Source organism: Bifidobacterium colobi, assembly GCF_018555455.1.
In the GTDB taxonomy this organism is placed as follows: domain Bacteria; phylum Actinomycetota; class Actinomycetes; order Actinomycetales; family Bifidobacteriaceae; genus Bifidobacterium; species Bifidobacterium colobi.
The window spans coordinates 1-57,671 of record NZ_JAFEJU010000004.1; the positions used below are offsets into that span (position 1 = coordinate 1).

The 57,671-nt window shown below is 57.9% G+C and carries 48 protein-coding genes, 2 tRNA genes, 3 pseudogenes and 1 riboswitch (1 of these 54 running past the window's edge); of the genes and pseudogenes, 41 read left to right on the forward strand and 12 right to left on the reverse strand.

Going from position 1 to position 57,671, the window contains the following annotated elements:
• Nucleotides 1-149: 149 nt before the first annotated feature.
• The gene (locus JS530_RS06325; RefSeq protein WP_214376349.1) at nt 150-953 is read right to left on the reverse strand and encodes a Cof-type HAD-IIB family hydrolase; all 804 of its coding nucleotides are present in this window, start codon (nt 951-953) and stop codon (nt 150-152) included.
• A 303-nt stretch (nt 954-1,256) separates the two neighbouring features.
• On the opposite strand from JS530_RS06325, the pseudogene JS530_RS06330 reads away from it, so the two are divergent.
• The 23 genes and pseudogenes from JS530_RS06330 to JS530_RS06440 all read left to right on the forward strand — a co-directional run bounded on the left by JS530_RS06330 (nt 1,257) and on the right by JS530_RS06440 (nt 26,199).
• Nucleotides 1,257-2,225: pseudogene (locus JS530_RS06330) on the forward strand (MetQ/NlpA family ABC transporter substrate-binding protein).
• A gap of 116 nt (nt 2,226-2,341) precedes the next feature.
• Nucleotides 2,342-3,478, forward strand: coding sequence for a methionine ABC transporter ATP-binding protein (locus tag JS530_RS06335; RefSeq protein WP_214376350.1), 1,137 nt, complete (start codon nt 2,342-2,344; stop codon nt 3,476-3,478).
• On the forward strand, nt 3,478-4,164 hold the full coding sequence (locus JS530_RS06340) for a methionine ABC transporter permease (protein WP_214376631.1): 687 nt from the start codon (nt 3,478-3,480) through the stop codon (nt 4,162-4,164). Before JS530_RS06335 ends, JS530_RS06340 begins: the two co-directional genes overlap by 1 nt.
• Nucleotides 4,165-4,280: 116 nt before the next feature.
• Complete coding sequence (locus tag JS530_RS06345) at nt 4,281-5,432, forward strand: M20 metallopeptidase family protein (protein WP_214376351.1); 1,152 nt, start codon at nt 4,281-4,283, stop codon at nt 5,430-5,432.
• Nucleotides 5,433-5,635: 203 nt separating this feature from the next.
• The gene (locus tag JS530_RS06350; protein ID WP_214376352.1) at nt 5,636-7,333 is read left to right on the forward strand and encodes an NAD+ synthase; all 1,698 of its coding nucleotides are present in this window, start codon (nt 5,636-5,638) and stop codon (nt 7,331-7,333) included.
• 265 nt (nt 7,334-7,598) lie between these two features.
• A complete protein-coding gene (locus tag JS530_RS06355; RefSeq protein ID WP_214376353.1) occupies nt 7,599-8,564 on the forward strand; it encodes a MetQ/NlpA family ABC transporter substrate-binding protein in 966 nt (321 codons plus the stop codon).
• 89 nt (nt 8,565-8,653) lie between these two features.
• Complete coding sequence (locus JS530_RS06360) at nt 8,654-9,904, forward strand: M20 family metallopeptidase (RefSeq protein WP_214376354.1); 1,251 nt, start codon at nt 8,654-8,656, stop codon at nt 9,902-9,904.
• 107 nt (nt 9,905-10,011) lie between these two features.
• Entirely contained in the window at nt 10,012-10,212 is a 201-nt protein-coding gene (locus tag JS530_RS06365) for a hypothetical protein (protein WP_214376355.1), read from the forward strand.
• A 270-nt stretch (nt 10,213-10,482) separates the two neighbouring features.
• On the forward strand, nt 10,483-12,858 hold the full coding sequence (pflB, locus tag JS530_RS06370; RefSeq protein WP_214376356.1) for a formate C-acetyltransferase: 2,376 nt from the start codon (nt 10,483-10,485) through the stop codon (nt 12,856-12,858).
• Between the two features lie 190 nt (nt 12,859-13,048).
• Complete coding sequence (gene pflA / locus JS530_RS06375; protein ID WP_214376357.1) at nt 13,049-13,930, forward strand: pyruvate formate-lyase-activating protein; 882 nt, start codon at nt 13,049-13,051, stop codon at nt 13,928-13,930.
• A 195-nt stretch (nt 13,931-14,125) separates the two neighbouring features.
• Nucleotides 14,126-14,758: a DUF3000 family protein gene (locus tag JS530_RS06380; protein ID WP_214376358.1), complete on the forward strand. Its 633-nt coding sequence runs from the start codon at nt 14,126-14,128 to the stop codon at nt 14,756-14,758.
• Nucleotides 14,755-16,059 (forward strand): HRDC domain-containing protein, encoded by a 1,305-nt coding sequence (locus JS530_RS06385; protein ID WP_214376359.1) that lies wholly within the window; start codon nt 14,755-14,757, stop codon nt 16,057-16,059. The genes JS530_RS06380 and JS530_RS06385 overlap by 4 nt, the downstream gene beginning before the upstream one ends.
• Nucleotides 16,060-16,113: 54 nt before the next feature.
• Entirely contained in the window at nt 16,114-17,499 is a 1,386-nt protein-coding gene (tig, locus tag JS530_RS06390; protein WP_214376360.1) for a trigger factor, read from the forward strand.
• Between the two features lie 192 nt (nt 17,500-17,691).
• Nucleotides 17,692-19,083, forward strand: a complete 1,392-nt coding sequence (locus JS530_RS06395; protein WP_214376361.1) for a chloride channel protein — start codon at nt 17,692-17,694, stop codon at nt 19,081-19,083.
• On the forward strand, nt 19,067-19,447 hold the full coding sequence (locus JS530_RS06400) for a transcriptional regulator (protein WP_214376362.1): 381 nt from the start codon (nt 19,067-19,069) through the stop codon (nt 19,445-19,447). Before JS530_RS06395 ends, JS530_RS06400 begins: the two co-directional genes overlap by 17 nt.
• A 114-nt stretch (nt 19,448-19,561) precedes the next feature.
• Complete coding sequence (locus tag JS530_RS06405) at nt 19,562-20,179, forward strand: ATP-dependent Clp protease proteolytic subunit (RefSeq protein WP_214376363.1); 618 nt, start codon at nt 19,562-19,564, stop codon at nt 20,177-20,179.
• 5 nt (nt 20,180-20,184) lie between these two features.
• Nucleotides 20,185-20,889, forward strand: coding sequence for an ATP-dependent Clp protease proteolytic subunit (locus JS530_RS06410; protein WP_214376364.1), 705 nt, complete (start codon nt 20,185-20,187; stop codon nt 20,887-20,889).
• Between the two features lie 110 nt (nt 20,890-20,999).
• Complete coding sequence (clpX, locus tag JS530_RS06415) at nt 21,000-22,373, forward strand: ATP-dependent Clp protease ATP-binding subunit ClpX (RefSeq protein WP_214376365.1); 1,374 nt, start codon at nt 21,000-21,002, stop codon at nt 22,371-22,373.
• A gap of 153 nt (nt 22,374-22,526) precedes the next feature.
• Nucleotides 22,527-22,600: transfer RNA gene (locus JS530_RS06420), tRNA-Arg, on the forward strand.
• A 29-nt stretch (nt 22,601-22,629) separates the two neighbouring features.
• Nucleotides 22,630-22,703 (forward strand) — tRNA-Arg (locus JS530_RS06425).
• Nucleotides 22,704-22,806: 103 nt separating this feature from the next.
• On the forward strand, nt 22,807-24,015 hold the full coding sequence (locus JS530_RS06430; RefSeq protein WP_214376366.1) for a MalY/PatB family protein: 1,209 nt from the start codon (nt 22,807-22,809) through the stop codon (nt 24,013-24,015).
• 109 nt (nt 24,016-24,124) lie between these two features.
• Nucleotides 24,125-25,432 carry a Na+/H+ antiporter NhaA gene (locus tag JS530_RS06435; RefSeq protein WP_214376367.1) on the forward strand — a complete coding sequence of 436 codons (1,308 nt, stop codon included), beginning with the start codon at nt 24,125-24,127 and terminating at the stop codon, nt 25,430-25,432.
• Nucleotides 25,429-26,199, forward strand: a complete 771-nt coding sequence (locus tag JS530_RS06440; protein WP_214376368.1) for an LOG family protein — start codon at nt 25,429-25,431, stop codon at nt 26,197-26,199. Before JS530_RS06435 ends, JS530_RS06440 begins: the two co-directional genes overlap by 4 nt.
• Before the next feature lie 27 nt (nt 26,200-26,226).
• Here JS530_RS06440 and JS530_RS06445 read toward each other — a convergent pair whose 3' ends face one another.
• From JS530_RS06445 to JS530_RS06470, 6 genes are all read right to left on the reverse strand, one after another.
• Complete coding sequence (locus JS530_RS06445; protein ID WP_214376369.1) at nt 26,227-26,892, reverse strand: O-methyltransferase; 666 nt, start codon at nt 26,890-26,892, stop codon at nt 26,227-26,229.
• Between the two features lie 112 nt (nt 26,893-27,004).
• Nucleotides 27,005-27,955 carry a succinate dehydrogenase/fumarate reductase iron-sulfur subunit gene (locus JS530_RS06450; RefSeq protein ID WP_214376370.1) on the reverse strand — a complete coding sequence of 317 codons (951 nt, stop codon included), beginning with the start codon at nt 27,953-27,955 and terminating at the stop codon, nt 27,005-27,007.
• Nucleotides 27,956-28,111: 156 nt separating this feature from the next.
• Nucleotides 28,112-30,001 carry an FAD-dependent oxidoreductase gene (locus JS530_RS06455; RefSeq protein WP_214376371.1) on the reverse strand — a complete coding sequence of 630 codons (1,890 nt, stop codon included), beginning with the start codon at nt 29,999-30,001 and terminating at the stop codon, nt 28,112-28,114.
• A 101-nt stretch (nt 30,002-30,102) separates the two neighbouring features.
• Complete coding sequence (locus JS530_RS06460; protein WP_214376372.1) at nt 30,103-31,671, reverse strand: DNA-processing protein DprA; 1,569 nt, start codon at nt 31,669-31,671, stop codon at nt 30,103-30,105.
• A complete protein-coding gene (locus tag JS530_RS06465) occupies nt 31,668-33,209 on the reverse strand; it encodes a YifB family Mg chelatase-like AAA ATPase (protein ID WP_214376373.1) in 1,542 nt (513 codons plus the stop codon). Before JS530_RS06465 ends, JS530_RS06460 begins: the two co-directional genes overlap by 4 nt.
• 30 nt (nt 33,210-33,239) lie before the next feature.
• Complete coding sequence (locus JS530_RS06470) at nt 33,240-33,740, reverse strand: YraN family protein (RefSeq protein WP_214376374.1); 501 nt, start codon at nt 33,738-33,740, stop codon at nt 33,240-33,242.
• 256 nt (nt 33,741-33,996) lie between these two features.
• Between JS530_RS06470 and JS530_RS06475 the strand changes: the two genes are divergently transcribed.
• The 4 genes from JS530_RS06475 to JS530_RS06490 are packed head-to-tail and all read left to right on the forward strand — an operon-like array spanning nt 33,997 to nt 37,272.
• Nucleotides 33,997-34,671 carry a response regulator transcription factor gene (locus tag JS530_RS06475; RefSeq protein ID WP_214376375.1) on the forward strand — a complete coding sequence of 225 codons (675 nt, stop codon included), beginning with the start codon at nt 33,997-33,999 and terminating at the stop codon, nt 34,669-34,671.
• Nucleotides 34,671-36,008 carry a sensor histidine kinase gene (locus tag JS530_RS06480; RefSeq protein ID WP_214376376.1) on the forward strand — a complete coding sequence of 446 codons (1,338 nt, stop codon included), beginning with the start codon at nt 34,671-34,673 and terminating at the stop codon, nt 36,006-36,008. Before JS530_RS06475 ends, JS530_RS06480 begins: the two co-directional genes overlap by 1 nt.
• The gene (locus JS530_RS06485) at nt 36,005-36,601 is read left to right on the forward strand and encodes a hypothetical protein (protein WP_214376377.1); all 597 of its coding nucleotides are present in this window, start codon (nt 36,005-36,007) and stop codon (nt 36,599-36,601) included. Before JS530_RS06480 ends, JS530_RS06485 begins: the two co-directional genes overlap by 4 nt.
• Nucleotides 36,598-37,272, forward strand: a complete 675-nt coding sequence (locus JS530_RS06490) for a hypothetical protein (protein ID WP_214376378.1) — start codon at nt 36,598-36,600, stop codon at nt 37,270-37,272. The genes JS530_RS06485 and JS530_RS06490 overlap by 4 nt, the downstream gene beginning before the upstream one ends.
• Before the next feature lie 88 nt (nt 37,273-37,360).
• Here the strand turns inward: JS530_RS06490 and JS530_RS06495 are convergent, their stop codons facing one another.
• On the reverse strand, nt 37,361-38,038 hold the full coding sequence (locus tag JS530_RS06495) for a hypothetical protein (RefSeq protein ID WP_214376379.1): 678 nt from the start codon (nt 38,036-38,038) through the stop codon (nt 37,361-37,363).
• A gap of 238 nt (nt 38,039-38,276) precedes the next feature.
• Here JS530_RS06495 and JS530_RS06500 point away from each other — a divergent pair, with 238 nt between their 5' ends.
• From JS530_RS06500 to JS530_RS06515, 4 genes are read left to right on the forward strand one after another with little or no spacing between them, the layout of a single operon-like run.
• Nucleotides 38,277-38,987 carry a hypothetical protein gene (locus JS530_RS06500; RefSeq protein ID WP_214376380.1) on the forward strand — a complete coding sequence of 237 codons (711 nt, stop codon included), beginning with the start codon at nt 38,277-38,279 and terminating at the stop codon, nt 38,985-38,987.
• 34 nt (nt 38,988-39,021) lie between these two features.
• Nucleotides 39,022-40,209 (forward strand): hypothetical protein, encoded by a 1,188-nt coding sequence (locus tag JS530_RS06505; RefSeq protein WP_214376381.1) that lies wholly within the window; start codon nt 39,022-39,024, stop codon nt 40,207-40,209.
• Nucleotide 40,210: 1 nt separating this feature from the next.
• Nucleotides 40,211-40,882: an ATP-binding cassette domain-containing protein gene (locus JS530_RS06510; protein WP_214376382.1), complete on the forward strand. Its 672-nt coding sequence runs from the start codon at nt 40,211-40,213 to the stop codon at nt 40,880-40,882.
• Complete coding sequence (locus JS530_RS06515) at nt 40,875-42,041, forward strand: hypothetical protein (RefSeq protein WP_214376383.1); 1,167 nt, start codon at nt 40,875-40,877, stop codon at nt 42,039-42,041. Before JS530_RS06510 ends, JS530_RS06515 begins: the two co-directional genes overlap by 8 nt.
• On the opposite strand, the gene JS530_RS06520 is transcribed toward JS530_RS06515, so the two are convergent.
• Nucleotides 42,028-42,903, reverse strand: a complete 876-nt coding sequence (locus JS530_RS06520; RefSeq protein WP_214376384.1) for a pyridoxamine kinase — start codon at nt 42,901-42,903, stop codon at nt 42,028-42,030. The two genes, JS530_RS06515 and JS530_RS06520, sit on opposite strands and share 14 nt — an antisense overlap.
• Nucleotides 42,904-43,261: 358 nt before the next feature.
• Between JS530_RS06520 and JS530_RS06525 the strand changes: the two genes are divergently transcribed.
• From JS530_RS06525 to JS530_RS06535, 3 genes are all read left to right on the forward strand, one after another.
• Nucleotides 43,262-44,575: an O-acetylhomoserine aminocarboxypropyltransferase/cysteine synthase family protein gene (locus tag JS530_RS06525; RefSeq protein WP_214376385.1), complete on the forward strand. Its 1,314-nt coding sequence runs from the start codon at nt 43,262-43,264 to the stop codon at nt 44,573-44,575.
• A 308-nt stretch (nt 44,576-44,883) separates the two neighbouring features.
• The gene (locus tag JS530_RS06530) at nt 44,884-45,675 is read left to right on the forward strand and encodes an ABC transporter ATP-binding protein (RefSeq protein ID WP_214376386.1); all 792 of its coding nucleotides are present in this window, start codon (nt 44,884-44,886) and stop codon (nt 45,673-45,675) included.
• A gap of 22 nt (nt 45,676-45,697) precedes the next feature.
• The gene (locus JS530_RS06535) at nt 45,698-48,343 is read left to right on the forward strand and encodes an ABC transporter permease (RefSeq protein ID WP_214376387.1); all 2,646 of its coding nucleotides are present in this window, start codon (nt 45,698-45,700) and stop codon (nt 48,341-48,343) included.
• Between the two features lie 123 nt (nt 48,344-48,466).
• On the opposite strand, the pseudogene JS530_RS11080 reads toward JS530_RS06535, so the two are convergent.
• The 3 genes and pseudogenes from JS530_RS11080 to JS530_RS06545 form a co-directional block, all read right to left on the reverse strand.
• Nucleotides 48,467-48,682: pseudogene (locus tag JS530_RS11080) on the reverse strand (response regulator transcription factor); the annotation flags it as partial.
• Between the two features lie 237 nt (nt 48,683-48,919).
• Nucleotides 48,920-49,327: pseudogene (locus JS530_RS11085) on the reverse strand (response regulator); the annotation flags it as partial.
• Nucleotides 49,328-49,465: 138 nt separating this feature from the next.
• Complete coding sequence (locus JS530_RS06545) at nt 49,466-52,090, reverse strand: sensor histidine kinase (RefSeq protein ID WP_240541122.1); 2,625 nt, start codon at nt 52,088-52,090, stop codon at nt 49,466-49,468.
• On the opposite strand from JS530_RS06545, the gene JS530_RS06550 reads away from it, so the two are divergent.
• The 7 genes from JS530_RS06550 to JS530_RS06580 form a co-directional block, all read left to right on the forward strand.
• Nucleotides 52,089-53,567: an alpha/beta fold hydrolase gene (locus JS530_RS06550; protein ID WP_214376389.1), complete on the forward strand. Its 1,479-nt coding sequence runs from the start codon at nt 52,089-52,091 to the stop codon at nt 53,565-53,567. The two genes, JS530_RS06545 and JS530_RS06550, sit on opposite strands and share 2 nt — an antisense overlap.
• Before the next feature lie 132 nt (nt 53,568-53,699).
• Nucleotides 53,700-54,518, forward strand: a complete 819-nt coding sequence (gene proC, locus JS530_RS06555) for a pyrroline-5-carboxylate reductase (protein WP_214376390.1) — start codon at nt 53,700-53,702, stop codon at nt 54,516-54,518.
• 130 nt (nt 54,519-54,648) lie between these two features.
• Nucleotides 54,649-55,743: a redox-regulated ATPase YchF gene (gene ychF / locus JS530_RS06560; protein WP_214376391.1), complete on the forward strand. Its 1,095-nt coding sequence runs from the start codon at nt 54,649-54,651 to the stop codon at nt 55,741-55,743.
• A gap of 259 nt (nt 55,744-56,002) precedes the next feature.
• A complete protein-coding gene (locus tag JS530_RS06565) occupies nt 56,003-56,269 on the forward strand; it encodes a DUF4160 domain-containing protein (RefSeq protein WP_094668249.1) in 267 nt (88 codons plus the stop codon).
• 15 nt (nt 56,270-56,284) lie between these two features.
• Nucleotides 56,285-56,596: a DUF2442 domain-containing protein gene (locus JS530_RS06570; RefSeq protein WP_214376392.1), complete on the forward strand. Its 312-nt coding sequence runs from the start codon at nt 56,285-56,287 to the stop codon at nt 56,594-56,596.
• Between the two features lie 106 nt (nt 56,597-56,702).
• Nucleotides 56,703-56,762: riboswitch (guanidine-III (ykkC-III) riboswitch) on the forward strand.
• Nucleotides 56,763-56,781: 19 nt separating this feature from the next.
• Entirely contained in the window at nt 56,782-57,096 is a 315-nt protein-coding gene (locus JS530_RS06575) for a DMT family transporter (protein ID WP_240541123.1), read from the forward strand.
• A 108-nt stretch (nt 57,097-57,204) separates the two neighbouring features.
• Nucleotides 57,205-57,671 carry the 5' portion of a GNAT family N-acetyltransferase gene (locus JS530_RS06580; protein ID WP_214376394.1) on the forward strand. The gene runs 193 nt beyond the window's last position, so only the first 467 of its 660 coding nucleotides appear in the window; the start codon lies at nt 57,205-57,207; the stop codon falls past the right edge of the window.

The window sequence follows — 57,671 nt, forward strand, 5'->3', positions numbered from 1 at the left end:
GTTCTCATAGACCCAGCCCACCACCGGAACGCCCCTATTTTCCCGCCGGGAAAAATAACACCCCGACACGCCTACTCGCACAAGGCCAAACCCCGGGTATAAACACCACAAAAGTTCCTATAGCCCGCATAGTGCGACGCATCGCGAGCTTACAGAATGCCGTAATGCTGCAATGCATTGAGCACGCCATCATGATCCACATCGTCGGTCACGTAATCGGCGGCGGCCTTCGGCTCTTCGGTGGCGTTGCCCATGGCCACGCCGATGCCGGCATAGGCGAGCATGGCGGTGTCATTGCCTCCATCGCCGAATGCCATCGTTTGATCGCGCGTAATGCCGTAATGCTGCATAAACCGCTGGATGCCGCGAGGTTTGCCGCCATCGGCCGGAATCAGATCAGTAAAAGCCGGATGCCATCGGACTCCTCGAACATTGCCGCACAATCCCACCAGTTCGTTTTCCTGTTCCACGCCGATGAACGGACTGATTTGGAAGGTCTCATTGGTCAACGTGCGCACATGGGGATCATCGAAATACCTGACTGGCGCCGTCTTGCCAAGCTGGGCCCACGTTGCGCGTAGCGCGGCATCATCCTGATTGAAATACACGTAATCCTTCTCGCCGAAATTGCATACCACATCAGGATGGCCATCGAGCCAGTCAAGAATAATGGCAATATCATCCCGGTCAAGAGCCTGCGAGGCGAAGAACCCGGTGCCGTCGAAACAGTACTGTCCATTGAACGCCACAATGCCGTCGAACGTCACCGGCATGGTATCCAGCACCACCTTCATCTGTGAGGGTGCACGTCCGGTGCAGATCAGCACCTTGATACCCGCCGTCTGCAATGCATGGATTGCGTGTACGGTGGAGTCGGGAACCTTGTGCGTGGTGAAGCTGGTCAGTGTGCCATCGATATCGAAAAACACCGCTTTGATGTCAGTATTGGTCATGGTTTCATTGTCGATGTTGGCTGTCCACGCCGCGCCGAAAAACCGTTGTCGGATGCCTGCGTAGTCCACAATGTGGTTAACACGTGTTCAAATTTGTCTCGAACCGGTTTTATGCATGATTCAAGAACCGCGGTATTCCAATCATTTATATACCTGCCATAACCAACGCCTATACGTCAATTCGCAGTATTGCGGGCTTGGGGCAATGCAGAGGGGCTATTGTGTAACACGTTCGTCAGGACAGCCATGCGCTGCACTTCATGGCAGCTGACGCAAGCAAACATGAAGAAGAGGAAAGATACTATGACTTCAGCAAATCAGCCGGCAACCCCGGCCAACAACGAGCCCGTGCGCGTGAACAACACGCCGCGCAACATCATTATCGCCATCGTCGTGGTGGCCATTATCGCCGTGGCTGCGTTCTTCGGTTTCCGCGCCTACAACAACGCCAACCAGGAGGCAGTCAAGGGCTCCAAGGACAACCCGGTGAAGATCGGCGTGGTCGGTGCCACCGACCCTGAGTGGGTGCTGCTGAAGAAGAAGGCCGAACAGGCCGGCATCTACGTCGATATCGTGGACTTCCAGGATTACACCTCCGAGAATCCGGCACTGGATTCCGGTGAACTTGATTTGAACGAGTTCCAGCACCTGCTCTACCTCGCCAACTACAACGTGAGCAACAACAAGGATCTGCAGCCCATCGGCGGCACCGCCATCTACCCGCTTGGCGTGTACTCCACCAAGGTCAAGGACATCAAGGACATCGCCGCCGGCTCCACCGTCACCATCCCGAACGATGAAACCAACTAGGCTCGCGCCATCGGCGTGCTCAAGGCCGCCGGTCTCGTGACCCTGAAGGGCGACTGGACCGCATTCTCCACCCCGGCAGACATCGATGAGGCCAAGAGCAAGGTCAAGGTCACCCCGTTGAAGGCCGAACAGGTCGCCACCACCTTGAAGGATCCGACCATCGCCGCAGGCGTTATCAACAACGACTACGTTGCCGATGCCGGCCTCGATCCGAAGGACGCCATCTACCAGGACGATGCCGAATCCGAGGAAGCCCGCCCGTACATCAACGTGTGGGTCGCCCGCAAGGATGACGTGAACAATGAGACCTACAAGAAGATCGTCAAGATCTTCCAGGAGAAGGACGTGCTCGACGCACTTCAGGAGAAGTCCGGCGGCACTGCAGTCTTCGCCAACAAGTTCAGCGCCGAGGAGCTGCAGAGCTACCTGGCCGACATCGAAAAGGACGCCAAGGCTCAGTGAGCCTGACCAAATAACGCTCATGCCGGGTGAGGCATCCACCATGACTGCTCATGGTGGTAACCTCACTCGGCATAGCCAATTGCATATGCTTCACTCGGCGCAATCAGGGGAGGACCATGAGCGAGCCAATCATCACCTTCGACCATGTGGTCAAGGAATACAAAACGCGCGGCAAAGGCGCGGCAGCCACTCGTGCCGTCGATGATGTCAGCCTGACCATCAATCGTGGTGATATCTTCGGCATCATCGGATATTCCGGTGCCGGCAAATCCACATTGGTACGACTGATCAACGCGCTGGAACGCCCGACGTCCGGCAGCGTCAATGTGATGGGCACGGATATCACCGGGTTAAGCGAGGCCAAACTGCGGCCCATCCGCCAGAAGATCGGTATGATTTTCCAGCAGTTCAACCTGTTCTCCACGAAGACCGTGGCGCAGAACATCGCATACCCGCTGCAGCTTGATCACTGGCGCAAGGATTACCAGGATCGTCGCGTCGCTGAATTACTGGAGTTCGTGGGCCTCTCCGAACATGCGGACAAGTATCCATCCCAGCTCTCCGGCGGCCAGAAGCAGCGTGTCGGCATCGCCCGCGCCCTGGCCACCAATCCCGAGATCTTGCTTGCCGACGAGGCCACCAGCGCCCTCGATCCTGAGACCACCACCGAAGTGCTGGCTTTGCTCAAGCGAGTCAACGAGGAATTCGGTATCACCATTGTGCTCATCACCCACCAGATGAACGTGGTGCAGCAGATCGCCGGTCGCGTCGCTGTGATGAGCGCCGGCCGCGTAGTGGAATCCGGCGATGTCTACGATGTATTTGCGGCACCGCAGCAGCCGGTCACCAAGCGGTTCATCGCCACCGCCCTCTCCGGTTTGCCGGAGGAGGAACGCGTCGAACGACTGCACCACGAATGGTCCGGCCGCATCGTTACCGTGCTTATCCGTCAAAAGGATGTGTCCGGCAGCCATGGACATACCGTGGGTGCATCCGGCCAGAACATCTCCGGTCTGATTGCCAAGCATGGCGTTGAGTCCAGTCTCCTGTACGGCGGCATCGATACCGTCAAGGGCACCGCCATCGGTGCCATCACCTATGAATTCAGCGGGCCGAACGTCGAGCCATTCCTCAAGGAACTTGCCCAAGACAGTGATGTGGTTGACTTCGGCACTGCCGAAAACCCTGTGGACTATGCCGAAGCCGTGTCCGGCTACTCCTCGCAAACCGTGACCAGTGAAGGAGCCGAATGATGATTACGCTCGCCAGCTCTCATAGCGATTGGACCGTACTGCGTCCGCTACTGTTCGAATCCATCGGCCAAACGCTCACCATGGTGTTGATCACACTGGTTGTGGGCGGACTACTCGGTCTGATCCTCGGCGTGATACTGTACGGCACGCGTCCGGGTAACTTGTTCGAGAACGCCGTGGTCTACCGTATTCTCGACGTGATCGTCAATATCGTGCGACCCATCCCGTTCATCATCTTCCTTGCTGCCATGCAGCCGCTCACCATCGTGGTGGTCGGCACGTCAATCGGCACGGTTGCCGCCATCTTCCCGATGGTGGTGATGTGCACCTTCGCCACGTCGCGTCTGGTCGAGCAGAATCTGGTTCCTGTAGATCCGGGCATGATCGAAGCCGCGCGCTCCATGGGTGCCAGCAAGCTGACCATTATTCGTACGGTGCTGATCCCCGAAGCATTGGCTCCACTGATTCTGGCCTACGCTTTCCTGTTCATCGGTGTGCTCGACATGTCCGCCATGGCCGGCTACATCGGCGGCGGCGGTCTTGGTAACTTCGCCATCGCCTACGGTTATCAGAAGTTCGACCAGACCGTGACCTGGACGGCCGTGATCATCATGATCGTCCTCGTGCAGGTGGTGCAAGGTATCGCCAACGCCATCGCCAAGAAGCTGCTGAAGCGACAGCAATAAGCGTTCGTGCGCCGATGCTCATCGGCATCACGCGCCCTCCCGAAAATCTCTCACTGAGCGGTTATCAGTGAGAGATTTTTCGTAAGTAACCATAATCATTACTAGAATCGCAAACTATGAGTGAACATATCGATTTCGATCCCGAACTCGTCTCTATTCGTCACTATCTGCACGCGCATCCGGAGCGCAGCTTCAAGGAATTCGACACCAGTATCTACCTTGCTGACCAGCTCAGGTCGCATGGCATCGACGTACTGCCCAATCCGATGAAAACCGGCGTGGTGGGTCTGATTGAAGGTCAGGCCGGTCCGGGCCCGCGCATTGGATTACGCGCCGACATCGACGGACTGCCGATTGTGGAAGACACTGGCTTGGAATTCTCCTCGGTCAACCATGGTGTGATGCATGGTTGCGGTCATGATCTGCATATGACCGGCCTGCTGGGCGCTGCGTTCTGGCTCGCCGAGCATCGCGACAAGTTCGCCGGATCCATCAAGATCCTGTTCCAACCCAGTGAGGAAACCGGTCAGGGTGCTCGCGCAATGATCGATGCCGGATTGGTGGATGATGTGGACGCCATCATCGGTACGCACAACAATCCGAATTACGCGCCCGGCCAGCTGGCCATCGGCGTTGAACCGATGATGGCGGGCTGTGTGAAGTTCCGTGTGGATATTCACGCCTCCGGCTCCCATGCCGGTTACCCCTATAAGGGCACCAGCCCCATCGAAGCATTGGCCAGCATGATCATGAGCCTGCAAACCATTGTGAGCCGCAATGTGACACCATTCCATCCGCTGGTACTGTCGGTCACCGAAGTGCACGGTGGCGATGTGTGGAATGTGGTGCCGGCCGAGGCCGGATTCCAAGGCACGGTACGCTACTTCCATAAGGAAGACGGCAATCATGTGGGCCGTCGATTCAAGGAGATTGTGGAGCATACCGCCAAGGCATACGGCATCAGCGCCGACGTGATGTGGGATGATTTCCAGGATCCGCTGGTCTCCGATGCCGGGCTGGCCAAGGCGGTGGCCGCTGACGTCAACGATTATGCGCAGCTTGAACCAATTCGCCCATCGATGGCGGGGGAGGACTTCTGCGAATTCTCCAAGGTCACGCTGCCGGTATTCGCATTCGTGGGCTCCAACGGTCAGGAAGGTTGCGCCGACTGGCACAGTCCGCATTTCGTGGGCCTCGATGAATCGATTCCAACATTCGTGAACTTTTACGTCAACGCGGCACTGCGTGTAATCAACGAACTGAGCTAGATCTTCACCGTGTGGCATTTTTCCCACCGTGTGGTAATAATCCCACGGTGTGGCAATAATTCCACGGTGTGGTAGGTGAAAATGGCGGTATTCCGCCAATATGTGTTGTTGCATGACCACACCGTGGAGGATTTGCCACATCGTGAAGGCTTCTTGGACTCATGCGTGATGCGCGCTGAGGTTACGCACTACACTAAGGAACCATGACACAGTTACGCTTTGCACTCGCCCAAATCGATACCTGCGTTGGCGCACTCGATGCCAATGCGGCCAAAGTGTTGGATTTCTCCCGAAAAGCCGCCAAGGGTAACGCCCAAGTGGTGGTGTTCCCGGAAATGACGCTTACCGGATACCCTATCGAGGATCTGGCATTGCGTCGCACGTTCCGACAAGCCGCATGGGATAAGGCCAACGAACTGGCCGCGCAGCTTAATGCCGAGGGGCTCGGCGAACTGTTTGTGGTGGTGGGTACCGTAGGCACCGACCGTGCCACGAGCAAGCCGCGCAACCGTCTCGTGGTGCTGCATGAAGGTGTGGTATGGGCCGGTTATGATAAGCACTTCCTGCCCAACTATGGCGTGTTCGACGAGTTCCGCATCTTCTCCGCCGGCGATCGCTCGGTGACGCTTGACGTGGATGGCGCACGCATCGGCGTGGCCATCTGCGAGGACATCTGGCAGGATGGCGGCCCGGTGGCCGACCTCGCCACCAAGAACATCGATCTGTTCCTCACCATCAACGGTTCACCCTATGAGGAAGGCAAAACCCACACGCGCTTCGAGTTGGCACAGAAACGAGCCGCTGAAGTAAGTGCGCCGGTCATCTACCTCAATCAGGTAGGCGGTCAGGATGATCTGGTCTTCGACGGTGGCAGCTTCGTAGTGGATGCCGACGGCACGCTGCTGGAACGCAGCCCCATGTTCATGGAAAACCTCACGTTCTGGGACTTCGATTCGACTGCCGAGCATCAGAGCAAGGCTGAGATCGTGCCCGAGCTCGACAGGGACGAGGAAGTCTACACCGCGTGTGTGCTTGGCCTGAAGGATTACATGGCCAAGAACCACTTCACCGGTGTGACGCTCGGCCTTTCCGGCGGCATCGACTCCGCATTGGTGGCCGCCATGGCTGCCGACGCATGCGGGGGAGAGCATGTGTGGGGCATCTCCATGCCCTCCATGTATTCCTCGGACGGTTCCAAGGATGATGCCGCTGATCTAGCCCGGAATATCGGCGCCCATTACGAAGTGCAGCCCATCGAGCCGCTGTTCAACGCCTACCAGCAGCAACTGCACCTTGAAGGTGTGTCTGCGGAGAATCTGCAGGCTCGTATCCGTGGCGTGATTGTGATGGCCAGCTCCAACTCCCGTGGTCTGCTTGCCGTGGCAACCGGTAACAAATCCGAATTGGCTTGCGGATACTCCACGATTTACGGTGACGCAGTCGGCGGATATGCGCCTATCAAGGATTTGCTGAAAACCCGCGTTTGGGAGATCAGTCGCTGGCGTAACAAGGCCGCTGCCACAGGCATGGGCATCGGCGGATTGAAGATTGTAGGCAACGAGGAAGGTAACCCGGGCACTCCGCTTCCTGAAGGAGTGATGATTCCGGTGGCATCCATTGAAAAAGCACCATCCGCTGAGCTTCGCCCCGGCCAGAAGGATTCCGATTCTCTACCCGAGTACGCGTTGCTCGATAAGGTGCTGGCCGCCTACATTGAACATGCGCATGGTCGCGCCGATTTGCTGGCTGACGGTTTCGATGAGGCCACGGTGGACACGGTGATGCGTCTGGTGGACCGCGCCGAATGGAAGCGCCGCCAGTATCCGCTTGGCCCCAAGGTCACAGCGCTGGCCTTTGGCCGTGACCGTCGCCTGCCGGTGACCAACGCATTCCGCGAGTAGTTGCACAAGATCGTCGGCTGAAGCCGGTGGGCCTGTTGCTGAAGAAAAGCACCTCATATCGAGGTGCTTTTCTCATATGGTGAGACATTTGCGTGCTTATAGCCGGTTATCAAGCACATGAACCATAGTGCCTCGTAACAGGCTATAAGCAGGGCGTATGGCAAAACGGGCATCGCAGCGTTGTTCGGCCTCTATCGTTGGGTCATGTCGTCAAGCAATTGACATGCATCGTGAAGTACATCCAAAAGAGAGAGGGAACAACAACATGTCCGCAGCAACCCAGACTCAGACGCCCGCTAACCCGCAGGAGCCGGTGCGCGTCAACCACACTCTGCGCAACATCATCATCGCCGTCGTGGTCGTGGTGCTCGTGCTGGCCGGTGGCTTCTTCGGCTACCGCGCCTTCGCCAGCAACGCCAACGCCGAAAAGGGCTCCGAAGCCAATCCGGTGAAGATCGGTGTGGTCGGCGCATCCGATAAGCCGTGGCAGGTATTCAAGCAGGAAGCCCTGAAGCAGGGCATCCACGTCGATATCGTGGACTTCCAGGATTACACCTCCGAGAATCCTGCACTGGATTCCGGCGATCTTGACCTGAACGAGTTCCAGCACCTGCTCTACCTCGCCAACTACAACGTGAAGAACAACAAGGATCTGCAGCCCATCGGCGGCACCGTGATCGTGCCGCTCGGCCTCTACTCCAGCAAGGTCAAGAGCGTTGACGAGATCAAGCAAGGCGACACCATCGCCATTCCGAACGACGAAACCAACCAGGCCCGCGCCATCGGCGTGCTTGAGAAGGCTGGTCTGGTGAAGCTGAAGCACAAGTGGACCGCCGTAACCGCACCGTCCGATATCGACGAATCCGCATCCAAGGTCAAGGTTGTGCCGCTCGGCGCCGAAAAGGTGGCCAACTCGCTCAACGATCCGCAGCTGACCGCAGGCATCATCAACAACAGCTACATCAAGGACGCCGGCCTGAACCCGAAGGACGCCATCTTCCAGGACGACCCGAGCGCCGACTCCGCCAAGCCGTACATCAATGCATTCGTGGCCCGCAAGGCGGACGTGAACAACCCGGTCTACAAGAAGATCGTTGAAATCTACAACACCAAGGCCGTCACCGACGCCGTACAGGAAGACTCCAAGGGCACCTCGGTGCTGGTCACCAACTACAGCGCCAAGGAACTGCAGGGCTACTTGGCACAAATCGAATCCGATCTGTCCAAGTAATCGGCGATTCCACAGCAATCAACTACCAACACACAACTAACGGGCGGCTCGGCGGTATTCGAGCCGCCATCACCATGAGGAGCACACCAATGAGCGAGCAGGAATCCCTTGCAACCCGCGTGGCCAACGCCAAGCAGCGCATCAGCGATTACGCGGATGCCTCGCTGGCCGACTACCAGCGTATTTCCCTGGCCATCCACGACAAGCCCGAGTACAGCAATTACGAATTCTTCGCTTCCGAAACCTTGTCCAACAAACTCAAGGAAGAAGGATTCGACGTCACCCTCGGCGTGGCCGACCATCGCACTGGTTTCGAAGCGGTCTACCGTACCGGCAAGCCCGGTCCTGTGGTGGTGTTCCTTGCCGAATACGATGCCCTTCCCGGTGTAGGGCACGGCTGCGGCCATAGCGTATTCGGTCCCAACTCCTCGCTGGCCGCCGCCTCGTTGAAGCAGGTCATCGACGAATTCGGCGGCGAACTGCGCGTCTACGGCACTCCCGGTGAGGAAGGCGGCGAAAACGGCAGCGCCAAAGGCAGCTTCGTCAAGGACGGCTTCTTCGACGACGTGGACATCGCACTGTGCGCGCATCCACACGCCGGCGGCAACTACCTGTCTTCCCGCAATCTGGCCTGCCAGCCGATCGATATCGAATTCCACGGCAAGGCCTCCCATGCCGCAGCCACGCCCGAACAGGGCATCAACGCACTCGATGGCGTGATCCAGACCTTCAACTCCATCAACGCGCTGCGCCAGCACCTGCCCAAGGACGTGCGCGTCCACGGCATTATCACCGACGGCGGTCTGCAGCCGAACGTGGTGCCTGACTACGCCAAAGCCAAGTTCTACCTGCGCTCCGCTTCGGTGCCGGGACTGCTGTCGCTGCGCAAGAAAGTCGATAACATCGTGGCCGGTGCGGCGCTCGCCACTGGAGCCACTGGCACGGTAACGCCTTACCAGAACCAAGTCGATAACATGATTCCGACTCCGCTGTTCGATGAAGTCTGGCAGCGCAACGCCGAAGCGCTGGGTCAGGTAGTCCAGCCCACCGAGCAGGACAAGGTCAGCTTCGGCTCCAGCGATGTCGGCAACGTGTCCCAGGTGGTGCCGACCATCCAGCCTATGTTCGCCATCTCCACGGAAAAGCTCGGCGGCCATAACGAGAAGGTGGCGGCCGCCGCGGCAAGCCCGTTCGGTCTCGAATCGATTCGCTGGTCGTCCAAGGCTTTGGCCTACACCGCGCTGGATGTGATTGTGGATCCTGATCTGCTGGCACGAATCAAGGAGCAGCATGCCGCCCGCGTCGAGACTCAGGAAGCGGACGTCGCCCGAGTGATCTGATTCTGCACACTGCCTGATAGCTGGCCTTCTATGACGCATCTGTCTTACCTGTGAGCCACCATGCGTTATAGAAGGCTTAATTGAGTGCTGATGGGAGGATTGCCATCATGAGCGACAACGACAAGCAGTGGTACTTCAACATGGTCAAAGGCCGTGCCGAACTTGGTCCGATTTCCCCAATCGAACAGCGTATGGGCCCATACAAAACCAAGGAAGACGCCGAACACGCATGGGACATCGTCGCCGACCGCAATGCCAAATGGGAGGAGCAGAATCGGCAATGGAACGGTGAAGGATACCGCCATTGATTAATGCCTGGGAATTGCCGAATTCCAGCGCCGTAATTCCCACATAGTGAAAAACCGCTCAGATCTTTATGGTCGGATGAGCGGTTTTTCTTATGGAAAAGACGAACAATCTCAGTATTGAAGTCCGAGAAACGTTGCTATTGCAGGCAAATCACACGAGTGTGAGATAACTCACTTCCCATTTCAGCTTTTCTCAAGCATGTGCAAACTACACTTAATGGCAATGGTTCCGTGAAGATGCGAAACCGAAGACCCCATTAAAGGAGTGACATGACCGCAGTAGAGAATGCCGCTGTTTCTCAGGAAGAGCTTGAGGCCAAGGCTTGGGCCGGCTTCACCGAGGGCAATTGGCAGAAGGACATTGACGTCCGCGACTTCATTCAGAAGAACTACACCCCGTACACCGGCGATGAATCCTTCCTGGCACCCGCCACCGAAAAGACGAAGCACCTGTGGAAGTACCTCGACGACAACTACCTGGCAGTGGAGCGCAAGCAGCGCGTCTATGATGTGGATACCCACACCCCGGCTGACATCGACGCCTTCCCGGCCGGCTACATCGACTCCCCGGAAGTCGACAACGTGATTGTCGGCCTGCAGACCGACGTGCCGTGTAAGCGCGCCATGATGCCGAACGGTGGCTGGCGTATGGTCGAGCAGGCCATCCGTGAGGCTGGCAAGGAGCCGGATCCGGAAATCAAGAAGATCTTCACCAAGTACCGCAAGACCCACAACGACGGTGTCTTCGGCGTATACACCAAGCAGATCAAGGTGGCTCGCCACAACAAGATTCTGACCGGTCTGCCGGATGCCTACGGCCGTGGCCGCATCATTGGCGACTACCGTCGAGTGGCTCTGTACGGTGTGAACAAGCTGATCGCCTTCAAGAAGCGCGACAAGGATTCCGTGCCGTACCGCAACGACTTCACCGAGCCGGAGATTGAGCACTGGATCCGCTTCCGCGAGGAGCACGACGAGCAGATCAAGGCCCTGAAGAAGCTCATCAACCTCGGCAACGAGTACGGCCTCGACCTGACCCGTCCGGCACAGAACGCTCAGGAAGCCGTGCAGTGGACCTACATGGGCTACCTCGCCTCCATCAAGAGCCAGGACGGCGCCGCAATGTCCTTCGGCCGTAACTCCGCCTTCCTCGACTGCTTCATCGAGCGCGACCTCAAGGCCGGCAAGATCACCGAGACCGACGCCCAGGAGCTCATCGACAACATCGTCATGAAGCTGCGTATCGTGCGCTTCCTGCGTACCAAGGACTACGACGCCATCTTCTCCGGCGATCCGTACTGGGCAACCTGGTCCGACGCTGGCTTCGGCGACGACGGCCGTCCGCTGGTCACCAAGACCTCCTTCCGTCTGCTCAACACGCTGACCTTGGAGCACCTTGGACCTGGCCCTGAGCCGAACATCACCATCTTCTGGGATCCGAAGCTGCCGGAAGGCTACAAGCGCTTCTGCGCCAAGATCTCCATCGACACCTCCGCCATCCAGTACGAGTCCGATAAGGAAATCCGTTCCCACTGGGGCGATGACGCCGCCATCGCATGCTGCGTCTCCCCGATGCGCGTGGGCAAGCAGATGCAGTTCTTCGCCGCTCGCGTGAACTCCGCCAAGGCTCTGCTGTACGCCATCAACGGTGGCCGCGATGAGATGACCGGCATGCAGGTCATCGACAAGGGCGTCATCGATCCGATCAAGCCGGAAGCCGATGGCTCCCTGGACTACGAGAAGGTCAAGAACAACTACGAGAAGGCTCTCGAGTGGCTGTCCGAGACCTACGTCATGGCCCTGAACATCATCCACTACATGCACGATAAGTACGCCTACGAGTCCATCGAAATGGCGCTGCACGACAAGGAAGTGTACCGTACCCTCGGTTGCGGTATGTCCGGCCTGTCCATCGCCGCCGACTCCCTGGCCGCCATCAAGTACGCCAAGGTGTACCCGATCACCAACGCCGAGGCCAAGAACCTCGAAGGCCACGAGTACGAGTACGTCGAGGGTGCTGACGACGATCTGGTCGTCGGCTACCGCACCGACGGCGAGTTCCCGATCTACGGCAACGATGATGATCGCGCTGATGACATCGCCAAGTGGGTTGTCTCCACGGTTATGGGCCAGGTCAAGCGTCTGCCGGTCTACCGTGGCGCAGTCCCGACCCAGTCCATCCTGACCATCACCTCCAACGTGGAGTACGGCAAGAACACTGGTTCCTTCCCGTCCGGCCACAAGAAGGGCACCCCGTACGCTCCGGGCGCCAACCCGGAGAACGGCATGGACTCCCACGGCATGCTGCCGTCCATGTTCTCCGTCGGCAAGATCGACTACAACGATGCTCTCGACGGCATCTCGCTGACCAACACCATCACCCCTGATGGCCTCGGTCGCGATGAGGAAGAGCGTATCGGCAACCTGGTCGGCATCCTGGACGCCGGCAACGGCCACGGCCTCTACCACGCCAACATCAACGTGCTGCGCAAGGAGACCATGGAGGATGCAGTCGAGCACCCGGAGAAGTACCCGCACCTGACCGTGCGCGTCTCCGGCTACGCGGTGAACTTCGTCAAGCTCACCAAGGAACAGCAGCTCGACGTCATCTCCCGTACCTTCCACCAGGGCGCTGTCACCGACTGATCAGCCGATAGCACCAACCGTGTGAACGGGTAAACGATGAAGGGGTGGGCTTTAAGTCCCACCCCTTCCTTATGACAGTCTTTCTTGATTCCTCTCAGAAGGAAGGCTGCCATGATGTGAGTGAGAGGAGAGGCTGACTCCGGCCGGTAATCACAGAGTCACTAGCATCACTTTCAGGAACAGGAGGACAATGATGCCCGACGACCAGTTCCGTACCACTACGCGCCATATGTTGCGCGAATCAAAGACTTACGCATCCCAGACCCTGATGGGCGGGCTCTCCGGATTCGAATCCCCAATCGGCCTCGACCGGCGTGACCGTATCGCCGCGCTCAAATCCGGCGATATCGGCTTCGTGCATTCCTGGGATATCAACACATCCGTGGACGGTCCGGGCACCCGTATGACCGTGTTCATGTCCGGCTGCCCGTTGCGTTGCCAGTACTGCCAGAATCCGGATACATGGAAAATGCGCGATGGCAAGCCGGTATATCTCGACGCCATGATCAAGAAGGTAGATCGCTACAAGGACTTGTTCAAAGCCACCCATGGCGGTATTACCTTCTCCGGCGGCGAATCGATGATGCAGCCGGCGTTCGTCTCCCGCGTCTTCCATGCCGCCAAGGAGATGGGCGTGCACACCTGCCTGGATACCTCGGGGTTCCTCAACACCAACTACACCGATGAGATGCTTGAAGATATCGACCTGTGTCTGCTCGATGTCAAGTCCGGTGATGAAGCCACGTATCACAAGGTGACCGGTGGACTCTTGCAGCCCACCATCGACTTCGGCCAACGCCTCGCCAAAGCCGGCAAGAAGATTTGGGTACGATTCGTCCTTGTTCCGGGACTCACTGACTCCGAGGAAAACGTGGAGAACGTGGCCAAGATCTGCGAGACCTTCGGCGATGCGGTGGAGCATATCGACGTGCTCGGATTCCACCAGCTCGGCCGCCCGAAGTGGCATGAGCTGCGTATCCCATACCCGTTGGAAAACCAGAAAGGTCCGAACGCAGCCACCCGCGAACGCGTGGCCAACCAGTTCAAGGATCACGGTTTTACTGTGTATTAAAGCGTATTACACACGTGTATCACGGCGGTCTCCTCTTATAGAGCAGGCAGACCGCCGTTAATGTTGCCTGATTGCCTGCAGAATGCGGAAGAATCAGAAGCATCGTTCAAGCCAACAGCACAGGAAGCCTGACAATCAACGTGTGCCGCACGCGTCAATACAGTGTTTCTTTACCGGTGCTCGTACTCTAGAAGTATGGCCGACATCTACGCATTTCCTGTGGGTGTGCCCAACGAGGGGCAGCCCGTGCGTCCTGCTGCTGTGCCGGATGAGCTGTGGGCGGCAGTCGAATCAGTCGGTGCCATCATCAAATTGCATGGTGTTCGGTACCGGGAGATTCCCGTGCCCTCCACACTGGCTGATTTCGGCATCGGAGTGGAGCTTGAATCAGACAATGGCACGGCAGACAATGCTGAGGCACACGCCAATGGTGACGTGTCACGTTGCGCAACCGGATGGGTGATGATTCTGTACTGCAGGAAATCCCGCGCCGATTGGGGCTCGAAGTGGCGCTGTGTGGCATTCGCCAGACTGCCGTTGGAACTTGCCGAAAACGACGCGCTCGCTCCCAGCATGTACTGGGAGGATATGTGCGACTTCCTTGAGCAAGTCGTACCGGATTCCCTATCCGGTACGGTAACGGTGAATCAGAACACGTCGTTCGGGGCTTTGGCTGGTCAGGCCAGCGCCGGTTGTGAGGTACGGGTCTCATGGACGCCGCTTGACGGTTCCGGTCCGAACGGTACTATGGACGCCGGCGCACAAGTCAATTCGTGGGCCGCATTCATGGCATCCGCCGTTCGTTTTGAGGAGGCTGACAACAGGTGAGCGACATGCGTGACACCCAACCGCGACTGCTGAAGGAGCCTCGTGGGGGAGTGCCCAATGTCACCGCGACACTTGACGAGTACCATCGCGTCTGCGAGTCGCTGGCCGCCGCAAGTGGTTCGCTGGCCGCCGATGCCGAGCGAGCGTCCGGATTCCGCTATGGTCATGAGGATTGGCTGATTCAGTTCAAGCGTGAAGGTGCCGGCATTGTGCTGTTGGATCCCATCGCGCTCACCGAGGCCGGAGCTGACTGGGCAGAATTCAACGACGCGGTTGGCGAAGCAACGTGGATTCTGCATGATTCACTGATGGATTTGCCGGGCTTCGCGGATATCGGCCTCTCGCCCAAGCACCTGTTCGATACGGAAATCGCGGCCAGGCTGCTGGGCTTACATCGCTTTGGACTGGCTTCGGTAACCGAACACTATCTGGGGATTACCCTGGCCAAGGAACACTCCGCGGCGGATTGGTCGTATCGCCCACTGCCCCGGGACTGGCGTAATTACGCAGCCCTTGACGTGGAGGTGCTGATTGAGCTGGAAGATGCGATGCGTCGCGATTTGAAGGCGGCCGGCAAGGATGAGTGGGCCGAAGAGGAATTCGATTATGCGTTGAGCAAGGGGCTGGCTCCTCGCAAGCCTCACCCCGTGCCATGGTTGCGCATCTCGCGCATCACCGAACTTGGGCGTGATCCGCAGGGACTGGCCGTCGCCAAGTCGCTCTGGGAGGAGCGGGACCGTCTGGCCAAGCACTACGATATTTCCCCGAGCCTGCTGCTTGCGGATTCCTCGATTATCGAGGCTGCGCAGCGTAAACCGCATAATGCGGCGCAATTCCGCATGGTACGTTCGCTCAATGAGCGCGTACGCATGCATACGGGTACGGAACAGGACAAAATGTTCGAACGGTATGCGCCGATTCAGCGCATGGTGAAGCCAAAAGTATGGAAGCTTGCCATCGATAGGGCTCTCGCGTTGAAGCCTGAACAGTGGCCGTCGATTCCCGCACCCGAGCAGCCGGATGAGAATGGTGTGACGAATGCACCAAGGTCGATGAGGCTCTGGCAGCAGCGGCATCCGGAACGGTATGAGCGACTGCAGCATGTGCGCAAAGTCATCAATCAGATCGCCGAGGATACGCGCACGCCTGCGGAAATCATCATCAAACCACAGATCATCCGCAATCTGTGCTGGGTTGAAGACATAACCGACCTGGATGTTGCCGGCTTCCTCGCGCAACAAGGCGCGCGAAACTGGCAGGTGCGTCTTATTGCACCGTCCGTAAGTGGCGTTATCATGTAGAGGTTGCCTAACGGCAGATTGTAAGAATAACGACTTTTTTGAGGAGTCATTAGCGTGAAGATCAGCGTTCGTAACCTCGAGCCCACCAAGGTGAAGCTCACCGTCACTGTCGAACCGGAAGAGCTCGACCCGTTCCTGGATGAGGCTCGTAAGGAAATCGCCAAGCAGGTGAACGTTCCCGGCTTCCGTAAGGGCCACGTGCCCGGCAAGATCATCGACCAGCGCTTCGGCTTTGCCGCCGTTGCCGGCGAGGCCGTGAACAACGCGGTGCCGGAGCTGTACTCCAAGGCTCTCGAGGAGAAGAAGATTCACCCGATGGCCCAGCCTGAGTTCGACGTGCAGGAAGTCCCGCAGTCCGCTAAGGATGAGACCAAGCTGAAGTTCGTGGCCACCGTCGAACGTCGCCCGGTCATCGAACTGCCGGAGATCGACGGCATGGAAATCGCCATCGCCAAGCCGGAAGTCAAGGATGAGGACGTCGACAAGCGTCTCGAGGCCCTGCGCCAGCGCTTCGGTACCCTGGTGGGCGTCGATCGCCCGGCCGCCAAGGGTGACTTCGCCAACATCGACCTGTCCGCTGAGATCGACGGCGAAGTCGTTGACTCCCAGGAAGGCGTGAGCTACGAGCTCGGCTCCAACACCATGCTCGACGGTCTGGATGAGGCTCTCGATGGCCTGTCCGCCGGCGAAGAGACCACTTTCGAAGGCACGCTGGAAGCCGGCGAGCACGAAGGTCAGAAGGCTCAGGTCAAGGTCAAGGTCAACTCCGTCAAGGCTGAGGAACTGCCGGAGCTGAACGATGAGTTCGCTTCCGAGGCTTCCGAATTCGACACCCTCGACGAGCTCAAGGCCGATATCCGCAAGGCTGCCGGCCAGGATGCCGAAGGCCGTCAGGCCACCGAAGCTCGCGATGCCTTCATCGCCAAGCTGCAGGAAGGTCTCGAGATCCCGGTGCCGAAGGGCGTCAAGGCCAACATGGTCGAAGAGCAGCTCAAGGGCATGACCCCGGATCCGGAGAAGGCCACCAAGGAGCAGAAGGACGAAGCCGAGAAGACCGTCGAGAAGGATCTGCGCGATCAGATGGTGCTCGACGCTCTGGCTGAGAAGCTGGATGTCAAGGTCTCCCAGTCCGACGTGTTCAACTTCCTCGCTTCCATCGCCCAGCAGTACGGCATGGATCCGAACGCCTTCATTCAGGCCATCATCAAGAACGGCCAGCTCGGCTCCGCCGTGCAGGAAGTCGGCCGTTCCAAGGGCCTGCTCGCCGGTATGCGCGCTGTGAAGTTCACCGCCGACGGCGAAGTCGTCGACCTCTCCGCCTTCCTCGGTGACGCCGCTGAGGATGAGGAAGCCGAGTCCGTCGAGGCTGCTTCCGCTGCCGCCGCTGTGGCTGACGAGCTCACCAAGTCCGACGAGGACAAGGCTGCCGACGCCGAGTGAGTAAGGCAAACGCGCTAGCGTAACGAAGAGAAGGCCCGGAACCGTGGAGGTTTCGGGCCTTACTTATGCTGGCATATGCATGCATTAACCCATTCGAGACAATGCACCAACCACGACGGTGCAAACGGATGATCCAGCACATGGACGATTCGTGGGGATTGGTGGGTGCAGGACATTGTGGAGGAACGTATCATGCCACGAACCATGAACGTCACACGCATCGGTTGGATTGCCGCCGCAATCATTGGATTGGGAGCATTGATCGGTGCAGGTGCCGGCCTGTTGACTTTGCTGCTCTATGGCGTGGAGCATGTGATGCTCGGTTACATTGAGGGAGCGCAACTGCCGGGGCCTTTCGGTGTGCCAGCTGTACGACGTGGAATCTCCGTGACTCTTGGTCTCGGTATCGCCGGCGTTCTCTGGTATCTGTTGCGCAATAAGACCACTAAGGTTCCTTCAGTAAAGAAAGCCGTGGCCGGCGAACGGATGCCCGCTTGGCAGACCATACTGCATGTGGTGCTGCAGATTTTCATTGTGGGTTCGGGTGCATCCATCGGCCGAGAAGTAGCGCCGCGCGAACTCGGTGCCATGCTGGCGCAACGATTTTGCGACTTATTCCATATTGATGGTGCCGATGGCATCGATCGACGTATGGTGGTGGCCGTAGCGGCTGGCGCTGGTTTGGGCGGTGTCTATAACGCGCCGCTTGCCGGCATGTTCTTTGCCGTGGAGATTCTGTTGGTGGATGTAACGCTGGAAAAAGTGGCATTCGGCTTGGGCATGTCCGCTGTGGCGGCGTTCGTGGCGGCGGCAATCAAAGGTCATCACACGTTCTATGACATCACCGCCATGCAGCCGCAGTCCACACCGTCGCTGATGCTGTTCGCCCTGCTCTGTGGCGCGGCATGCGGTGTTGCCGGCGCACTGTTCCGCAAGGGATCCTCGTGGGCTGAAGCGCACAAGCCGGCAGGCAAGGCAATACTGTGGCAGATGCCACTCGCCGGTCTGATCACCGGACTAGTGGCGGCATTGGTCCCTCAGGTGATGGGTAACGGTCGTGCGGCGGCGCAACTTGGCTTCAGCACGTTTGTTCCGGATGCCGCCGGTAGTTCAGGAGCCGTACAATCGTCGGCTTCCGCAGCCGCGTCGCCATGGACGCTGCTCAACCCACTGCTGACTGCCATCGGCGTTTCCGGTTGGAATCCAACGATGATGATGCTGGCGATATTGGCGCTCACGTTCGTGGCCAAAGCAATAGTAACGTTGATGACCATCCGTTCCGGAGCCTCCGGAGGCGTGCTGCAGCCCGGCATTGCACTCGGCTCCACATTGGGTGCGATGCTGGGATTGGGCTGGTTGCTCGCTTTCCCCGCTGATTCGGTGACCGCATGTGCGCTGATTGGCGCAGCTGCGTTGCTTGCAGCCTCGCAGCAGGCACCGTTGATGGCCATGTGTTTGGTTATGGAACTGACCGAGGCGCCCATCACGTTCTTCGTGCCGGTCGGTCTTGCGGTAGCCACCTCGGCACTGGTCTCGCAGTGGATGCTCAACGCATTGAAGGTGCGCCATGTCGCTCAACACTGAAGACCGCAAAGCGTTGGAAACACTGCAATCCGAGCCGTTGAACGAGCAGATTGCCTATTATCGCAAGCCCTTTATGGTGCTATGGGCAGCCATTCAGGAGGCATCCAGCGAGCTGATCGAGGATTACGGGCTCAGCCAGGATATGGCTCAACTATGGGTGGCTGAACAAATGCGGCAGGTATCGGATTCCCTCGTCGATCGTCTTGCCGAAAAAGCGGTGGCGCATGGAGTAAGCAAATCGAACGTGGCGCGTGCCGCAGGGGCGAGTCCGGCGAATGCGGAACGACGATTCCCCAGGCTGAAAGGGGAGGGCGCGCACAGCCGTCTGCTCATCGATGATGTGCTTGATGCCATGGAGGAGTGACGGTAGTTCACGCCAACGCCTACGCTAGCCGCCAAAATGCAGGCGAAAAACCGTCTTCAGTCGCTTCAAGGCGGTAGTCTGAACAATGTTCGAGTTATTAGAAGGAGTTTCAAGGTGAGCAATACCTTTGCGACCTTGCCGGTAATGGCGGGCGAAGACGTCCCGGCCGGCCCCGTCGACCCGATTTTCAACCGTCTGTTGAAGGACCGCATCATTTGGATGGGCGAAGAGGTCAAGGATGATATGGCCAACCGCATCTGCGCCCAGCTGCTGATGCTGGCCGCCGAAGATCCCAAGAAGGATATCTGGCTGTACATCAACTCTCCGGGCGGTTCCATCACCGCCGGCATGGCCATCTACGACACCATGCAGCTCATCGAACCGGATGTGGCAACCGTGGGTCTCGGCATGTGCGCGTCCATGGGCCAGTTCCTGCTGAGCTCAGGCACCAAGGGCAAGCGTTATCTGACTTCGCATGCCCGTGTGCTGATGCACCAGCCGTCCGGCGGCATTGGCGGCACTGCAACCGATGTGCGCATCAACGCCGAACTCATCATGGATATGAAGAAGACCATGAGCGAGCTGACCGCTGAGCAGACCGGCCACACCGTCGAGGAAATTTACCGCGACAACGAATACGATCACTGGTTCACTGCACAGGAAGCCCTGGAATACGGCTTCGTGGACAAGCTCGTGACCACGCCGGACACTATTGGAAATCAGGGGGAGTGACACTGATGGCAAGTGAAGAAGCAAAGTTCGCAGCCCGCGCCGACCGTCTGGCCGGCCGTCAGGGCGTAGCCGGTTTCATGCCTGCCGCCGCTCGTGCCCAGGCTGCCCAGATGCCGACGAACCGTTACATCATGCCGCAGTTCGTGGAAAAGACCCCGTACGGCATGAAAACCCAGGATGCGTACTCCCGTCTGTTCGAGGATCGTATCATCTTCCTCGGTGTGCAGGTGGATGACGCCTCCGCCGATGACGTGATGGCACAGCTGCTGGTTCTGGAATCCCAGGATCCGAACCGCGACGTGATGATGTACATCAACTCTCCCGGTGGTTCCATGACGGCCATGACCGCCATCTACGACACCATGCAGTACATCAAGCCCGACGTGCAGACCGTCTGCCTCGGTCAGGCTGCCTCCGCGGCGGCCATTCTGCTGGCCTCCGGCACTAAGGGCAAGCGCCTGATGCTGCCGAACGCCCGCGTGCTCATCCACCAGCCGGCCATCGATCAGGGTTTCGGCAAGGCCACGGAAATTGAAATCCAGGCCAAGGAGATGCTGCGTATGCGCGAATGGCTGGAGAACACGCTGTCCAAGCACACTGGCCAGGATGTGGAGAAGATTCGCCGCGACATTGAGGTGGACACCTTCCTCACCGCGCCTGAGGCCAAGGAATACGGCATCGTGGACGAAGTGCTGGAGCATCGTCAGTAATCCCGTTCAATATGAATAACGGATTACTGTAAACATGTCGGTTTGGCTCCCCTCTGAAGAGAGGGGAGCCCTCCGTATATTGGTGACATGGTGACAGGCAAAGGAGCAGTATGGGACGTGTGGTGAGCTACAACGACGATATTCCACGATGCACGTTCTGTGGCAAAACCGAACGTCAGGTCAAGAAACTGGTCGCCGGTCCGAATGCCTCCATCTGCGACGAATGCATCGCCCTGTGTGTGGACATCATCTCCGAGGAGCGGGTCAAAGACGCCGAAGTCAATGCGCTGAGTTTACCGAAGCCGGCCCAGATTTTCGAATACCTGAACCGGTATGTTATCGGTCAGGATGAAGCGAAACGCACGCTCTCGGTAGCCGTGTACAACCATTACAAGCGCGTCAACATGGAGCTCAATGAATCGGCGCAACAGTTGGATCATGGTTCCATTGATGATTCGAACTCGGCTGATCGTCGCTCTAGTGCACGTCGGCACAGTGCCGGTTCCGGCGAGGATTCGCTCGACACTGTAGAAGTCGCCAAATCCAATATCCTGCTGCTCGGCCCCACCGGTGTAGGCAAAACCTATCTCGTACAATCATTGGCACGTGTAATGAACGTGCCGTTCGTCATCACCGATGCCACAACGCTTACCGAGGCAGGGTACGTCGGCGATGATGTGGAAACCATACTGCAGCGTCTGTTGCAGGCGGCGGATGGTGATGTCAGCCGTGCCCAGCATGGCATCATCTATATCGACGAAATCGATAAAATCGCCCGCAAATCCGGAGAGAACACCTCCATCACCCGCGATGTCTCCGGCGAAGGCGTACAACAAGCGTTACTGAAGATCCTGGAAGGCACCATCGCTTCCGTACCATTGGAAGGCTCACGCAAACATAAAGAGCAGGAGACCGTGCAGATGGATACGCGCGGCATCCTGTTCATCTGCGGTGGCGCCTTCGTGGGACTCACTGACATTGTGCGCAAACGTCTGGGGCGCAGAGAAACCGGATTCGGCACCAATTGGCACAATGCTGAACTGGACGATGCCGAACTGCTGAACCATGTGAACGCCGATGATCTGGCGGAATTTGGATTGCTGCCGGAATTCATTGGTCGCTTGCCGGTGACCAGTGTACTCAGGGAACTGAATGTAGACGATCTGGTTGCGATACTTACCGAGCCAGCGAACGCGCTGGTGAAGCAATACCGCAAACTGTTTGCCGTGGACGGTGTGGATTTGCAGTTCACCGATCAGGCGATACGCGCGATTGCCGAAACCGCCATAGGACAGGGGATAGGCGCTCGCGGACTGCGCTCAATCATCGAACGCACGCTGGAAGAGACGATGTTCCAGATCCCCAGCCTTGAGGATGTGCATCAGGTGATCGTAGACAAGGCAAGCGTACTTGGGCACAGCAGTCCGAAAATGCTGCGTAAAGCGGTGCAGATGGATCGTGATTATCAGCGTCGCGAAGCGTAGTGGCGGTGGTGCAGTAGCAGAGATTCATGCTTGAGATCCTTGGTATTCCGCGGTTTTTGCATGACTGGCGCAATGCGACACGCCGAGCCTACTGCCGAGTTGCGAAGCTCATAAGAGTGTGTATTATAAATCGAGTTGTCTGAACGACAACATGCGCCAGTAGCCCAGCGGATTAGAGCAGCTGACTACGGATCAGCAGGTCGCAGGTTCGAATCCTGTCTGGCGCACTCCCGAACCACGGGGACAACAGTGGTATGCGCCAGTAGCCCAGCGGATTAGAGCAGCTGACTACGGATCAGCAGGTCGCAGGTTCGAATCCTGTCTGGCGCACGATAAAGCCTCGAAAGCGAAATGCTTCCGAGGCTTTTCCAATTTCATGCGCTAGACTGACCCATCGGCAGTCAACTGTGGTAAAGAATGAAAGGGGCAGGCAGTGACGCAGCAGTCTCAATACGATTTCGACACCGTTCTTGAACGGCATGATTCCACTTCGATCAAATGGCACATGATTGAAGAGGCAATGGGACCGGATTCCAAAGACGTCATCCCGCTGTCGGTTGCGGATATGGAGTTCAAACCGGCTCCGGAAATCGTCGATGCGCTGGTCAACGCCGCCTCCCACGATGTGTTCGGCTATGATTACGCCACCGATGATTATTATGATGCGTTCATCGGCTGGATGAAGCGCCGTCACCATTGCATCGTTGACCGCGACTGGGTGAGTCTCTCCGACGGCGTGATGCCCGCCATCAACACCGCATTACGCGCCGTGACGCATCCGGGCGACAAGGTCATTATTCAACGCCCGGTCTATTACCCGTTCACGTTCGCCGCGGAACGCAATGGACTGACCATTCTCGACAACGAACTGGTGCTGGACGAAGCCGCAGGCCACTACAGCATCGATTTCGACGATCTTGAGGCCAAGGCAGCCGACCCGCGTTGCACCGCCATGATTCTATGCAATCCTCATAACCCGGTCGGCCGCGTGTGGACCGCCGAGGAACTGACCCGCATTGGTGACATTTGCCTGAAGCACGGCGTGTATGTGCTGTGTGATGAGATTCATGCGGACTTCGCGCATCCGGGCCACGAGGTAACCCTGTTCGGCAATCTGGGCAGCAAGTATGCGGATATCCTCTTCGAATTCACCGCACCGACCAAAACCTTCAATCTGGCTGGACTGCTGTGCTCCAACGCCATCATCCGCAATGCCGATTTGAAGCGGCGCTTCGACGTGGCTGCCGAGAACATTGGCGGATTGACCGTCAGCCATTTCGGCATGGTAGCCTGCCAAGCCGCATACAATCATGCCGAAGCCTGGCTGGATGAGCTGCTGACAGTGCTCGAACGCAACGTTGCTTTGGTACGAGAATTCGCCGCCCGCGTGGACGGCATTCGACTGATCGAGCCGGAAGGCACGTATCTGGCATGGCTCGATTGCCGTGGACTCGGATTCGCGTCCGTGGACGCACAACGTGAGTTCCTGCGCACCAAAGCGCGCGTCTGGTTCGATGAAGGCTCCCTGTTCGGCCATTCCGGCGACTTCTTCGAACGTATCAATCTGGCGTGCCCGACCGCGCTACTGCAGCGTGTGCTCAACAACATCGAACAGGCATTGGCGGCGCGTCAGCACAACTGATCAGCGCACCTGTTCACGGCCTAAGCCCGGGGCGGAATCGTTCCCGGGCTTTATCGTAATATGAGTAGTCGGTTTCGGCCGTACGGGATCGGCCGCTAGACGAGGAGTGATGATGGCTGGAACAACGGCGAAACGAAGTGCCTGGACCGTAATCAAACGGATTGCCGCGTCCGATCGCATTTCTGGCCTCATCATGCTGAGCTTTGCACTGATTGGTCTGGTATGTGCCAACCTGCCATGGACATATCATCTGTTTGAAACCATCGCGGAGACGCATATCGGCATCCCACATACCAATATCAACCTGCCTATCGGGCATTGGGCACAGGATGGATTGCTCACCATCTTCTTCCTGACCGTCGGCCTCGAGCTGAAGCAGGAGCTCACCACGGGCTCCCTTTCGAACCCCAAAGCAGCCGCCGTGCCGATGCTATGCGCGGTGGGCGGCATGCTGGCGCCACCGGTATTGTTCCTGCTGACCATCGCCGTGTTCTCCCAATATGGTCCCGGTGATACCGGCAGCCTGATTCTCACCACCACCGGCAGCAGCATCCCATTCGGCGAGATGGCCCACGGCTGGGCAGTGCCAACCGCCACTGATATCGCGTTCTCGCTGGCTGTGCTTGCCTTGTTCGCCAAGGCTCTGCCCGGTTCCATTCGCGCGTTTCTGATGACGCTCGCCACCGTGGATGATCTGCTGGCGATTATTCTCATCGCCGTGTTCTTCTCCTCGGTGAACGCATGGTACTGGTTCGTGGGTATCGCCGTGTGCGCGGTGATCTGGTCGATGCTCGTGCGTATGCGGCGTGTGCCGTGGATCGCCGTAGCCGTGGTGGGCATTCTCGCCTGGGTGATGATGTTCGAGGCCGGGGTGCATCCCACGCTCGCCGGTGTGGTAGTGGGTCTGTCCACGCCATCTCGCGAAGTGTTCGGCGAAACCACGCCGCGCGCCGCACGATACGCCGAAAAACTGCAGCCGTTCTCCGCGCTGCTGGCACTGCCGATTTTCGCATTGTTTGCCACCGGCGTGCATTTCGAGGAGTTGAGCCCCGCATTGATGCTTTCGCCTCTGGTTATCGCATTGGTAGTCGCACTCGCCGTCGGCAAGCCACTGGGCATTATCACGACCGCCTGGTTGGCCACTCATGTAGGCGGATTGCGCATGGCCAAAGGATTACGCGTACGGGATATGATTCCCACAGCCTGTGCATGCGGCATCGGTTTTACGGTTTCGTTCCTGATCGCGTCGTTGGCGTACAGCAATCCTGAACTGTCCGCAGAAGCACGATTTGGCGTACTGGTCGGTTCGTTGGTCTCCGCCGTGATTTCCGGCGTACTATTGAGCCGCCAGTCCAAACGGATTGCACAGGCTTCGGCACAGCAAGAAAATGTGGCACTTGAAGGAGGCAACGCATGACTCAGGATCAGCAGAATACGGTATCCGATGACGATTTCTCGCCGTTAGGGGACACCTATCATCGTGGGCCGGTGATTCTCCGCGGCCAGATGATTCCCACCGACAACACCACGGCTAATCTGCTGAAGCCTGATCAGGCCACCGACTGGTTGCATATGGATCCGTGGCGTGTTCTGCGCATCCAATCGGAGTTCGTGGATGGTTTTGGCGCATTGGCAGAGCTTGGTCCCGCCGTTTCGATTTTCGGCTCGGCCCGCACACCGCGCACAGAACCGGCGTATAAGGCGGCGCGACGCATGGGCAGCCTGATCGCCAAAAAGAACATCGCGGTGATTACCGGCGGCGGTCCGGGCATTATGGAGGCGGCGAACAGGGGAGCGGCGCTTGCCGGCGGCAAATCGGTGGGCCTGGGCATCGAACTGCCGCACGAGCAGGGGCTAAACCAGTGGGTGAACCTTGGCATGAGCTTCCGGTACTTCTTCGTCAGGAAGACGATGTTCGTGAAGTACAGCTCGGGTGTGATTGTCTGCCCGGGCGGCTTCGGCACCTTGGATGAGATGTTTGAATTATTGACGTTGGTGCAGACGCACAAGGTGGCGGACATGCCGGTCGTATTGTACGACAAAGCCTATTGGCAGGGACTGTTCGACTGGCTGGACGGGCCGGTGAAGGACCATGGCATGATCTCCTCCATCGACCCGCATCTGGTCACCGTCACGGACGACCCGGATGAGGCCGTTGATATTGCCACCAGTGCAATCCGCTGACAGTGAGTAGTTGCCTACGTGAGTTGCTTACTTCTTGACGGCAATCAGCAAACCGGTGCCGTCGGGAGTCAGCGTGGACTCGAATGTCTCGTCATCCTCAACCATGGTGATGAGTTCGCGCATGGCGGTGGCCTTGGTGCTGCGATCGGCGGCATCGAGCACACCGCCATGGTCGGAGCCAAGAGCCAGGACATCAGTGAAAACAATCACGCCATGGGTGCGCAGCAATCGTGCGGCCTGAGCGAAGGTGGATGCATAGTTGTCAGCATCACCGGCCACCACAATCATGTCGTAATCATTGGCGTTCAATCGCGGCAGGAAGACGCGCGCCGGCGCATTCACCGCCCTGAGTGACGTGTCGGTCACATCCTGCAATTCGGCGAACACCTTGCGAATCATCGCAATACCTTGGGCGGTGGAATCCACGGCCGTCAACTGGCCGCCACCGTTCAGCGCATGCACAAGCTGAACACTCTCCACGAGTGAACCGGTTCCGATAACGATCACGGAAGAGGCGTCGATCATATGCGCCAGCATGGTGAGCAGTTGCGCCTGCGCCGCAGAACCCTGAGGCAAACCGGCCTGCTCGGCGTTATCGCGGGTCGCGGCAACCGATGGGATCTCACGTTCGAGGGCATGCTCCTCGGTGTACTCCCAAGCTTTGGCGAGATTCGTGTACTGCGTCTTATCCATAATCTTGTCTCCTCCACATACCTCTGTGGCTCATCCGTTGAGCATTGCCGATGGGGCTACGGTGTTGGGCGCCACGCGACTGTATTCATTGTATCGGCATCACGATGATTGGTTATCGTTCGCGAACTTTGGCGACAATCTGCCACATTTCCTCGCCCACGTCGATACCACGCGGACAATGACGGGAGCAGGCGCGCACGGATTGGCATGCTGCCACGCCGTCAGCGGTATCGATGGCATCCATGCGCTCCATGGCCTTGGTGTCACGAGAGTCGTTGATGAAGCGGGAAGCCCAAATAAGGGCGGCAGGTCCAATGAAAGCGTCGCCGCCGGCGAATACCGGGCAGGAGCCCTCGCATACGCCGCAGGCGATGCAATTGCTCAATGTCTCATATTTGGCAAGCTGCTCGGGATGCTGCAGATACTCGAAAGCGTTCACTTTGCCTTCCGCAGTGGTGGCGAGCACACCATCGGCTTCAAGATATGGGGTGAGTTTGCGAATCTGATTGAGCATCGGGTCGATGTCGGCAATCAGATCACGCTGCGGGGGGAATCCAGGCAGCGGTGCAAGCTCAATCACCCCCAATGAATCGGTGGCTTCGTATGCGCCATCCGCATCCGCAGGGGAGTCGGAAGATTCGTCTTGACCGTTGTCGATATGGCGGAATCCCTCATCGTCCACCTGCGGCAATGCGCCAGGCTGCTTGGCCCAATCACGAATCGACGCCGTGCACAAGAGCGTTGGCGTACCGTTGATGGCCACCGCATCCGAACCGCACATGCCATGGCCGCAGGAGTAACGGAAGGCAAGCGTCGGATCAACCGTGCGCTTGATGGCTAGCAGACAATCAAGAATCGTGTCTTCCGGACGTGCGGGAATCGTGTATTCCTGCACCCACTGCTTGCCGCGCGGGCGACGGCGTGCGGCGGAATCGGAACCGGAGCCGAAAGGGGAGCTTTTGCGGGCGAACGGACTGCCGCCACGTGCACGTTCCGCGCGCTCGGGGCGCGGAGTGAAGCGATGCACCTTCAAGGTAACCGTCGTGTTGTTCGCCTCAGCCATGCTTTGCCTCCATGAAACCATGCATCATCCAACCTGAATCAAATCAGCCAACCTATTGTGCCACAAGCCCTAGGCGTGCCACGCAGCAGGTCATATTCATAGGCGCTAGCTGCGTGGCGCTGCCGGAACTTGTGGGCGGTGAAACGGCACTGTCCCTTAATACTCGCGCTTCTTGGGCGGATAATCAGTGATGGTCACCGGCTTGAAAGTCACCGAACCAGCTGCCGCCACCATGGAATGCGCCAGGAAATGCTCATCGTCACGCTCGGGGAAGTCGAGTCGACGCATGGAGCCACGGGATTCATGGCGAGCATCTGATGCCATGAGCACCGCTTGGGCGAGCGCAACGAGATGACGCACCTCCCAGATGGCGGTGACCTCTTGATTGAACGCCGCGGTGTGGTCATGCGCATACAGGTGATCGGCCTGCGGCTTGATGACCGTATCCAACTGTTCCAATGCCGCTGCGATGGTGTCCGCGCTGCAGCGCACGGCCAGCGCCTGCTCCATGATGGAGCCGAGTTTTGCCATGAGCTGGTATGCGTTGGCGGTATTGCCCGCATTGCTCTCGGACTCGGCATCGGACTCAGTATCTGATTGTGGGGCACCTTGCAACAATGTCGTCAACTCGCCGTTGCGAGCTTCAGCGGCACGATCGACTGCGGTGATGAGATCATCATCAGCGGTTTCATCACCCATGGGAGAGTCCACCGGATTGCCGGCAATACGCGCGGCCAATGCGTGTCCGGCGCGCGTGCCGAAGAGGCACGCGTCAAGCAGCGAGTTGCCGCCCAAACGGTTTGCGCCATGTACGGAAACGCATGAGCATTCGCCGGCTGCGAACAAGCCGTTGACCACAGTGCGGTGCGTGCCATCCCAACGGTACACTTCACCATCCGTGGTAATCGGAAGACCACCCATCGTGTAATGAGCGGTGGGCTTGATAGGCACCAGATCCTTGGTGGGATCCAAATTCGCATACTGTTCGATGGTTTCCACCACCTGCGGCAATACCTGAGCCATGCGCTCGGCATCGATACCGGTCATATCCAGCCACACGCAATCCTTCGGACCGTTCGGATCCTTTGGATCGGCCACACCGCGACCGGCATCGATCTCGGCCATGATGGAACGGGAGACCACGTCGCGGGCCGCCAGATCCCTATGCTCCGGCGCATAACGTTCCATGAACGCTTCGCCGTTCGCATTGCGCAGAATACCACCCTCGGCGCGTGCCGCCTCGGAGAGCAGAATACCGGTATGGGCAAGTCCGGTGGGGTGGAACTGTACGAATTCAATGTCTTCAAGCTGCAATCCGGCGGACAACGCCAAGGCCATGCCGTCGCCTGTCAAGTCCCAGGAATTGGAGGTGGTGTGGAACAATCGCCCTGCACCACCGGTGGCGATCAGCACATTACGGGCGTGGATGGCTTGAATCTTGCCGGAATGCGTGTCCAAAGCCACAATGCCAGCGGCCTGCTGGCCATCATCGGTGAGCACCAGATCGGTCACATACCATTCCTCGGCGAATTCCACGCCTTGCGCCACACACTGCTGCCACAATGTGTGCAGGATCTGATGGCCGATGCGGTCAGCGGCATAGGCGGCGCGCTTGACCGGTTCTCCGCCGAAATCCCGCGTATGGCCGCCGAATCGTCGTTGGGCGATATGCCCGTCTTCGGTGCGGGAGAATGCCACACCTTGACGTTCCAGATTGATCACCGTTTCAGGAGCGTATTCGGCGAGCAGCTTGGCCGCATCCTGATCGACCAGCCAATCGCCACCTTTGATGGTGTCGTAATAATGCCAATGCCAGTCATCGGATTCGATGTTGCCTAGGCTGGCCGCGATACCGCCTTCCGCGGATCCGGTATGCGAACGCAACGGCTGCAATTTGGAGACCACGAGAATCTTCGGCTCAACCCCTTGCTCCTTGAGCTCGGTGATTTCGGGGGAGCGGAGCAATCCCAGTGCCGCAGACAGGCCGGCTGCTCCTGCGCCGACGATAACCGCATCATACATATCTTCCAAACGTTTCGGACTCATGGGTTTGATTCTCGCACACCCGGCGAACAGCGAGCCGAAGGGATCTGATGCTTGCTGGCAGGCTTATAGGACATGTGATGATGGATGGGATGGCGGCAAGCTCAAGCCACTGAGTCGCATAGCACCATGGCATCCGCCTTTCTTTCCACAATGCCATTGAGCTCCATGGTGCCCAACAATTCCAAAACGGCCCGGATATCCGGAATCTCGTCAGGCGCTTTGCTTTGGGCTACACGCAGCAGTGCATCCGGGGTGGTGATGAGATGCCGTTTCTTGCATTCTCGAATCAACGCGACCATGATGCGTTGGGTTTCCGGCAGGTCGCTGACTTTGATTGGTTTGTTGCCGTGGTCGCCGTGGTCGCCGCGATTGCGCGATGTGTTGCGATTGCGCGATGTGCCGCGCAGGTCAGGTGCGGCATGTGCGGATACGGGGTGCTGTTTTTTCGTGGCGGCGGAAGCGTCGGCATCATGGTGGGATTCGGCAGCAGAAGTGGGTTGCTGCATGGGATTGTGCGGTGATGTCGCCTTCGTGTTCGACTCGGACCGCTGTGCGACGGTCGGTGCCGGAGAGGCTGGAATCGTGACATCTGCCAGTACTGGATGATGCGCGTTATGGCAGATATCGTCAATGGCGGTGGCCGCGCATAGGAGTATGGCTTTCTGCTCGTTGATGATTTTGTTGCAGCCGGCATTAACCGGCTGATTGATATCCCCGGGCGCGGCATACACTTCGCGCATCAGCTCGCACGCCCAGCCCGCGGTGTTCAACGCTCCCGATCTGAGCCGAGCCTGCGCCACCACCAAGGTGGAGGAGAGCGCGGCGATGATACGGTTACGCATCAGGAACCGTCTCGCTTCAGGAACAATGCCGGGGCATAATTCGCTGATGAGCGCGCCTCCTTGCTGTTCGATGCGTTCGAACAGCGTGCGGTTGCGCAAAGGTCCCATATGGTTTAGGCCGCCGGCGAAAACGGCGACCGTTCTGCCGACCGTGGACGGGTTATGACCGGTCAACGCGTTCAATGCACCCCAGTGCGCGGCCGCATCCGTGCCCATGGCGCCTCCGGAAACCACCAGATGACCGGATGCGGCGGCCTGTTCGGCGAGCGTATGGGCAACATATCGGCCATATTCGGTAACGTCGCGCGAACCTACGATGCCTACAGGCTTTGGGCAACTGGTTAGCGCACGCGGATCTCCTTTGCCCCACAAGCAGAGGGGAGGAGCCCAGTCGGAGCGGATCGCCAGATCTTCCAGCTGTTTGGGCCAGCATGGATTGCCGGGAGCGATAATCCATTGGGTGCCGTCAGACGTAAACCAGTCCGCGAGCGCCAGCGGATTGCGGTCGGGCATATCCTGCATTCGATTGTGCCATCGGACCACATTGGTGCGGAATGCCTTCATGGCATCAGCGGTTGGTTTGCGTCCCCAACGAACGCAGCCTTGAGCGAATAGACGTTCCAATTCGGCGAATGCCGGAGCGCAGGTGGTGGAAGGCTTGTTCGGATGTGACTCGTCAAGCGTGTGCCACACGATTTCAGCGTTGCCGGCTCCTTTGAGCAGAGCGTACATCTGTGCGTCCGCATCATCGAGGCAGTAGGTGAGTGCTGCGCGGAATATGGCGTCTCTGGAAAGTGAGGACACGGTGGTTGTGGTGGATTCGCTCATGACATCCTCGTTCTCAGTTCGATGCCCTGATGGACATCCTGTTCGGTGGGGCTTTCCCGGCCGGCCAGATCGGCAAGCGTCCAGGCGAGACGCATGGCTCGGTCGGCGCCGCGTAGGGTGAGCTGATGGCTCGTCAAGGCTCTGTTGACGAGTTCCATGGCTTTCAGTGAGGTATTGGCGTGCAGCCATTTGCCGGATGCCTGTGCGTTGCAGGTCCAGCCGAACTGTTTGAACCGTTGCGTGGCAATCTGGCGTGCTTGGATGACCCGTGCGCGAATCGTCTGACTGCTCTCGCCCTGTGGTTCTTGCTGTTGGGCGATGCGGGAGACGGGCGGTACGGCAAGCTGAATGTCCACGCGGTCAAGAATCGGTCCGGAAAGTCGGGAGAAATACCGCATGCGTTCCTTCTCCTTGCATGTGCAGCGCTCGCCGGTGCCGTAATAGTATCCGCATGGGCAGGGGTTGGCGGCCATGATGAGTTGGAAATTGGCCGGATAGTAGGTGCTGCCTTTGGATCGCGAGAGTGCCACATACCCGGATTCCAACGGTTCGCGCATGGTTTGCAATGCTCGGGCGCTGAATTCTGGTGCTTCGTCAAGGAATAGGATGCCTCGATGCGCCCGTGTGATGGCTCCGGGAATCGCCATGCCGCTGCCGCCTCCCACAAGGGCCGCCGTGGTGGCGGTGTGATGTGGGGCTTCGAATGGCGGGACGTCGGTGATGCCGTATTGTGGCAGTGTTCCGCACAGGGAGCGGATGGAAGCCACTTCAAGCTGTTCGGATTCGTTTAATGGACACATGATGCCGGGAAGTCTGGAGGCCAGCATGGTTTTGCCTGCGCCGGGAGGGCCGGTCATGATGAGATTATGTCCTCCTGCCGCAGCCACCTGTAATGCCCATTTGGCGTATTCCTGTCCCAACACTTCGCTCATGTCGCCGCAATCCTGCGGATTTGAGGCCACGGTTGAGACGGTATCGGCAAGCGCATCGCCGTTGTGTGGTAATTCCGGTATACGGTAGGTGGCGTCGCCTCCCATGAGCTCAATGAGCTCGCCCACATGCTGTATGCCGATAACGTCCAGACCATCGACCATGGCAGCCTCGTCAAGATTGCGGTATGGCACGATGAGTTTGTTCGCCCCGTGTTCTTTGGCATGCAACATGATGGGTAAGAGACCATGGATCGGCAGCACCGAGCCATCAAGATTCACTTCGCCGAGCACGACTGTATCTTCCAAGCAATTGTGGTCGATGGCATTCGACGCGCAGAGCACGCTGGCGGCTATGGCCAGATCATGCGATGAGCCACGCTTCGGCACCGATGCCGGACTCATGTTGACGGTCACTCTGGTTTGCGGCCAGGAGAATCCGCTGGCTTGGCATGCGGATTTCACCCGCTCGCGAGCCTCCGACAGTGAGGTGTCCGGCAAGCCGATGATGGAGAAATACGGCAATCCGGGACTGATGAACGCCTGCACTTGGATGATGAAGGCCTTCAATCCGATAAGGCCAACGGATAGTGTGCTTCCTATAGGCATGGTGGCTGCTCCTTTCGGGCTTCAAGGCGTTCAGAACGCTCCGGGAATGTGATGGATAACGGGTTTGCCGAGTTCCAACACCACGGTGACCACGTCAAAACGGATTGCGGTATGCGGTATGCGGTTACGGCGGTCGATCAGCCATTCGCAGGCAGCTCGACGAAGGTTGACCTGTTTGGAATGCGTCACGGCTTCCTGTGGAATCCCGTAATGCGCATTGCGGCGGGATTTGACCTCAACGAATACGATGGTGCGATCCGGTGCCATCATTACGATGTCGAGTTCGCCATAACGGGTATGCCAGTTGCGGCTCAACGTGCGCCATCCCTGGCGTTCGAGCCACGCGGCTGCATAGTGTTCGCCGAGAGCTCCGAATTGTTTTGGCGCGAGGGACGGATCAGCCATGGCCGTGGCCAGCTGGTCCACGAGACTTGGGTTCGCCTCCGTTGGAGAATCCAGCATGGGCTGGTGGAAGTGAGATGCGGCTTCGCTGCCGGCTTCGAGAATCTGCGATGATCTGGAAGTGTTCATGTATCCACTGTGCGGGCTGACCGGTTCTTCGCACAAGCGCAACCGGCAAATGTGGATACTATGACGGGGTTTGGCGTGTTGTGGATAACGTGTGGATGAAAACCGGGTTATCCACCGATTGTTAAGACGGTATGCGAATCATCGCGCCGCAGTTGTAATCCACAGGATGACAACACACCTTAACCCATCAGACTCGCTGATGCTACGGTAGCCGTAGAAGGGGCGGCAGCGAAGCCGCGGAAGGGCGGCGAACATCATGCATGACAATAACCAACAACAGGCGGTACGACCCATTGTCACCATCGGGCTCGTGGACAATGACGCATTCTCGCTTGCCTTCCTCGAACGTTCCATCAGTGAACTGATGTCTGAGGCCCGCATCATCTGGAAAACCACATCAGGCAGGGATGCGGTCGCCCGTTGTCTCGATGTGAGCCAAAGCCCCAATGTGCTGCTGACCGACATGTCAATGGACGAACTCTCCGGACTCGTGGTGTGCAAGACCATTCGCATCAAAACCGCACGCGTCAAGATTCTGGCGGTCACCTCATTCTCACTCGCCGTATATTCCGGCAAAGCCGCCGCAGCCGGAGCGCAAGGCATTGTACCCAAATCGGTGGAGACGCCCATCATCGAAGCGATTCGCTCCGTCGCCGCCGGCGGCACATGGGGCGAAGGCTTCGAAACCGCGGCGGAGGCGCACACGCGACTGGGCGGACAACGCACACCCCGTCAATTCCTGCTTTCCGACCGTGAAGCCGAAGCCATGAACCTGTGCTCCAGAGGGCTGTCCACCGAACAGATTGCCGCCGAAATGCGAGTCAATGCCTCCACCGCCAAAACCTATCTCACCCGTGCCATCCATAAGCTCGGCGTCACCTCCCGCGGGGCAGCCGTAGCATTATGGACCGGAGCCTCGGAGGGGGAGTGATGAACGGCAAGCCCACCGCGAATGCGGCCCACTGGATTCGGATGCACTGGTTCCGCATCGCCATTGCAGCCTTCACGCTCACCGCCACCTTGGTGGAATGGTCGGTGATACCGCCGATCTATCCGCTGAATTTCCTGTTTTCAGGACTCTCGGTTATCGCCATCGTGCTTTCGCCATTCATTCCCAGAATCTCCGGATGGCTGATCATCGTCACCGTGGTGGCCAGACTGTTCGTGCTTGACCTATCCGGCCCGAACCCGCTCTGGGCAGCGTATCTGGCGCTCGCGATTATCGGTTATGATAGTGCGATTCCCGTGGCGACTGGTGCGTTGCTCACCGTTACGATTGCTGAATGTGTGCCGGTGGCCTTAAATACGTTCAATGCGCTTTCCGCAACATGGATCGGCATGGTCAACTACATCGGCATGTTCACACTCGCCACGATGGCGGGCATGTCATTCCGGTGGCGCAAACAGCGCGACGAGATTCGTGAACAGGCACTGGTTTTGGAACGTAAACAATGGCAATTGGACACCTTGCAACGCAACACGCGCCTGGCCTCACGCATCCATGATTCCGCCAGCGGCGGGCTCTCGTACATCGCATTGACCGCACAACGGCAATTGCGGCGCATCGGTGATGATGAGGCGCATCATGCCGAATGTCAGGATTGGCAGTTCGTCAACGACCAGGCATTATCAGTGCTCGATGAGATCCATCACGTCATCGATCTGCTGGAACAGCCGCAATCACCTGACCCATCGCAGTCGGATGATTTCCATGATTCCAAGACTCAGGAATCCTCCGCAAATTCAACTGCGCAGCGTACCGAGCGTCCCGTGCCGGAACCTTCATCCTCCAGCAGTGCAGCATCCCGGCAATGGAACACATTGCAATCGGCGATGCAGGAAGCGACAGCCAAACTCACACATCTGGGATTCTCAGGAACCATCGAAACGCGTGGCAATCTCCCGGACGATTGCGCGGACGAAACAATCACAGAGGCCGTCAATCTCATCGGCGAAATCGCCGCCAATATCACCCGCCACATGAGCCCGGACTCCGGCGAATATTGCTGCGTGATCACTGTGAGTAACGCTGCCATCGAAATCATGGAAACCAATCCGATAGGCATACCAAGCAATGATGCACAGAACAACGACAGCAGTTCGGCGGGCACGCTCAAGCCGCACGGCAGCGGTCTTGCCATGCACCGGCGCCTGATTCGCAGCCTTGGTGGAGAACTCAATACCACTGCCGAAGACGCTGATTGGATACTCTATGCCCGCATCCCCACACATCCCGGTTCATCAGAGCTTGAGAGGCATGCGTCATGACCAGGATTCGCGGCAGCAACCAATCAAGCAACCAATCATATGAACAACGCCATCATCATGGATGGCATGGCATCGCCTCCAGCTTCAGCCAGTGGCATCGCCGAAACCTGATGGTTGCCGTCGTCCTTGCCATAGGCATCATCATCGCCGTACTGCTGGCATCGCTGCTCCCGCAGCCGTGGAGCGACGTGGCAACCAACGCGAGCAACGATTCCAGCCGCACAATGCCTACCACCAGCGAACATCCCGAATTTACCGGTCCACACAAATACGAGGCGTTGACCGCCTGGAACAACCTGCATACCGAACTCGGGCGCGGCATACTCGAAGACGGCACGGTTACGCCAGCCGAGCTTGCCGAAGTGCGCAAGGCCTATAACGAATGCCTGTCCGTCTATGGACTACAGGCTAAAACAATCACGGATGACAACGGTGAAGCTATAGGCGAGAGCGTCGTACCGATTCGCGGATCGATGAATAGCCAACAACAATCGGCTGTCATCGACCAATGCCGGACCGAATCCGATTACCAGTGGCTGGAGCCATTGGTCAATGCGCATTCCACCGAACAGTCGACAAAGGAGCCGCAATGAACCAGCACTACCGTCGATCTCGATTCACGAAAACCATGATTGCCGCCATCGCCGCAAGCTGCATCCTATGCTTGGCATCAGCCTGCACCGAACCGCTGCACGGCGATAACACTGCGCAACCCCAGTCGCAAACCAGCGAGGGCATCAACCTCAATACCCACTATTCGACGGAGCTGAAACAGGCCCGCGAGCAGCTAGAGCAGAACGGCAATGATTTCGCGGCAAACATCCTGAAGGATGGCATCATTGCGGACAGCGAACTGGCCGAGCTGAACCATCGCGTTGTGCAGTGTTTGAGCGACCTCGGCTATAGCAAGGATTCCATCAGCATGGGGGAGTTGGGTGAGATGAGCATCCGTCCGCCGAGCGGAGTGACGCACGAGGAATCGGCATCATGGGGCGCCTCCGTGAATCAGGACACGCAAACCTGCACCGAACGCAATGGGGCGAACACCATCTGGCAACTGGCCAGCGCCGCGCAATTGAATCCGAGCAACGATGGCAAGGATGCGAGGCAGACCTTCATCGATTGCTATATCAAGCAGGGGCTCGTCGGCGCATCATATTCAATCGATGATTATGAGCGAGATAGCAGAAACGGTACCGGTCCGTTCGATGAAGCGCAACGTGCGGATGCGGGATTCCAACAAAAGCTTGAGGCATGTGAGTAAGTCATGCGGGGAGTGATTGACGCATTGATATAGAAAAGCCTCCCCACACTAGGGGAGGCTACAAGAAATGTGCCTGCTTCCTCGCAATCTACTGACGCGGATCGTCATTGCATTGGATCCAGCTCTCGTAATTCTGTTCGCTGTAGTACTTGCCACCGGGGTTGGTGAACTGTTGACTGAACTGGAGATACTCCTCGCCGTCCGCATCGACTATCGGAATATCTTCTGCGGTGAATTCCGAACCAACCGCGCCCTTGCGTTTCAAGCACTCTGCCAAATCCTGCCGTATCTCCTCAGCGGTGCGGTTACGCAACTCGCCATCCGGATCCTGAACCAACGCGGTGTAGAGAGCCGTGATGAAATACTGGCCTGATTGCTTGGAACAGATGATGTCCTGCTCATGAAACCGCTGCTGTTCGGCGTCGCTCATATTGCCTGTTGGCATTTGGGCTGAGCCATCCGGGTTCACATAGTCATACACGAATCCGGCATCCGCCATGCAGGACTGGTACCGGTTCGCCACTTCCGTGGCCTCCGCTTCGGTGATCCGCTCATCGCGCAGCACATCCTGAGCGAATGTGTTGTCGTTTTCGCGGGCCTGATCGTAGCTCAGCCGGAAATCCTCAGCCCAAGGGCCCGAAAACGTGGGTTCGACTTGCGGTTGCTCGGCAGTGCCTAAGGATGGCCCGCTGCATGCAGCAGCTGAGCACATCATGACGGCTGCTAGTGCCGCGACAATCATATGTTGTGCCAGTACTCGCTTCATGGGATTTCCTCTCCGTTCGATGCGCATGCCTTTGGCACGGTCTGCCGGCCAAGAGTCATCGAATAATCCGGGCATCATTGCCTGCCGATGATTCCACGGTACGTTCGACGCTTCGTCTGCGCACTGCTGCCTGTAATCTCCGCGACTACATCGGTCTGATGGTTTTCGACAAAACATGTCTATGCTGAATTGAGACAGGGAGGTCGTCATGGTTGGTTGGGAAACAAGCAGAGGCCATATGCAACACGATGTTCGATATGCGCTTGCAGTGCTGATATCCGCATCCTTGCTCGCGACGTGCGCAGCCTGTGGTTCGCCGTCAGGTGCCGAATCAAACGGCAATGCTGCGCGACCCGCTGCATCTGCCTGTAAAGCTCCGGATTTCACCGGCTCCTACGCCAACGAATTTCAGAGCGCCTACGATCAGTCCAAAACCGACTTGGCCAAACGGATTTTAGCGGACTGCCAGATCACCGATGCGGAACTCAATGAGATGTTGGACGCTCAGAACGCATGCCTGGCACCATACGGATTGGTTGTTACGAAAGGCCAGCTCGCCCGCTTGCGGGAGAGTGCTTTGACCGACGACGAGATGAATCAGAAGAACACGGAATGCGCCGGAAAGACCGACCTGTGGACCGTCGAAGCACTGTATGACGAAATGCAGGGCAATCCAAGCAACCTCGACACCGAGGCACTTCACAAGGCGTCATACCAATGCCTCAAACAACGTGACCTGCTGCCCAAGCCAATCAGCGAGCAGGAATACCTGGCGCTGGAAATCAGCAGTGCAGACGGCGAGACACAGATAGAGGAGAAGACCCGCACATGGAACGAGTTCTACAACATGTATATGGAATACAACGAAGACGGCAGCAGGAACCCTGACTACAACGCCGATAAGGCACGGCAGTTCTGGGCTTGCCAGCAGGACCCGTTGCACCAGTAGCGGTACCCGAGCGAAGACGAAGGGGGCAAGTGCCATGACTCAGGGAAGCAAGGTGGTGGCCAAGACTAGGGCATCCCGTAAAGAACGCAGGGCTGCACGCAACGGCGTGGCGATCTCCATCGTGATACTGCTGGCGCTGGTGATGCTTGCCATCGGCGTGAGTGCAGGGTTCCTTTTGACCCGCTCCACAATTCCACCCTCGCTGGTCTCCAGTGTCGAAGCCAGTACGGTGAAAGTGGCGGCAACCCAGTTCGACGACTCGCGTTCGATTGCGCTGACCGTGAGCTTGGGGGAATCTTCGGTGGTCGCTTCGCCGATTACCGGTACCGTCACCGGTATTGCCGTGGGCGCGGGCTCTTCAATAGCTTCCGGGCAGGTGGTATTCAATGTCGATGCCACACCGGTTATGGCGTTGCATACCGATGTGCCGCTGTATCGGGAACTCAAAAGCGGCATGCGAGGCTCGGACGCCGCGGGACTCAATGCCGCGTTGCGCAGGCTGGGCTACAACGCGCCGGACTCAGACTTGATGACGTGGGACACCATCACCGCCTACAATGCGCTCGCGCAATCCGTAGGCGCACGGCAATTGAGCCGCGAGAACGGCTGGGACATCGACCCCAGCTGGTTCGTATGGCTGCCCGCCGACTCGGTGACCGTCAAACAGACCTCCATCGCCGTCGGCAGGCAAGTCGCGGCCGGGCAGGATTTGTTCACCACGGCCGCCATACCGCTCAAAGCCACATTGCCGGCTGCCGCCGCTGACCTGGTGGCAGGGGAGCGCGTGATCACCATCGGCGACCAGACATTCGACGTGCCGGCCGATGCCACGGAACTTACGGATGCGGCGATGCTGGCTGCTATCAATAATTCCGTGGCATTCCGCATGGCTTCGCTCGGATCGGATTCGGCAGGCTCAATGGCTGCCGGTAATACTTCGGCTGGAAGCGCTGCGGGTGCCTCCGCCGGCGGAACCCTAAACGTCTCCTATGATTGGAAACTGAAGCAGCCGTTGACCGCGCTCAGTGTGCCGCCGTCCGCCGTATATGATGCGGCTGCCGGCTCGGGTTGCGTCAGCGTCGATGCGAAGCCGGTGCAAGTGTCGATCATCGCCTCACAGCTGGGTAAGACAATGGTCAGCGTCGGCGGTGACCAGACGTTCGACCATGTGGATGTGACCCCGCAGACCAACGAACACTGCACAGCCCAAGGCGGTGCGTGACATGGTCGATAGGAAAGTGATATTGACCGATGTGGGGCACAGTTTCGACCGGACCGGCGAAGACATGCTGTTCCGACACTTGACGATGACACTGCTGCCCAAACACGTCTATGCATTGACCGGACCATCGGGTTCAGGCAAGTCCACATTGCTGTCCATTATCGCCGGATGGGTCACGCCGGTAGCCGGTTCGGTGGAGCGCATTGACTGCGGGCGCGTGTGCTGGGTGCTGCAGAACCCACATGGCGTGGCCCGGCGCTCGGCCATCGACCATGTGGCCTTGCCGTTCATCGCGCGAGGGGAGCGGCGGAGGACCGCAGAAACCCATGCAATGGAACTGCTCGAGGCATTCGGTCTGTCATCCTTGGCTCGAAAGCCCTTTCGTGATTTATCAGGCGGTGAGGCGCAACGACTGATGCTGGCCCGGGGAGTGGCCTCGCACGCTGGTCTGTTGCTGGTTGACGAGCCGACCGCGCAATTGGACCTCAACACCGCCGCCACAGTCAACGAGCATCTGCACAATCTTTCGATGAGCGGTGCCATCGTGGTGGTGGCCACGCACGATCCCCGCACGCGCGATGCCTGCACCGATCTGATCGATTTGCGCGACTGGCAAAACGACGAGCCCGCACACGCCACTTCGATTGAGCGAGGCGGTGAACATCATGAATGAAGCAAATGATCGCCGACCTCATATGCGGCTGGCCGGGATGCTCGGAGAGGCTTGGCGAGACCTCGTCACCGGCACCAGCCATGCATGCGCGCTCGCGGTCGGGCTTGCATGTCTGATCGTGTTGCTTGCCGGCGCCGATGGGCTCACCATTATGGGCATCCAACGGCAAACCGATGAATATGTGGCATCAGGCGGCTCAACCTGGATATTGGAATACCCGAATCATATCGACGGTGCAGCCTGCGATCGGCTCATCTCATTAGACGGTGTCGAAGCGTCAGGAGCGGTGCGGCAGTCGGACAACAAGCTGGTGTTCGCGGCCTTGCCATCCACCAGCGTGCCTTTGTATGACATCACGCCGGGTGCCGCCGACATATTCATGCTGAGCACCACCGGAACACAGTGGCAGTACGGGAAAGCTCGGAAATCCGGTAACACGACTGCAAACCGGGAAGGTACGTTGCTGTCCCACGAAGCGGCGGAACCGTTCCAGGCTCAAGCGGGGCGATCCCTGGCATTGAAGGATGGGCGCGATCTTGATATTGCCGGAGTATTCGACTGGCCGGATGACGGCAGAAAATCCGGTTTCTCCTATGCCGCACTGACCCCGGTCCCCGCTGATTCGAGTGTGTCTTTCAGCCAATGCTGGGTGCGCGCATGGCCGCAGACCAAGAATCTCGAATCATTACTACGTCTGGCCAGTGATGGTACAGCCAGTGGGGCAACGGCTGAGCGGCCGCAGATCTATAAGCTCAACACCACCAAAGGCAGCGAACTGGACAGTGCAGTGCTGTTTGCATCGAGACTGACCGCCTTTGTGCCGTGGATTGCGCTCGCAACAGCACTGGTGCTGGGCTTTATCGCAATGCGCACACGCAAACTGGAAATGGCGTCCGCATTGCATTGCGGCGTGCCGAAAACCGCATTGCTCACACAAATCCTTTTGGAGACGGCTATTTGGGGAATCGCCGGCATTATACTGGCCAGCCCGTTGCTCGCATGGGTTTGGCTGAACAATACTACGGTCGAGGCTGTGGCATTGACAGACACATTGCTGCGAGTGCCGGCTGCCGCATTGCTTGGCGTACTGCTGGGCGCATTCCTAGCCGTGTTGCTCACACGGGAAAATCACCTGCTCAAATACTTCAAGAACCGATGAGCCCGGTCAGTTCGCCAAGATTGAGTTCGAAACTCAAGCCGCGATCTTCGAAATGTGGTTGATTGCGGGTGTTGGCCATCGCATGCCGCACGAACTCGCCGGCGATCTGTGCCGATTCGGCAAGCCCGCGACCAGCCAGCACCGCGCCGCACAAGGCGGAGGCGAACGCATCACCAGTGCCGTGAATCATATACGGAAGCTTCTCATGAGCAAGCTCAATCTTCTGCGCCACGCCGGTTGACGCGCTCGCCACATAGTTGATGATGCGACCATCACCGCGGTCGATGCCTTTCAGCACCACGTTCTTCGCGCCAAGCTCAAGCAATGCCTCAAGCATCGTGTTCACAGCGGAATCATCCAAATCATGGCCCGGATAATCAGTCTTGGTCAAGATCGCGGCCTCGGTGAGATTCGGCATCAGCACATCCGCGCCGAGCGCCAAAGCGCCCATCGCCTCGCATAGTTCCGGCGTATACGTGGGGTACATGCTGCCGCCGTCGCCCATCACCGGATCGACCAAACGCAACGCATGAGGATACTCGCGGTAGAGCCGTTCGATGATCGCAACCTGTTCAGGGGAGCCAAGGAAACCTGAGTAAATACCGTCCAACTCCACGTCTTCGGCCTGCCAAGCATCCAAATAACCGTTCAGGATATCGGTGGTGTCGTGGAAGGTGAACACCTTGTATTTGGTGTGCGCCGAGAACAGTGCGGTCGGCACCGGGCACACGTCGCAACCAGCCGCCGAGAGAATCGGGATCGCCGCGGTCAGCGAGCATTTGCCGTAACCGCACATGTCATGCACGGCAGCCACACGAGGAATATAATGCGGGTCGCGATCATACAGGGTCACGTCAGTCATGGAATCTCTTTCGGTCGGTATCGAAACGGTCAAGCACCACTCACGAAGCGTAGTCCAGTGAGCGAATCAACGTGTTCGCATGCTCGTATTGAATGCTGCCGATTCTGTGTGCCGGCTGTTCCCGTGCTCGGCGTGTCGCAAGTTTTCCGGCAAGAAAAAACGATGGTCGAAGAGCGTTGAATCCCAATGATTCCAACGGGTTATAAGGGTCTATAGGCAACCGTGATAACGCTGAGCTTGCGCCGCGCCGAGTCGCGCGCGTACTTTCATAACCAACACCTCGCCAACCGCCGAACACGGCAGGCGGGTGGCAAGGAAAAGAACCTCGCGACCAAGCACAACCAGCAAGGAGCACACCATGGCCGAGAACAAGAAGTACCGTTTTGAAACCCTGCAGCTGCACGTGGGCCAGGAGCAGGCCGACCCGGCCACCGACTCCCGCGCAGTGCCGATCTACGCCACTACTTCCTACGTCTTCCACAACTTCGATCACGCTGAGGCTCGCTTCGGCCTCGCTGACCCGGGCAACATCTACGGCCGTCTGACCAACTCCACTCAGGGCGTCTTCGAAGACCGTATCGCCGCCCTCGAGGGTGGTACCGCAGGCATCGCCGTCGCCTCCGGTGCAGCCGCCGTCGAATACGCCGTGCGCAACATCACCCAGTCCGGTGACCACATCGTCTCCTCCAAGAACATCTACGGTGGTACCTTCAACCTGCTCAAGCACACGCTGCCGCGCGATGGCATCACCACCACCTTCGTCGACCCGGAGGTTCCGCAGAACTTCGAGGACGCCATCCAGGAGAACACCAAGCTCGTCTACTTCGAGACCTTCGGCAACCCGAACGCCGATCTGCCGGACTTCGAAGCCATCTCCGAAATCGCTCATAAGCATCATCTGCCGGTGGTCGTCGACAACACCTTCGCCACCCCGTACCTGTTCCGTCCGCTGGAGCACGGTGCCGATGTCGTGGTCGAATCCGCCACCAAGTTCATCGGCGGCCACGGCACCACGCTCGGTGGCGTCGTCGTTGAGGGCGGCAAGTTCAACTGGGCCGAGGTTCCGGGCAAGTTCCCGACCCTGACCGAGCCGGATCCCTCCTACCATGGCCTGAACTTCTACGAGGCTCTGGGCGGCACCGCATTCGTGACCCGCATCCGCGCCATCCTGCTGCGTGACACCGGCGCAACCCTGTCCCCGTTTGCAGCCTTCCTGCTGCTGCAGGGCACCGAAACCCTGTCCCTGCGCGTTGAGCGCCACGTCCAGAACGCGCTGAAGGTCGTCGAATACCTGCAGACCGTGCCGGAAGTCGAGTCCGTCTCCCACCCGTCCATCGAAGGCCGTCGCGACCACGCCCTCTACGAGAAGTACTTCCCGAACGGCGCCGGCTCCATCTTCACCTTCGACATCAAGGGCGGTAAGGATGCGGCACGTGTCTTCATCGACAACCTGCACCTGTTCTCCCTGCTGGCCAACGTGGCCGATGTGAAGTCCCTGGTCATCCACCCGGCTTCCACCACCCACTCCCAGGAGACTCTGGAGGAACTCGAGGATCAGGGCATCCACCAAGGCACCATCCGCCTGTCCATCGGCACCGAGAACATTGAGGACATTCTCGACGACCTGAAGGGCGGTTTCGAAGCCGTTCGTGCCTCCGGTCTGGCCAAGTAAGCCCGGCAGGAAGCATGCTGACTCCGGCTGAAGGGGCATGATGCTGAAGGGGGCATCATGAAAAGCCGGAAAGGCTAGGGAGCCTTGCTCAAAGTCGAAAAGCCCGCACTGACGTCATGCAGTGCGGGCTTTTCCGTATGTTGCCCAGCACTATGTTGCCCAGCTCAAATCAGCGTCGATATATGCTGCAGAACAGGCATCATCCTTAGGAATGACAGACCAACGCACGATGGGGCGAGCCTGTCTTTTTCCGTAAGTTGAAATCATCATCCGGATAACGGGTCCGGAATCTTACGGGAAGAGGAATCATGACTTTCACCAATCCACCGGTGCCGCCGTCTCCAGCCATTCAAGCCATCGATCTGGTCAAGGATTATGGCACCGGTTCCAATGCCGTGCACGCATTACGCGGCGTTAACGTCAGCTTCGAGCGTGGTAAATTCACCGCGATCATGGGACCTTCCGGTTCCGGCAAATCCACGCTGATGCACACGCTTGCCGGACTTGACTCGGCAACCAGCGGGCATATTCTCTTCGGCCGCTCCGATTTGACGAAGATGAACGACAAGCAGCTCACCTTGCTGCGCCGCCATAAAATCGGTTTCATCTTCCAAAGCTTCAACCTACTGCCCATGTTCAGTGCCGAACAGAACATTCTGATGCCGTTGACTTTGGCCGGTACCAGGCCGGACCGTGACTGGTTCAACCTGTTGGTTGAGACCCTAGGTCTTCAACAGCGACTCGATCACCGACCCAATGAGCTTTCCGGAGGCCAGCAACAGCGCGTAGCCATCGCCCGTGCACTGATCGCCAAGCCGAAACTCGTATTCGCCGATGAACCCACCGGCAATCTCGACTCAGTCTCCAGCGCGGAAGTACTGACCTTCCTCAAACGTTCCGTCGATGAGTTGGGGCAAACCATCGTCATGGTCACCCATGATGCGGTAGCGGCCTCCTACGCCGACAGAGCCATCGTCTTCGCTGATGGGCAGATCGTCGCCGACGAAGCACATCCCACTGCCGAAATCATGAACAATCTGCTCATGGCCGAACGCGAACGCGCCACACAGGCAGCAGTGCCCGCGCGCCACGCACGCTAATCAGACAGGGGAGTGAAGTCTTATGTTTTCTATCACGCTCAAATTGATGAAGAAAAGCGCGAAAATGCTGGTTCCGGCCGGAATCGCCATCCTGATTGGCGCCGCATTCATCGCCACCACATTCCTGTTCTCAAACACAATGAATGATTCGCTGATCCGCCAGCAGACCGCCGTCTACGCCGGTGCGGATGCGATGGTGTTGACCGACCTGCCTGAACACCCCACCGACGCTCAGTCCGATGAAGCGTATTCGCGTACCGTGGCCGACTACCATCTCGATCGTATACGTACCATTGATGGCGTCGAAGGTGTACGTGCTGTCACTGCAACCAATATCAGGTTGTCCAACGGCAACCACCATGCCACCGGTTATGCCATCAACACGGGTGAAACGAACCTGCTACCTGTGACCGTCATACATGGTGACCGCCCCGTCGATAACCGCGAAGTCGCTCTGCCTGAACATATCGCCAAACAGCTTGACTTGCACGTGGGAGATATGGTGCATGTCTCACGCGGAAACACTGCCGAAAGCCAAGGCTCAGCCGACAGCATTGAAGCACGCGTGACAGGTCTGACCGATGATCCCAATAATGTCTATGCGTACGACGGTGGTGCCTCGATTCTCTCTGAAGATCTCATGGCTTTCGCCAATGGGGTCGCCGATTTCAACCAAGTCAACGCCACCTCCATTTACCTCGACCTTGATACCCAAACTGATACGGCCGCCATCAAGCGTCTTCTGCCTCGCTACAGCCGGCTTGTGAATCGCGCCGAAGCAGACCGACTTGCTGTGGAATCCCTTAGCGCCAACGGCACCAGCGTTGTCACCATATTCCTCTTGAGCTTCGGCATGCTCGCCATGCTGGTGGCTGCTCTGGTGATAGCCAACACGTTCCAGGTGCTTGTCGCACAACGTCGACGTACCCTGGCACTGCTGCGCACGATTGGTGCCATGAAACAGCAGCTGTATGTGTCGGTGATTATCGAAGCCGCCGTACTCGGCCTATTGGCTTCCGTACTGGGCGTCGCGCTGGGCATTGGCCTGATGGCTGCTTTGTGCGCGTCCGGAATCATGGCATCAACGGGTATGGATGCGCGACTGGTATTGAGCTGGCAGGTGTTCGTTGTGCCGATGGCATTCGGCATGCTGATGACGATGTTGGCTTCGCTGAGCTCGGCTCGTAGCGCCACTGCAGTCACCCCGCTGGAAGCATTGCGCCCAATCGAACTAACCGATACGCGTCGTGCCGGTGTTGTGCGGGGTATCGTAGCTGCAATCCTGTGCATTGGCGGTGCAGCCCTTACCGGATTCTCCATCTGGCAGATGCGCGTATCGATAACCGGTCAGGATTCTTTGGTCAAAGACCACTATGCCACCGTGCTGCTGATGTCCATTGGCGGCTGTGCGATGGTATTCCTCGGCCTGATCCTTTCGGCCGCATTCTGGCTTCCTCTCCTGATGCGTGGCGTGGGGGCACTGGTGGCGCTCGCTGGCCCCAGCGCCACGGTGGCGAACGCCAATATTCAGAAGAATCCGCGGCGCGTGGCTGCAACAGGTGCTGCGCTGCTAATCGGCGTCACCTTGGTGGCCACTATTGCCACCGGTGCCACCAGCGCCAAACAAACGATGGGTGCGGCCCTTGCCTCCCGCTATAGCGTGGACATGATTGCTTTCGGCGCTGACATGACCGACAAGCAAGCGACTAAGGCCGCGGAAACCAAGGGAATCTCTGGTTCGGTATACATGCCTACCACGGTGATGACCACCACGATGGACAATGGGGAAACGCTGCATATGCTGGTCGCTGGTGTTGATAGCGCCGCGAGTTTGCACAAGGTGATGAAAGCCGATTTGCGCGGAGTCTCCATTGATAGTAGCCACGTACTGCTGCCCCAGCGTAATGCCGCTAGCGGCAAGGAGCTGAAATTCAATGTTTCCGATATCGTGCTGAAATCGTCTGCGGATGGCGATACCGATAATGCAAATGGTGCCGATGCAACCTTGACGCTTAAGCCGCAACAATCCGACTACCGTCGTATTTCTTCGTACTATGATGCCGTGGCCTTCATCGACGCCAAGTATTTTTCGGATGGTGATCTCACCGCAACCGGTCACATGCTGCTTATGCGTGTTGATGCTGATGCAGCAGGAGTCACACTGAACGACGTACTCACCAATGTGCAACAAGCGTTCTCCGCATCGACAGGCGTTACGGTTTCAGGCCCGGTGGCGGAACGCAACATGTGGGAAACCATGATCAACGGCATGATGGCATTGCTCGTGGGGCTCATTGCCGTGGCGGTACTGATCGCACTCGTCGGCGTGGCCAACACATTGTCATTGTCGGTGATTGAGCGCACCCGCGAATCCGCAACCTTACGAGCCATCGGCATGACCCGGGGTCAGCTGCGGCGCTCGCTTGCCGTGGAAGCCTTGCTCCTTGCGCTGGTATCCGGCGTGGCTGGCGTACTGCTGGGCACACTGTTCGGCTGGATTGGCTCCTACATGGTGTTCAGCCTGTACGGCACGGTGGCGTTCCCATTCGATTGGGGCGGCAACGGCCTGATGCTCGGTATAGCCGCTATCGCCGCGCTGATTGCCAGCATCGCGCCCGCCCGTCGAGCGGTCAGCGTTCCTCCTGTAGTCGCGCTGGCCGAAGCCTAGCGCAGTAGCGTAAAGCGATGGTCTGCACATTACGGTGTGCAGACCATCGCTTGTATGAAGCAACACGAAGTCTGTCCTTGATGACTTGGTGGCATGTTGGCGTGATTTGTGTAATCTGTGTGATCACACCAGCCGATTGTCATAAGCGAACACCACAGCCTGTACGCGATCTCGCGCGTTGATTTTCGCCAGAATGTGCGCCACATGGGTTTTCACCGTAGGTAGGGAGATAAAGAGTTTGTCCGCAATCTCCTGATTGCTCAGTCCATGAGCGATTTCCACCAGCACCTCACGTTCACGGTCGGTGAGCAGATCAAGCTCCGGATCGGTGTAGAACGGTTGGGTGATTGACGGCGTGTTTGCCGCCGCCGTTGCAGAGGCTGAGGAGGCTGTTGAGGATTCGGAAGTTGCAGTACCCGAGGCCTTACCAGCCGCATAACCATCTTGCATCATTGTTTCAATAAGACGTTTTGTGGCGGACGGCGCAATAATCGCATTGCCATGGAACACAGTGCGAATCGAGTTGAGCAGCGTTTCCGGTTCCGTATCCTTCAGCAAGAATCCTGATGCGCCTGCGGTGATGGCGGCCATTACGTATTCGTCCAAGTCAAAGGTCGTCAAAATAATGACGCGAGTCGTGTGGTGGGGTGTGTCGACGGACTCAACGTCGCCGCTGGATTCGTCGGCCAGTCCAGCGATACGTCGCGTTGCCTCAATCCCGTCCATGCCGGGCATGCGCACATCCATCAACACCACATCAGGATGCAATGATTCGGCGAGCGCAACCGCTTGAGCGCCATCTGCAGCCTGACCCACCACGGTCATATCGGTCTGCGAGTTAATCACCATGGAGAATCCGGCTCGCACCAGTTCCTGATCATCGGCAATGACCACACGAATGTTTCTACTCTTGTTCATAACTTCCACTGTATCCGCTCCCGCAGTTCCACTCGTACTGTATCCGCTCCTTTGCTCGCGACGCATCTTCACTGTAGGTTTCCTAACGCTGACTGTAGGATTTTCAACATTGACTGACGGATTTATAACGAAATATGTTGGAAAACCGTCAGTCAACGTTGGAAAACCGTCAGTCAGTGTGCAAAAACCGTCAGTCAAGGATGATCAGCGATGGAGGGAGGCCAGTTGCTGATTCAACGGCTGCGCTGGATGCAGCAACAGGTGCGATGAAGACTCTGTGTGGGACTCATCGCTGAATCCTGTTTTGCGCAGCACGGCAAGCAGCTCGCGCATATGCGCCAATGCCGTGCGCCCGCGCTTGCTGATCGAAGCAAACGCATCCGCTATCTGTGAGGCTTCAGGCGCAGGGGAGCTGTGTAGCAAATCCAGACCTGCGTCGGCTTGTACAATCACCGACTCCAAAGTGGCCAGTACTTCGGCCTGCATGGCAGCACCAATACGCTCACGTTCAAGATTCGCAGCCAGTGTTTTCTGACGCTCCTGCTCGGCTTGCAAAGCCTCTGCGCGCTGCTGCAACACTAACGCGTTTGCTCCTCGAGAACGAGTCCATCGGGCGGCGGCGATGCATGCGAAACCAGCCATCATCACCATGCCACCCGGCAGCAATCCACCAAGAATCACGCTCCAGACGTTTGCGGAATAGCGCCCCGGCAAAACCAGCTGCGCAGCAACGCTCCATAAACTGGTCCCATTCCATCCGGCTGAGATCGTGATGCCGAGCACCCAGGAATCAACCACCAAAGCGATACTCACCCAGCGCCATGCCTGCTCGCGCCCATAGAGCACAGCGGAATAGACGGACACCAATGCAAACACATTCACCGCCAGAGCATGCGCCGGCATGATGGAAGCCGGCATCAGCAATTGTATCAGCGACATGATCGCCATTGCCAAAGCGCTTGCTTCGGGGAACCGACGGCGGAATGCAACCGGTAGCAGCAGCGCAATAGTCAGCATGGTGGTAAACGCTCGGTTGGGAGACTCCCAATGGATGCCATCATTGGCGAGCACTCGCAGATCGTTATAGGTGGACGAGTTGAACAGCGCAACCAACATTAGGGCGGCGAGCATATCCATCAACAGATAATGCCGCTCGGTCCATTGCGCCAATCTGCCAATCCAGTTGAACCGGTGAGAAGGCTCGCCCTGCTCAAAACGCTGTGCATGCATTACAGCGGGAAGACGCGCAGCCCATGACCGAATGGTCTGTTTTAAGGCATCCATTATCCGAGTCCATATCGGCACAATGATTGGCTCGGAATGATTGGTATGACTGTCAAATGGGAGATTGGCGCCACCCGGCATCGCACTGGCGTCACGCTCGTGGCCTTGCGCGGCGGGGCGTATGGGGGAGAGCGGAATTGACGCCGACACCGCAAACCCTTGGCCGCTCAACGGGCCGGCTGAAACCGTACCGCCGAGCGCTTCAATACGCTCATGCATACCAATCAGGCCATAGCCCGGTCGATGTCCGTCTTGCGCGGCTTGAGCGCCGAGACCATCATCGGCAATGGTTACCGACAGTGCTGCATCCGACCAATGTTCGCTGATGCGCACGTGAGCTCCCGTGCCCGCATGTTTGCGAGCATTCGTCAGCGCCTCCTGTACGAGTCGGAACACTGCTTCACTGGCTTGCGCGGACAGTCGCTCCGGCTGCGCCGAACCGGTTACCGTATGCGAAACATTGGTGGAGCCTCTCCATAATGAAGGAATATTGCGATACGCGATTGCGCCGCCCGCCGATTCGTGGTCGGCTTGTGAGCCAAACACCGAAAACAATCGTTGCATATCATGCTGCGCACGTTCCGCTTCATGACGTATCGTGCCCATCGTGGTACGTGCCAATTCGATGTCATGCGCACCGGCATACCGGCCGCCATCCGCCTGCACAATGATTGTGGAGAGCGTATGCGCTACCACATCATGCATATCGCGAGCAATGCGAGCACGTTCGGCAAGCGCGGCGATACGGGTCTCCTCCGCCTTCCTCGCTACAATCGCGGCATTCCGTTCACGCATTGCCGTGACTGTGGCGCGTCGCGCCCGCTGCCATAACGCCATGATGATAATGCTGACTGCGCAGATGGCAATCACCGTTGCCATGATGAACGTGTCCTCGAGGATTTTCATGCCGCAGCTGCCTGCGTTGGGAGTACTGATACCTGCGGCGGGGCAAATTGGAAGCGACGTGGCAGTGGGAAGCCAGCTGGTCAAGTCTATGTTGAATCCAGCGGCGGAACCGAACAGCGGGCCGATATTGAATACCACACCCCAAACCACACCGCCAAGCAGACTCATCGCCAGTGCCGTGACGACAAACCGTACGGTATGGCGAGCATCGCCGTACACCAATACGGAATACAACATGATGAGCGCAAGAAAATCGCAATAGATAATCGCCGGGCCAACAATCAGATGCGTCACCGTGAGACCGACGAACATCCATGCCGCGGTTTCTGGGCGAGTTCTGCGCAAAGTCAGCGGAACAATGCTCGGCACGCTCCACAACACATTCGCCAACGACGATGAACGAAACAGCAATCCCGGGGTGGTGTTCGGATCGGTACTCGTGGCAATCAGCGAACCCAATGCCAACAGCACCAAGGCAAGCAGCGCATCAGACAATACGGTTTGATACGATTTGCCGCCAAGCTTGGCCAGTTGCATCCGAACATTCGCAATCCATCCCATAAGTTCCAAGGCTAACGCGCGCGAAGATGAACCGGCATCACCCATAAGACTGATTTGTGGGCTAAAGTCAGGAATCATGACAATGCTTTGCAAATACTATGTGCCGGGTCTCGCCATTGAAGACCATTCCATCGACGTGCCGCTGGACTGGACCGGCAAAGTGCCGGGTCAATCGTTCGATGGAGAAACCATCAAACTGTTCTACCGTGTAGTCACCACACCTGAACATGTGCACGACGACCTGCCGCTGCTGATTTTCCTGCAGGGCGGTCCCGGCGGTGCAGGTCCACGCCTGAACAGCCCCACCTCCGATGGTTGGATTGAGGAAGCGAGCAAGCATTTCCGCATCATTCTGCCCGACCAGCGTGGTACTGGCCGCTCGTCGCGCGTCGATACGCATACGATGGCGCGACTGGCCGCCGCCCACGAAGGTGATGCCGCGGGTGCCGCCCGCGCGCAAGCCGACTTTTTGAAGAAGTTCCTTGCCGACTCCATCGTCCGTGATTTCGAGCACCTGCGCTTGACTGAATTCGGCGGATGCAAGTGGGTCACGATGGGCCAAAGCTATGGTGGATTCCTGACGCTCACCTACCTGTCGCTGTTCCCGTCTGGTGTAATTGCCAGCTTCACTACCGGCGGCATCCCGCATGTGCCGGCTGACGCCACCGAAGTCTACGAGCATACCTTCCCGCGTATGGCTCGCAAAACCCAGCAATTCTACGAGCGTTACCCGCAGGATAAGGAGCGCGTGGAAACGCTGGCGGACAAGCTGCCGACTGTGGATGATGTCGCGGAATTCACCGGCAAACTCACCGATTCTGTGCTGGGTTCCATGGCGGAAACCGATGTCGATCATCGACTGGGATTGATTGCCGGCATGGCCGCACACGGATTCCCGCTACTGCCCAACGGTGATCCGCTGACCGTGGAACGACTGCAGTGCTTGGGCTCCGACTTCGGCATGAAGCCGAGCTTCGAACGTGTGCATTGGATCCTCGATGATGCGTTCCTGACTTCGGACGGCGAGTCGTGTGCGGATGCCGATTTGTCCGATGAATTCATGGCCAAAGTCATGAACGCCACTGCGTCCCGTCCGCTCTATTGGCCGTTGCAGGAGTTCATTTACGCGAATGGTGAGCTGGATGAGCCGATTCGCTGGGCGGCACAGCGCGTGCGCGAGACCAAGCCGGAATTCGGAACTGAGACTCGTCCGTTGAACTTCACTGGTGAAGCCATGTTCCCATGGATGTTCGAACAGGAAGCCGCGTTGCGCCCGTTCAAGCCTGCCATGGATGTGCTGATGGAAGACACGCACTTCGGTGTGATTTATGACGAAGATCAGTTGGCTCGCAACGAAGTGCCGCTGCAGGCAGCTGTCTACTTCGACGACATGTATGTGGACTCCGGCATGCAGCTCGACACACTGAGCCGCGTAGGCAACAGCCACTACTGGACCACCAACGAATTCGAGCACGACGGTCTGCATGGTTCGCAGGTGTTCAAGCATCTATGGAATGAAGCGCTGAACCGCGGCGATCTCGAAGAACTGTTCTAATACGTGCCCCCTGGCCCCCTCTGATGAGGGGTGTCGCGAAGGCGACTGGGGAAGAGAAGCAAAGCGGTTTGAAGCCGCGGAATGGCATCATCGGTTGTCTGCCGATGTCAATCGTTTGCAAAGGAGTCTTTCATGAATAACTCGACTATTGGATTCATTGGATATGGCAATATGGCTCAGGCCATCGCCCAAGGATTAGTGGATGCCGGCGTGGTGCACGGCCATCAGATCGTGGCCTGCGCCGCACATTATGACAAGCTTGAAAAGAACGCTGCGAAGCTTGGCGTGCGCCCTTTGCATAGCGCCGTGGAAGTCGCCGTGGCCGCTGATGTGGTGATCATTGCCATCAAGCCGTATCAGATCGACTCGGTTATCAAGCCGTTGGCGCATGAGCTTGCCAAGCCGGGCAAGCTCGTGGTGTCCATCGCTGCCGGCTGGGATCTGAAGAAGTATCAGGATCTGTTCGCCACCGAAGACGGCGAATCCGTGGAATCGCCGGATATCCATATCCAGTGCACGATTCCGAACACGCCGATGGCCGTGGGCAAGGGCGTGCTGGTTACTGAGTCGGTCAACACGCTGAATGAAGCTGAGACGCAAACGTTCGAGGAACTGTTCGGCTCGATTAGTTTGATTGAACGCGTGGATACCGCGCATATGAATGTCGCTATGGTGATTGCTGGTTGTGCTCCAGCCTTTACGGATATGTATATCGAGGCATTGGGCGATGCCGGTGTGCAATACGGTTTGCAACGCGCCACCGCATACCGTTTGGCCGCCAAAATGGTGGAAGGTGTGGGCGCGCTGTACATGGCTACCGGAACCCATCCGGGTGCCATGAAGGACGCCGTCTGCTCGCCTGGCGGCACCACGATTAAGGGTGTTGCTCAGCTTGAAAAGGATGGATTCCGCGGTTCGGTGATTGATGCCGTCGATGCGATTGTCGGCTGATCGTGCTGATCGGTTCCCCTCGATGAGGGGAACCGTCATCGTAACTATTACAGCAAGCTGCTGCTGCGTGCGCCGATAATGCGTATGTAGCGTTGTGTGTTGTGTCCAGCATCTCTCTAGACTGGGAACCATGTCTCTTACTATCGGAATTGTCGGACTGCCCAACGTTGGCAAGTCCACTATGTTTAATGCGCTGACCCGCAACAATGTGTTGGCTGAGAACTATCCGTTCGCCACCATCGAGCCGAACACGGGTATTGTGCCGCTGCCGGATAATCGTCTGCCTGTGCTGGCCAAGCTGGTCAACACGGAGAAGATTGTGCCGGCCACGGTGACTTTCGTGGATATCGCTGGCATCGTCAAGGGCGCATCTGAGGGCGAAGGCTTGGGTAATAAGTTCCTGGCCAACATTCGTGAAGCGGATGCCATCTGCGAGGTCGTGCGCGCATTCGAGGATGACGATATCGTGCACGTCAATGGCAAGGTCGATCCGGCCGACGATATCGACACCATCAACACCGAGCTGATTCTTGCTGATCTGCAGACCATCGAGAATGCGCTGCCGAAGCTGGAGAAGGACCTGCGCGGCAAGAAGATCGAGCCGGCATACATGGAGGCTGTCAAGCAGGCCAAGACTATTCTCGAAGCCGGCGAGACTCTGGACAAGGCTGCGCGTGAAGGCCGCTTCGACAAGGACTCCGTCTACGATCTGCACCTGATGACCGCCAAGCCGTTCATCTACGTGTTCAATGTGGACGACAACGAGTTGGCCAATGACGAGCTCAAGAAGAAGCTCGCCGCATCCGTGGCGCCTGCTCCTGCCGTGTTCCTGAATGCGCAGTTCGAGGCTGATTTGACCGAGCTCGATGAGGCCGATGCCCGCGAAATGCTGGCGGACGCTGGCCTTTCCGAGTCTGGTCTCGACCAGCTGGCTCGCGTGGGTTTCGACATTCTGGGCCTCCAGACCTTCCTGACCGCAGGCGTCAAGGAAGTGCGCGCATGGCAGATCCACAAGGGTTGGACCGCCCCGCAGGCCGCCGGTGTGATTCACACCGACTTTGAGAAGGGCTTCATCAAAGCCGATATCGTCTCCTACGATGACTTCGTTGCTGCCGAAGGCTCCATGGCCAAGATCAAGGAGGAAGGCAAGCTCCGCCAGGAAGGCCGCGACTACGTGATGCAAGACGGCGACATCGTCGAGTTCAAGTTCAACGTGTCCAAGTAATCGGAGCAGTGATTGCTGCATAGCATCGAGGGCCTCGGAATCCCAGTGATTCCAAGGCCCTTGTTGTTTTATCGCGCATTACCTCGCCTCGTCTCAGCTCAATGGCGCGGGATACGAATGCTGACATGTATCAGTCGTGATATCTCTCCCACGTGGGAATAGGGACTGTGATCCGATTGCCAGCGACGGCGCTCCTGTTGCGGGAATATACTCAGGATGGAGATTCAATTCATATGAGGTATCGGATGGGAGATGCGGCATGCCGGAGCTGAGTCGGTTCTTCGGGATTATCGTTCGCATGATGTACCAGGACGAAAGCGAGCATCACAAGCCGCACGTCCATGTGTACTACGGCGACTTCAAGGCATCCATCGGCATCGATGGCGAGCTGCTGGCCGGCTCACTTCCAGCCAAGCAGTACAAGCTGGTGGCCGCATGGCTGGTGCTGCATGAGGATGAGCTGTACAAGGCATGGAACGAGGCCGTGTCCGGACGTCCGTTCGACCGTATCAAGCCGCTTTCGTGAGGAAGGGAGCCCGTCATGTTCGAGGTAAACGGCATCCTGTATGCGGATGAACCCGCCCGGGAGTTGGAAGTCCAATCGGCCCGCGTCACGGATGATCATGTCATGCTGGTGACGTTCTCCACCGGCGAGACGCGCCTATGCGATTTCACCGAAATGTACGACGATGTCCCCGCCTTCGACCCGCTGCGGGATGAAAAGACGTTCGAGGACTTCCATATCGATCACGGGGTTCTGACCTGGCGTGACGGCGACATCGACATCTCTCCAACATATCTGTACGAACATTCGTATGAATACGCCGCTCATGGCGAACTGGTTTCGGCGTGATGTCGTCAGTCGGCATCGCACCATTCCGAAAACTGTAAGTTTCGGTTCAAACCCTCGCGCAGGTAGGGTTGAACGATAGTTGTTTTCGGCTGTGTTATCGTAATAGGTAGAGCCGACGCTGCTCCCGGACGATGGACAAGTACCCGGTTTGACAAGACTTGCCATGCATGAGGAGTATGACGGTTATGCCTTGGTTTGTTCTTGTAATTTCTGGCATCTGTGAATCTGTGTGGGCTATTGCACTTGACCGCTCCAAGGGATTATCCCGACTGATTCCCACCGTGGTGTTTGTGATTGGCCTCGTTGCCAGCATGGGCGGACTTTCCTATGCGATGAAACACATCCCCATTGGTACTGCATACGCGATATGGGTTGGCATTGGTGCAGCAATCACTGCTGTTTACGGCATGCTTAGCGGAGAGGACGCCGTTTCACTAATACGGATTCTGCTCATCATTGGACTGGTCGCCTGTGTCATAGGGCTAAAGCTCGTTGATTGATTACAGATATACAGAGTCCATTCCTTGAATAGGGGAGTGGATCGTTCTGTTTCTGCGGTTCAGTGCTAGCATGCAGGTCTATTGATTCCGGTCAGTGAAAGGAGCAATATGAGCGAGACCATCGAAACCGAACGCCTGTTGCTGCGCTCGTGGAAGGTGAATGATGAGGCCGAAGCGGCTTCGCTATTCCGGTACGCTTCCGATCCTGAAATCGGATTGCTGTGCGGATGGCCGCCGCATACCAGTGTCGAAGGCAGTATGAACGACATCAGGAACATTCTTGCGGTGGAGAACAACTGGGCCATCACCATCAAAGACAACGGCGACGAGCCGGTCGGCAGCATCGCGCTCAAGCCTGTCAGCCATTACACCATTGACCCGGTCGAGGCCGATGATGCACTGAGGGAACGCTATGGCAAGTATCTCGGTGATAATGCAATGGAACTTGGCTATTGGATCGGTCGCCAGTTCTGGGGCAATGGCTACATGCCCGAAGCTTTGAATGCCGTACTCGGATACGCGCTTGATACGTTGCATAAGGACGCCGTGTGGGGCGGGCATTACCGGGAGAACAC

Coding starts and splice junctions, on each gene's coding strand:
- JS530_RS06325 (WP_214376349.1), bottom strand. CDS start 953: ATGACCAATACTGACATCAAAGCGGTGTTTTTCGATATCGATGGCACA.
- JS530_RS06335 (WP_214376350.1), top strand. CDS start 2,342: ATGAGCGAGCCAATCATCACCTTCGACCATGTGGTCAAGGAATACAAA.
- JS530_RS06340 (WP_214376631.1), top strand. CDS start 3,478: ATGATTACGCTCGCCAGCTCTCATAGCGATTGGACCGTACTGCGTCCG.
- JS530_RS06345 (WP_214376351.1), top strand. CDS start 4,281: ATGAGTGAACATATCGATTTCGATCCCGAACTCGTCTCTATTCGTCAC.
- JS530_RS06350 (WP_214376352.1), top strand. CDS start 5,636: ATGACACAGTTACGCTTTGCACTCGCCCAAATCGATACCTGCGTTGGC.
- JS530_RS06355 (WP_214376353.1), top strand. CDS start 7,599: ATGTCCGCAGCAACCCAGACTCAGACGCCCGCTAACCCGCAGGAGCCG.
- JS530_RS06360 (WP_214376354.1), top strand. CDS start 8,654: ATGAGCGAGCAGGAATCCCTTGCAACCCGCGTGGCCAACGCCAAGCAG.
- JS530_RS06365 (WP_214376355.1), top strand. CDS start 10,012: ATGAGCGACAACGACAAGCAGTGGTACTTCAACATGGTCAAAGGCCGT.
- pflB (WP_214376356.1), top strand. CDS start 10,483: ATGACCGCAGTAGAGAATGCCGCTGTTTCTCAGGAAGAGCTTGAGGCC.
- pflA (WP_214376357.1), top strand. CDS start 13,049: ATGATGCCCGACGACCAGTTCCGTACCACTACGCGCCATATGTTGCGC.
- JS530_RS06380 (WP_214376358.1), top strand. CDS start 14,126: ATGGCCGACATCTACGCATTTCCTGTGGGTGTGCCCAACGAGGGGCAG.
- JS530_RS06395 (WP_214376361.1), top strand. CDS start 17,692: ATGCCACGAACCATGAACGTCACACGCATCGGTTGGATTGCCGCCGCA.
- JS530_RS06400 (WP_214376362.1), top strand. CDS start 19,067: ATGTCGCTCAACACTGAAGACCGCAAAGCGTTGGAAACACTGCAATCC.
- JS530_RS06410 (WP_214376364.1), top strand. CDS start 20,185: ATGGCAAGTGAAGAAGCAAAGTTCGCAGCCCGCGCCGACCGTCTGGCC.
- clpX (WP_214376365.1), top strand. CDS start 21,000: ATGGGACGTGTGGTGAGCTACAACGACGATATTCCACGATGCACGTTC.
- JS530_RS06435 (WP_214376367.1), top strand. CDS start 24,125: ATGATGGCTGGAACAACGGCGAAACGAAGTGCCTGGACCGTAATCAAA.
- JS530_RS06440 (WP_214376368.1), top strand. CDS start 25,429: ATGACTCAGGATCAGCAGAATACGGTATCCGATGACGATTTCTCGCCG.
- JS530_RS06445 (WP_214376369.1), bottom strand. CDS start 26,892: ATGGATAAGACGCAGTACACGAATCTCGCCAAAGCTTGGGAGTACACC.
- JS530_RS06450 (WP_214376370.1), bottom strand. CDS start 27,955: ATGGCTGAGGCGAACAACACGACGGTTACCTTGAAGGTGCATCGCTTC.
- JS530_RS06455 (WP_214376371.1), bottom strand. CDS start 30,001: ATGAGTCCGAAACGTTTGGAAGATATGTATGATGCGGTTATCGTCGGC.
- JS530_RS06460 (WP_214376372.1), bottom strand. CDS start 31,671: ATGAGCGAATCCACCACAACCACCGTGTCCTCACTTTCCAGAGACGCC.
- JS530_RS06465 (WP_214376373.1), bottom strand. CDS start 33,209: ATGCCTATAGGAAGCACACTATCCGTTGGCCTTATCGGATTGAAGGCC.
- JS530_RS06470 (WP_214376374.1), bottom strand. CDS start 33,740: ATGAACACTTCCAGATCATCGCAGATTCTCGAAGCCGGCAGCGAAGCC.
- JS530_RS06475 (WP_214376375.1), top strand. CDS start 33,997: ATGCATGACAATAACCAACAACAGGCGGTACGACCCATTGTCACCATC.
- JS530_RS06480 (WP_214376376.1), top strand. CDS start 34,671: ATGAACGGCAAGCCCACCGCGAATGCGGCCCACTGGATTCGGATGCAC.
- JS530_RS06485 (WP_214376377.1), top strand. CDS start 36,005: ATGACCAGGATTCGCGGCAGCAACCAATCAAGCAACCAATCATATGAA.
- JS530_RS06490 (WP_214376378.1), top strand. CDS start 36,598: ATGAACCAGCACTACCGTCGATCTCGATTCACGAAAACCATGATTGCC.
- JS530_RS06495 (WP_214376379.1), bottom strand. CDS start 38,038: ATGAAGCGAGTACTGGCACAACATATGATTGTCGCGGCACTAGCAGCC.
- JS530_RS06500 (WP_214376380.1), top strand. CDS start 38,277: ATGCAACACGATGTTCGATATGCGCTTGCAGTGCTGATATCCGCATCC.
- JS530_RS06505 (WP_214376381.1), top strand. CDS start 39,022: ATGACTCAGGGAAGCAAGGTGGTGGCCAAGACTAGGGCATCCCGTAAA.
- JS530_RS06510 (WP_214376382.1), top strand. CDS start 40,211: ATGGTCGATAGGAAAGTGATATTGACCGATGTGGGGCACAGTTTCGAC.
- JS530_RS06515 (WP_214376383.1), top strand. CDS start 40,875: ATGAATGAAGCAAATGATCGCCGACCTCATATGCGGCTGGCCGGGATG.
- JS530_RS06520 (WP_214376384.1), bottom strand. CDS start 42,903: ATGACTGACGTGACCCTGTATGATCGCGACCCGCATTATATTCCTCGT.
- JS530_RS06525 (WP_214376385.1), top strand. CDS start 43,262: ATGGCCGAGAACAAGAAGTACCGTTTTGAAACCCTGCAGCTGCACGTG.
- JS530_RS06530 (WP_214376386.1), top strand. CDS start 44,884: ATGACTTTCACCAATCCACCGGTGCCGCCGTCTCCAGCCATTCAAGCC.
- JS530_RS06535 (WP_214376387.1), top strand. CDS start 45,698: ATGTTTTCTATCACGCTCAAATTGATGAAGAAAAGCGCGAAAATGCTG.
- JS530_RS06550 (WP_214376389.1), top strand. CDS start 52,089: ATGACAATGCTTTGCAAATACTATGTGCCGGGTCTCGCCATTGAAGAC.
- JS530_RS06545 (WP_240541122.1), bottom strand. CDS start 52,090: ATGATTCCTGACTTTAGCCCACAAATCAGTCTTATGGGTGATGCCGGT.
- proC (WP_214376390.1), top strand. CDS start 53,700: ATGAATAACTCGACTATTGGATTCATTGGATATGGCAATATGGCTCAG.
- ychF (WP_214376391.1), top strand. CDS start 54,649: ATGTCTCTTACTATCGGAATTGTCGGACTGCCCAACGTTGGCAAGTCC.
- JS530_RS06565 (WP_094668249.1), top strand. CDS start 56,003: ATGCCGGAGCTGAGTCGGTTCTTCGGGATTATCGTTCGCATGATGTAC.
- JS530_RS06570 (WP_214376392.1), top strand. CDS start 56,285: ATGTTCGAGGTAAACGGCATCCTGTATGCGGATGAACCCGCCCGGGAG.
- JS530_RS06575 (WP_240541123.1), top strand. CDS start 56,782: ATGCCTTGGTTTGTTCTTGTAATTTCTGGCATCTGTGAATCTGTGTGG.